This is a genomic window from Sphingobacteriales bacterium, from assembly GCA_016706405.1.
Classification (GTDB): Bacteria; Bacteroidota; Bacteroidia; order Chitinophagales; family UBA2359; genus BJ6.
This window is the reverse complement of the sequence record JADJJT010000002.1, coordinates 980,416-1,038,086: the sequence shown is the minus strand read 5'-3', so window position 1 is coordinate 1,038,086 and position 57,671 is coordinate 980,416. Positions and strand designations below refer to the sequence as shown.

Below are 57,671 nucleotides of genomic sequence, written 5' to 3'. Positions count from 1 at the left end.
GCAACAGCCGCCCAAAGAAAAGCAAGAAACAAACAAGTGCAGCAAAACCTGCCTAAAAATTTGCTTTTAATTTTAATAATTGCAAAGTACGTTTCGTTTTCTTTAATTGCTTATAAAGCGCAAATCAGATGCCAATTTTAAATTTAAATACCGGTTTGCGCTTTTCTTTTTTTACCCGTTTTTAAGACAATGATATTAAAAATAGTCACTAATTTAACTATTGTTATTATGGCAATACAGTAGTTTTGATAAATTAAATCAAATACAACATATTAAATATCAATCAAAAATGAAAAGGTTTTACATTTTTCTTTTTGCGCTATTGCTTTTACAACTTGCTACGCAAGCCCAAGTTTACCAAAACGAGTGGATAGATTACAGCAAAACCTACTACAAATTTAAAGTAGGTAAAAGTGGAGTTTACCGAATTCCATACACCACCCTTGAAGCCGCAGGGTTAAATGGCCTTAATGGAAACGGGTTTAGACTTTATGCACGCGGAGGCAAGGCAGTGCCTATTTATGTAACACAAACAGGCAAATTAACAAATAACGATTATATTGAATTTTATGCCACTAAAAATGATGGCAAATTTGATACCTATTTGCACAAAAATGCCAGCGAACAACTCTCGAACTTAAAAAGCCTTTTTACCGACACCTTAAGCTATTATTTAGTTTGGGACGTAGGCAGTAACGGTAGCTGGTATGCTAATGCCGACAACAGTATGACCGGATTACCTGCCGCCGAAAATTATTTTATGCACGAGGTATTGTCATTCAACAACAACGTACACTCATTAGGTGATGGCGTAAAAATTGCCGGCGCCAACTATTGGTATGCCGACTACGAACCGAACGAAGGTTTTTCGGGGCAATCAATTTTAGCCCCAAACAGTTTAGATTACAACATAAAAACACCAAAACGCTATACAGACGACCCAGATTTGTTTGCCAAACTTGAAACCAAAATTGTTGGCCAAACACATTCTATTTACTACAATCCCGACCACTTAGTTGATATTAGCGTTGGTTCGACCAAATACCAAACTGCCGAATTTGAAGGTTATAGCAGCATTGTAACTTCGTTAGTTGTTTTTATGACCGATATTAAAGACCTTACGAAAGTAAGTTTTAAAGCCTTAGAATTAGTAGGGCAAAATACTGATTATACCCAAAGTGTATCGGTAGTTTACAATAAACTTACCTACCCCCGCAAATTCGATTTTGACAACTCAAAAGTATTCAAATTTGCACTTGGCGACCAAAACGAAAAATACCTTGCCATTACTAATTTTGATGAAGGCACCACGCCGGTGCTATATGATTTAACCAATCAAATCCGGATGGTTCCGGTAATTTCCGGAGACACGCTTAAATTTCATCTTCCAAAGGGCAGTTTAATTGGTTTATCGCGCGAGTTGATACTGGCAAATACAAGCTCGACAACCTGCCTCGCCTCCTCTGACAATTGTTTTTTTATAGTTGATGAATTAAAAAATACGCAGTTTACCGATTACTCAAAAACCATAAATCAAGGCAACTATTTAATTGTTACCCACCCCAAATTGCGCCAAGGCGGCACTGATTACGTGCAAGAATATGCCGACTACCGCGCCAGCGCACAAGGCGGCTCGTATAATGTTGTTGTAGCAGATATAACCGAACTTTACGACCAGTTTTCGCAAGGTGTTGAAAAGCATCCTTTAGCTATCCGGAATTTTGTAAACTACGCCATTGATAACTGGTCGGCAGCTAATAAACCAAAATTTTGTTTGCTGTTAGGCAAATCCGTGGACTACGCAAAGTCAACTAACAGCCCCTCAGAGTATAACGGTAATTTGTTGCCTACCTACGGCAAACAACCCTCAGACAATGTATTGGTAGCCCGCAACGTTTGGCAATATACACCGCAGTTGGCAGTTGGGCGTATTAGTGCCAAAAACCCTACCGATGTTAAAAACTTTTTAGATAAACTGAAATTTTACGAAAGCCCCGAAATGTGCTCAGAAGAGGCCATGCTTTGGCTAAAAAAAGGCATACATATTGCCCTTGCTCACTTTGGCGATGACGATGAAGAGACCGAATACCTCGACTATTTAAACAAATTTAAACTCACTTACGAAGATGCTAAAATGGGGGGTAAAGTTATACAAACTTACTCGGCCAAATATGGAGGCACGTCATTTGCCGGACTTCAAAATTTAATAACCAACGGCGTTGGCCTCATAAGTTTTATGGGACACTCGCAAGGCCAATACTGGGACTTTAAAGTGCCCGAATTTAATAACCCCAACAAATATCCATTCATCATTTCGGCCTCGTGCTTTGTAGGTAATATCCACGATATTTATGCCTCGCCCTCAATGGCCGAAGACCTGACCTTGGCGGCAAACAGCGGCTGTATTGGTTTTTTAGGCACTGTATCGTTCGGATACCCTAAATATTTAGACATTTTTGTTGACAGTTTATATAATGAGTTTTGTAAAACAAACTACGCCCAACCAATGGGTATTTGTTTAAAAAATACCATTGATAAAATTTATATTAGCGACTCAACTGCTTCGAGCTACGATGGAATAAAGGCAACTTGCGAAGAATTTACTTTTGAAGGCGACCCTGGTTTTGTATTGGCAGGCTACGCCGCTCCGGATTACCATGTTGACAACGTACCGAATTCTCCGGATTTAGTAGTAAAAAATAACGACAACGGCGTTGTTCTAAGCCCACCATATATTGTATCAAAAGATGTAACAAGTTTAGAATTTATTGTAAACTATGCCAATTTAGGCCAAGCGGTTGATAAAGATATAACGGTAGTTGTAAACCGAAAACACCAAGGTAACACAACCGTAGCCGCCACAAAAACAATTGATGCAGCTTATTTTACCGGATCGTTTAATGTAACCATTGTAATAGACTCAAAAACTATGGGGGGCGACAATGAGTTTACCATTATTATTGATGCTGATGAAGCGATAACCGAACTTTGCGAAACAAATAACAAATTAGTGTTTAATATAAATGTACAAAACGATATAGATTGCTCGCAAGAGATAGCACCCAATATTTTACTTACCGACCTTGAATATTGCACCAGCGATGCCCCCGTAACTATTACAACCGATAAACCCGGCGGAATTTTTAACGGAACAGGCATTAGCGGCAACGAATTTAATCCGGGTGTTGCCGGCCCCGGCTCACATATTATTACCTATACATACACCAACCCCGATAATAATTGTGTAACAGCCGACAATATAACCATAAACGTTTCGAGCATACCAAGCAATGAGTTCACAGTAAAATCGCCCGATGCTTTTTTAGTAAATGGCGAGTCTATTTGCAAAACCACTGTACTAACCATTGAAGCAACCGATTACAACCCGTTTGCCACCTATACTTGGTCGTGGAATGGTGCTAACGCCATACCCTTGGGCAACGAAAAATACTCGGTAAGTTGGCTTACAGCCGGCATCAAAACGTTTTCGTTAAAGGTAAGCAATAGTAACTGCACCACCAGCGTAAAAGATTTTGTAGTAAACGTTGATGATGTTCTACCTGCTCCGGTAATTAATTGCGGTACGTCCACCCTTAGCTCGGTTAGCTTTGAATGGGCTGCTGTACCAGGTGCATCCGGATATTTGATTGACGTTGATGGCTCTATACAAACCATAGCCAATACAAGTTATACCATTACCGGATTAGCTCCTGCCGAAAGTAAATGTATAATTGTTACAGCGCTTGGCACTGGCAAATGTGGCAACAGCAAGCCATCTATTGAACAATGTTGCATAGCACAGGATTGCCCAATAAAAGATTTAAAAATTGTAGGCTTGCAATCTTCTTATTGTATTGACCAGCCGGCAATTACTTTAAGCGCTAACGAAGGAGGCGGTATATTTAAAATTGACGGCGTAGTAAACGATAAATTTGACCCTACCACCTTAGGTATAGGTTGTAAAACCATTACTTATGACCTTGTGGTAAACGATTGCCAATATAATGCTCCCTCTGTTTTGGTATGCGTAAACGACTTACCAAAGCCTACCATTTCGGGCGATACCTATTTTTGTGCCGGAGGCTCGGCAACCATATCGGTTAACGAAAACTATCAGTCGTACTTATGGTCAAACAGTGCCACCACAAAATCTGTTCAGGTAGCTAAGGGCGGCACCTATACCGTAACTGTTAAAGATATAAATGGCTGCGAAGCAAATGCCTCGTTTACCGTTGATGAAAAAACTATTGCCAAACCGGTAATTACTAATAAAGGCAAAGACATTTTATGTCCAGACGCTACTACCACTTTAAGTGTTGAACCAATTTATACGGATTATTTGTGGTCGGGTAACGCATCTATTGAACCCAATTTAACCGTAAAAAGTCCCGGAACCTACAGCGTAACCGTTCACGACAGCTTTGGTTGTGAAGCATCGGCAAGTTATACGGTTTATGGCTCAACAATTATTAAACCTGCCATTACCGCTAACGGCGAAACCTCGCCTCCAACTTATTGCACAGGCGATGTGGTAACCCTAAAAGCTACCGATGGATATGCTAAATATACCTGGTCTAACGGGGTTACCGGCAAAGAAATTACCATTACCGATAGCGGCACCTATACCGTTAACGTTGAAAATGCCGACGGTTGTCCCGAATCAAACAGCATTACCATTGTGTTTAATGCCCCCCCAACAGTTAAAATTGAGGCCAGTGCCTTACAAATTTGTAATGGAAACGAGGTTACTTTATCGGCACCAGGTGTTTTTGACGAAATAACCTGGTCTACCGGAGCAACTACTCCCAATATAACCGTTGATGAATCAGGAACTTACGAGGTTGAGGTGAAAACAGGCAATTGCACCGCAAAATCAAGCGCCACAATAACTGTTTTTGAAGACCAGCTAAGTAATTTATCGGTAAATGCCAATGTTGACTTGGTTTGCCCAGGCGATATTGTTGAATTAGAAGCAACCGGAGTGAATGTTGCAAAATCCTTCACTTGGGTGGGCAAAGAATTATTATATACTGACGGGCAAATTGTGCAAGCTAAACCAATATACGAAGGTTATTACACAGTTACCGTTGTTGACCAAAATGGCTGCTTTAAATCCGATTCGGTATTAGTAAAAATCGAAACAGATTGCGAGGTACCCAACGTTATTACGCCCAACCACGACGGGTTTAACGACAATTGGTATATACCCCAGGCCGCTGTATCAAGCCGTGTTGATGTTTTTATCTTTAACCGGTGGGGGCAAGAGGTTTACTCAAAGTTGGGATATGACAATGCAGATGGTTGGAGAGGCACCAATAAAAATGGCGATAAACTACCTCATGGCACCTATTATTATGTGATCAATATTACCGATAACGGCAAACATTCCATTAATGGTACAATTACCATCATTCAATAATATTTCAATAACTACATCTATATCTTACGCTTTAATGCAATAAATATTATTATGCGTCCTATCATTTTTTCCATTTTCTGTTTTGTAGTTATAAATTTGGTAACTGCAAACACATTAAAAGCCCAGCAAATTCACCAGCTCACCCAATACATGACCAACGATTTTGCCTTTAATCCGGCAGTCGCGGGTTCATTTGATCAATTTATTATACGAGCCTCGTACCGCAAACAATGGTCGGGGTTTGATGGTGCACCATCAACGGCTTTGCTTAGCGGCCACGGCAGTGTATTGCCCAGTTCAAAAGCTGTTGGGCTTGGACTTTTAATTTACTCAGACGTAACAGGCCCAACAAGCCGTACCGGAGGGCAGTTAGCCTACGCCTATCAACTACCACTTCAAAACGGAAAATCGCACTTAGGTTTTGGTATTAGTGGAAGTTTTATTCAGTATAAATTAGATTTTGACAAGTTAACCGCTCATCAACCCGGCGATCCCGGAATACTACTAAAAGGAACCGAGTCAAAAGGTGGTGGCGATGTAAACTTAGGTGCCTATTTTAGAAACGAAAAATATTGGGCCGGAATATCCGGAAACCAACTATTAGCATCTAAATTTAATTTCTCCTCTAATTTGGATTCGCTGCGCAATGCTCGACATTTATACTTAGGTGGTGGCGGCAGGTTTAGTGTAAGCGACCAATTTGAAATTTCGCCCGGAGCTATGATAAAAATGGTTAAATCTGTGCCCGCACAAGCCGAAATATTTGTAAAAGGTATTTACCAACGTCAATATTGGTTAGGTGCCGGAATGCGTACCGCCGACGGATTTGCTCTAATGGCCGGAATTGATTTAGATAGTGGATTTAGATTGGCTTACTCGTACGATATTACTACCTCTGACTTAGGACCGTTTGAAAATGGCTCGCACGAAATTACATTAGGCTACGATTTTAATATATTCGGAAATCAAAATTCAAAAGGGAGTGGCATTGAATCACCACGTTAAATTAAAGTTTTAATAAATAGTATTGCTTTGTCCGGAGGTTTTAGGTAAGAAGAAAATCTACTACCCTTGGTCGAACATTTAATACCAAATATTGGCAAGTTTCAGAAAACATTTCTTAATTTTACAATAATTTAAAAATATTTTTTTGTATCTTTGCCATAGAGATGGCAATGATGCCAATTACATGCAACATTACTTTAATTAAAAACCAACCCAATTTGCATGAAAAAATTTTTCTACTTCCTCTTTTCGGTTCTATTAATCTTTGGCTGCAAAAAAGATGAAATTGAACCTGCCAATAGTGTTTCTAACTACTCCGCCGATTTTCTGCGCGAATGGTTTAAACTCGAATGTCAATTAGTGAAAGCTACGCCTGGATTTTTACCCCCCCAAGCTTCTCGGGCATTTGGGTACGTTAGTATTTCGGCTTATGAGGCGGCTTATAGTGGCATTGAAGGTGCCAAACCCTTAGCAGGCCAAATTAACCAGTTGTCTGTAGCTGCCATGCCAACACCACTATCGCCCGAATCCTATCATTGGGGCATAGTAGTAAATGCTGCCGTAGCTGATATGACGCGCTTAATGTTTGAGAAAAAAATTAGCCCAGAAAATCTTCAAAAAGTAAACGATTTGGAAGCTCAGTACCTCGCTGAATTTACCACCAGCACCACCCAAGCTATAGTTGACGAATCAGTTAAACACGGCAAAGCCGTATCACAAATGATTTACCAATATTCGCTAAACGATGGTGGCCACGAGTCGTACCTTAACCCATTTTCAAAACCTTTTACACCAGTAACAGGAGAAGATAAATGGGTGCCAACTGACAGCAAAAATCTAACCCCGCTAAGTCCATATTGGGACCAAACCCGCCCAATGATACCCTCAAATTTAAGCTTTGACCCCATAAAACCCCTTAACTTTTCTACCGACACTCAATCTGATTTCTACAAAGAAGCGATGAATGTTTATACCCAAGTAACAGGCAATACAGCCGACCAGGTAGAAATTGCCAAGTTTTGGGCAGACGACCCCTTTGTAACCTGCACACCTACCGGACATACCTTTAATATTTTAACCCAATTACTTGAAGAAACCAACGCTACCCTCGAAAAAGCAGTTGCAGCTTATGCTATGCTGGGTATTGGAGAAAATGATGCCTTTATTGCCTGTTGGGAAGCAAAGTTTGATTACTCGCTGATTAGACCAGTTTCTTATATTCAAAAATATATTGACACCAGTTTTACTACCGTAATTGGCACACCTCCTTTTCCGGCTTATACCTCAGGGCACGCAACTGAAATAGGTGTGGGCGAAAGAATCTTTACTAAACTGTTTACCAACGGCGATGGCAAATACAATTTAACCGACCGCTCGCAAATACAACACGGTTATGCGCCAAGAACATACTCCAATTTTGCCGATATGTCTATGGAATGTGCCAATTCACGTTTGTATGGAGGTATTCACTATCAAATGGATAATACCAATGGCTTGTTGATGGGACGCAGCATTGGCAACAATGTTTTGACTGCTATCGAGTGGCCTGCAAACCTTAACTAATACAATATGATGAGGTCTAACACCTTAATTGCTTTGCTGGCAATCTGTTTTTTTGTAACAAGTTGTGGCAACGAAAAGCCACAAATTAATGCCGATGCCAAATTAATGGCAGCCTTAGAATGTAAGGCCTACAAACTTAAAGTAGAACGAGAAAAAGCAGCAAACGACATCAGACACATGGCAGATTCATTGGCTAAACATAAATTACCGCTTACTGATTTGCAAAGTCAGCAAATAGACTCTTTAAAAATCAAATACACAGCTTTAACTGCGGAATTAGCCAGTAAAATAACCAAAACAATGGATAGTTTGTTTGCTAAAACTTATCGAACACCAGAACAAAGGCGAGAACTTGACGCTGAAACAGCAAAAATCAAAAAAGAAATATGCCCTTAACAGCACTCACCGCTTCTTCAAAATAAGAGATAAGTTTAAAACCTAAAAAAAAATCCGGATGGTAATTGCTATCCGGATTTTTTTGTGCTGTCAATTTGATTTTTTGATAATTCCGGAAATAGTATTCGATAATTTTCCGGAAAAGGTTGTTAAGTGGTTGTCTTTCTTCTCTCCGGATATCCTTTTCTCATACAAAACTTGATACAACCAAAAATCATAAGGCATAACTGGTATTTATCTCCGGCAAAGCTCTTATTTTGTTCTGTTTTTACTTATACAAATGTCTTAATTTTGTGCTAACGGTAAAAGTACAAAAACGCAAACTACCTGCCTTATGTTAAACACCCGCCACAAAACATTTCTAATAAGTTTTTTTTGCCTCCTTATATGTTCTCAAACAGCCGATACCCAAAATTTGCACTTTAGGAAGCAATATGACGAACCTCTTGGACCAATACCGCCTATTCCTACTACCGACACCCTGTGGCAACAAGCCGATGCGGTAATTTTAAACGAAGAAGTAGAATGGACAATACGCGATGCACCAAATTTTACGACTACCATTAATTGTAATCGCTTAATAAAGATTCAAACTGAAAAAGGCGCGCAAATTTGTAGTAGCTGGTGGTTGCCCGAACCCCTTGACCCCGCCCACGAACAAGCCGACTTACCCTTGTCTGAGCGCAAATTTATTCATAGACCAAAATATTTTGATGCCGAAATAAGCTATTTTAAAGCTCGGGTTATAACCCCAAACGGCACGGTTCGGCCATTAATACCAACCGATAACACCGAAAAAGAAACCATACGTTACGATGGTAGTCTTCATCATGCCTTTGCTTACCAATTTAATTTAGCTGGCCTAAAACCAAACGACGTACTGCAAATACAATATCAAATATATTTACCTTATAATTTTGATTGGATGCGTTGGTTTTTTCATCATTCAACTTTGCCCAAACAACAAACAAAAATTGTATTGGTACACCCAAAACGCGAATATTTTATTTTTAATTATGGCAACAATGCCTACCCCGCCGAAGATACGACTTTAAGTGCAAAAACGACCAATAAACGGTTAGAATGGACATTTAAAAATTTACCCCCCTGCTTGACTGAACCCGGCGGAAACCCTTGGTCTGAATTACCCCACGTGGTGTGGTATGTGCATGGGCGCGCGTATGCCAAATACGACGAACAGTTAAACCCCGACTACCTACCTTACTCGTGGCAATTTTGGGCACGCGACCGACTGAATTTCAAAAAAAGGCATCTTGAATTGGCACAACGGCGCCTTAGCGAAAAAGAAGTTGCACTACAAAAATTTTACGAAACCTACCGCAAACGCTATCCAAACGAAAAACCTTTGTATTTATTATTTGCCATGCACCAGGCTATTGCCGACACCTTTGACTTTGAACATATAGACGACAGTTTTGCCAACGAAGACCCGCGTTTGGCCAGACTTCCGGAGATAGACAAACTTAAAATAAGGCAATCAATGAGCCGTTTCCAATTTTATTTTGGCGTTTTTAACCGGCTTAACCTCGATGCCGAGAAACAAGTGCTAATGGATGGCCGTGAAAATATTGCCGAAGGCAAATTAGAAAAAGTTGCCGCTTCGCTAAAAAATAAAACCTTGCGCACCACCAACCGATTTGCTATTTACAATGGTTTATTAGCTCGAATTGGAGAAAATTTCAATATAACTGTCATTTCGGATAAGCGTATAGCAGCCATAAACCGAAATATTTGTATGCCTGTTTTGGGCGAAAACAGTTTATTTAGCGTTCAAAAAGAACAAAACTGGTTTTATATTTACCCCAAACGCCATAAATTAGGTTTGGCTTTTAACGAACTACCATTTTACTTAGAAGGTGCACCCGCCATCCATATAGCTCAAATGACCGAAGATGCTCATGCACAAAACAATGTGCAGTTTACCGTAACACCCAGCAGCACCAAAGAAGATAACACGCGCCGAACCGTGGCCAAAGTAAGGGTAAACACCCTATCCGGAGATGCCGATTTTGATGCCCAAGTTGTATTAAGTGGGCAATTTTCGACTATGCAGCGCAATATGTACAAAATGGGAATTATTGACTCGAGTGTAAATCCGCGCTATGGCTGGCTGGTTTACGATTATCCGGATAAAAATTTGCACTTAAAACCCGACTCATTGGAGATTAATATGGCCTGCCAATTTCCGTTTAAAACCACCATCAAAGCAAAATGGTCGCTGGATAATATTTGTAAGAACAAGCCCAATGGTAAAGGATTTGAATTAAATATGCAGCAATGGATAAAACATATTGTGGAACCAAATTTTACCGCCCAAGGTCGCGCCCAAGCATTTTATCCGGATTTTTTAAGCCGAGATACTTATACTTATTATATTGAATTTGATGTGCCAATTTCTATTCAAGCATTTAAAGATTTACCTTTTAAAATTGAAAATGATTTAGGAAATTTTAAATTTGATATACAACAGGTATCTGATACGGCGGTACAAGTACAATCGGTTTTTGAGGTTATAAATTCGCGTGTTCCGGCAAATTCAGCAAAGGATGTGGCAAAACTGTACAAGTTAATTGCCGAATCCGAAAATGCAATTTTAAGCGGTACTTACAAATAAACAAATATTTATATTGTACCACTGATATGAATAGAATCAATATTTTTAATCGTATTCTTATATAGGTGTAACGCTGCCTCATCGTTTGAGCAATCGAGTAAATCAATATTGGTATTGTTTGCCAACTTTTTAAACGACTGTGATTTTTGGTTGTAATTTTTTTTGCGGTCTTTAAGGTCAAACAAAATAACAGAAGCATGGGCTAAACCCGAAATAACGGGCATAATAATGCACCACCAAACCCAAAATTGCGAAGGAAAAAACGCACTTTTGCGATAGACTACTATAATAGGTGTTAAAAATGTTGATAACATCACAACAATTTCACACATATACCATAAAAGGCCAAACTGTTTAGCCATTTTACTGGTTAGTTGCGCGTGGCTGTTCATTTCATCAATTTTTTGCAACAATAAATCTTTGTATGCAATATTTGATGAGGGGATATTGCCATCTGTCATAAATTTATAAAATTTGTTATTTCCATTTAATACTGCATCCTATACTTGGTTTTTGAACATTAGAAACAGGTAATCCCTGTAACAATGCCTGCAACACCTGCCTGATGTCGTTTCCGGTTATGGGCAAAGCATTTCCGGGCCTCGAGTCATCTAACTGGCCTCTGTAAACACAATATAAATCGGCATCAAAAATGCTAAAATCGGGTGTGCAAGCGGCAAAATAATCGCGGGCAGTTTGTTGGGTTTCGTCAAATAAATACGGAAATGGATATTGGTGCTCTAAAGCTATTTGGGCCATTTTTTGAGGGCTATCATCCGGATATTTAACAATATCGTTGCTATTGATGGCAACAAAACCAATACCTTTTGGAATAAATTCGTTAGCTAAGGTTACTAATCCGGAATTAATATGTTTTACGTATGGGCAATGGTTGCAAATAAACATAATTACCGTTGCGATTTGCCCCTTTAGGGTTTCTAAATTTTGTACCTGCCCCGTTACAACATTTGGCAGGGCAAAATAAGGGGCAGAAAAGCCAAGTTTAATAGGCGTGGTTTCGAGAGCGGGCATAATAATTTTTAAAAAAAATGGAATAAAACAACGAAAGGCAAAAAAAAACTACAAATTTACATTCAATTATAGCAATAAATTGCCGTAAAACTGCATCTTTGTATGATATTTGCGTCAAAATATCGTTTTAGGCAAGCATTTTATCAATATTATGCCCAAAATTACCCAAATTTAAGGTAATTGTATTACTTTAGCACCTTGAAACCAAACCCCCGAACCCTATTTGCTCAATGGCCATTCAGTTAGCAAAACCTGCCTACCTAAATGAGTTAGGGAGGCGTACAAATAACGAGGATTCTATTTATCCTAAACAAAACGCAATAGACCCCAACCAAAAACTTTTTATTGTTTGCGATGGCGTTGGTGGTTCAAACAAAGGCGAAGTTGCCTCAAATTTGGCTTGCGAATGTTTTAGTGAGTTTTTTGCGCAACGTGTGCTAAACATTGCCAATATAAACGTAAATGAAACTTTAATTAATGAGGCGCTACATTATACAGAGCAAAAATTTTCGACTTATATAAGTCAAAATCCCGAGTGTGCGGGCATGTCGTGCACGCTAACTTTGCTTTATATAAACAACAAAACTAATAATATAACAATTGCTTGGTGTGGCGACAGCAGGGTTTATCAAGTGCGAAACGGCAAAATTTTATTTCAATCGGAGGACCATTCATTAGTAAACGAATTAGTAAAACGAGGTGAAATTTCTCCAGACGAAGCGGCAACCCACCCGCGCCGAAACGTAATATTGCGAGCCATATCAGGGTCAGACAGCCCCACAAAAGCCGACGTTGTGCAAATTAATGACCTGCAAACCGGCGACTATTTTATGCTTTGTACAGATGGCATTTTAGAGGCCGTACCAAATGTAATTTTAGAAAGTATTTTAAAAAAATCGACCGTTTCGGTAGAAGAAGCACGCGATTTAATATTACAATTTTGCTCTGAACTGTCGAACGATAATTTTTCGATGTATTTACTGCAAATTGCCTATGTTGACGAAACGAATGTATCGGGGAAATTGCCAACAGGCCCGGTAACACAAATTATGGGCGACAAGCCGCTTGCGTCAGGGCAAATAACCGGGCAAACACCTGCTAAAAGCCAAAAAGAGCGAAATAAATTTATTCTTTTATCAGTAGTATTAGCCGTTTTGCTGGGACTTGTTTACATGCAATGGACCAAAACACACCAACGGGCTGCCTATCAAAAATTAATTGATAAAGCCAAAAATTTTGAAAATTCAGGCCAGTTAGATTCGGCAATTTTAACTTATAAACAAGCGCAAGTTGATTTTGGCGGCAAAGAATTTGCATCTGAAATTACTGGTTTAATTGAAAGTGCCGAAACCCAACAATCAGAACGAAACCAACAAATTAAATTGCAAACACTAAAAACCGATATTGGCAATTTAATCCTACAACATCCGGAAGACTCCGCAAAAAACAACTCGCTCTTAAAAAATATAGAAATTTACGAACTGACCGATTTAATTTCTATCTACGATTCATTAAAAGCGGCCTACACCGAAGAACAGACAGACAGCAGTTCGATAAAATAGCCAGTAGCCCCTACCCTACCTACCCTGTTTGACCAAATCTAATGCCCTTAACAATTAATCAACTACTATTTGCTGATTACTTTCGTGTCCTTGCCTGTTTATAAGGCAATACATTAATTTGCTCGATGTTTTATCGGTATAAATAGCCGTGGCAATAAAAACCGGATGTTCAACAAACTGAATATCTATATATTTTACCGGCGTAATTAATCCGGATTTTGATATAATTCCCATCCGGTTTTCTAAATGGGCAATTCCAAATCCATTAACAAAGTTTTTCGGAAAAACCTCATCGTAATAAGGGGCCAAAACCTCTTCGCCCTCTGTATCAACTAAACCAATACGCCGCAAATTTGTATGAGGGTCGCGGGTTACGACATAGGCCAACCCATTTTCAAAATCTTGTACCTGTTTAAAATTAAAACCTTTAATCTCGCGCCCTTGTTTGTTTATAATATACCATTTTTCGGCACGTTTAGCCCACGAACGGCCTTCATTAAAACGCCTTACTTGGTCGTATTTTAGGGGTATCACAATTTTGCCCGTTTTGTCAATAAAACCCCAGCTATTTTTGTTTCCTACAACGGCCAAACCTTCATTAAACGGATAGGCAAAATCGAATTGAGATGCAATAGCCATTTGAAACTGCGCATTTAAATACCCATATTTTCCGGATTGAGATGCTGGCGCAAGCCCTTCTGCAAAGGCATCAATTTTGTCAAAATTAGCAGGCAAAACCACCTCACCTTTGGTATTTATAAAGCCCCATTTGCCATTAATATTTTCAAAAGCAAATAATTTGCCTTTGGTTGCCGACTCAATGGGGTTATTAATAGTAATTTTTTTGGCCGCTATAGTTTGAACTTCGCGGTTTTGAGCATTGATTATAACCCATTGCACCGGCGTTTTTTGGGCTAAAATTATACCATCGTAACGAGCTGAAATAGCCGTGTATTGTGCCGGAATTACTAGTTGCCCTTGCGCGTTAGCACAACCCCATTTGCCATTTTGCTTTACCAAGCATAGGCCATTATAATAAAACAAGTCGCCATTGCTTGACGGGCTGCTTAGCGGCGATAAAATTGTATCGGCTTGGCATGGGAATACTTCAACAACCTGTCCGTTTGTAATTTTTATAAGTCCCCAACGCCCCATTTTTTTAACTCTTGCTACTTGTTCGTTAGCATCGAAAACCCAGTTATAGCGGTCGGTTTTATGTTCGGTATCCCATTTAAAATCGTATTTAAGTTTACTTATTAGTTTGCCGTTGGCATCAAATAAAATATAAGTATTTTTTTTTGCAGCCACATATACCGTTTCCGATGCCGACCATAAATAATCATATTCGTGTGGTATTATTAAATTTGCTTGCGCATCTTTTAAGCCATATTTATATTGAAGCACCGACACAATATCTCCGGTTGGTAAACGCCGCTCAAAATTGGCGGCTGGCTTTTGTTCCATAATACGAGCTTGAGCAAACAAAGGCATAGCAAGAAATCCGGATAAAAATACAAGAAACAGCAATAGGCAAATCAAACGGCAATAAGCAATATAACGCATGGATGGGAGGTAAATATCTACAAACAAAAAGGGAAGATGAAAAATAAAGGTGAATTTTAAAAACAATTTATTTTAGGTCCCAATTTAGACGTAAAAAATTGGCTGCGGTTCAAAAATATCATCAAATTTGATTGAAATAAAAAAAACAAGTACATTTGCAACTATATAAGTTCATTAACGCTAAAAATTAATACAATATGTCCGAATTTAACTCCCCCGACTATGGCTACAATCAATCAAATTATGGCGGCGCACCGCAATATGCAGGCTTTTGGCTGCGTTTTGTGGCCTATATAATTGATGCCATTTTAATAAATATTGTAACAAGTATAATTAACAGCGCCTTGGGTGTTAATATGTTTGCCGCCCTTATAAGTAATCCAGACGCATCGCCCGAAGAGTCTATGGAAATGCTGACCACCATGTTGCCAAGTGTTATGCAGGCATCGGCCATAGCTATGGTAATTACATTTTTGTATTTTGCTTACATGGAGTCGTCTAAACACCAGGGCACCTTGGGCAAAATAGCATTAGGACTTAAAGTAACCGATATGAATGGGCAAAAAATTGATTTTGTAAAAGCCTTAACGCGCAATATTGCAAAAATTTTATCAGCCATTCTCCTTCTTATTGGCTATATAATGGCCGGATTTACCGAAAAAAAACAAGCACTTCATGACGTACTAACCGGATGTTTGGTAGTTAAAAAATAATAATACCGACTGTCATTAGCAGCGTAAATTTTGTTGAAAAAGCCCATGTCTATGACGTGGGCTTTTTTACTTATATTTTGGAACCGCGAATACTAATTGCCCTCAAAATCAGCATTAAAATAAACCTTTGTGCTTTGAAAACACAAATTTTAAGCCAAGTACCAATAAAGTTTGTGTATATGGCTTTTTATACCTATTTTGCGAGGTTTTTTAGAATCAGGTATTTATTATCTAAAATACCTACTTGTATGATAAATATTTATACAAGAACCTATCGCAAAATACCTTATTTTAAGGCGCAAAGCAATATCACAAAACAATTATGTCTAACAATTCATCTGTCATTCTTGACGTTAAAAATTTAGAAACCCAATTTATTAGTGATGGCAACCTTGTAAAAGCGGTTGATAATGTTAGTTTCCAAGTAAAACGAGGCGAAACCATAGGCATCGTTGGCGAATCCGGATCCGGAAAATCAGTTACTTCATTATCGGTTATGCGCCTCATACCCAACCCACCTGGCCGCATTGCCGGGGGCGAAATTATCTACACAAAACGCGACGGCAGCACCATAGATTTATTAACACTGCCTATCACCGAAATGCCAAAATACAGGGGTAACGATATTGCTATGATATTTCAAGAGCCAATGACCTCACTCAACCCTGTATATCGCTGCGGCCAACAAGTTGTCGAGGCAATTATGCTCCACCAAAAAGTAAACAGCGCACAAGCCAAAGATATTACCTTAGCCCTGTTTGAACAGGTGCGCCTGCCAAACCCTGCGCGTATTTTTGCCGCCTACCCCCACGAACTTTCAGGAGGTCAAAAACAACGGGTAATGATTGCTATGGCCATGAGTTGCAACCCCTCCATACTTATTGCCGACGAACCCACCACCGCCTTAGATGTTACCGTTCAAAAACGCATTTTAGAGCTGATGAACGACCTAAAACAAAAAATGGACGGTGCTATTATGTTTATTACCCACGACCTTGGCGTAATTGGCGAAATAGCCGACCGCGTTTTGGTAATGTACAAAGGTAAAATTGTAGAACAAGGTAATGTATTAGATATATTTAAAAATCCTCAACACCCCTACACAAAAGGACTACTTGCCTGCCGCCCGCCATTAGGCCGGAGGCTGCGCAAACTACCCGTAATTGCCGACTTTATGGACGTGTCTTCAGAAGGAACCGTTACCGAAAAAGCCAATTCTGTTGAGCAAGTAATTACAAATGTAGAAGTAAAAGAAAGTGAAACCGCCCAGCGTTTAGTAAAATTAACCGAACAAGCCCCTTTACTCGAAATAAAAAACCTTAAAACGTATTTTCCTGCTTCAAAAAACTTTTTTGGCAAAGTACTATCATGGGTTAAAGCCGTTGACGACGTAAGCATAAACGTGTATCCGGGCGAAACTTTGGGGTTGGTCGGCGAATCGGGGTGTGGTAAAACAACGCTTGGCCGTACCATTTTGCGCTTAGCCCCAGCAACCGAAGGTAGCATAATTTATAAAGGCCGCTCGGTGCTTGACCTAAACAAAAGCGACATGAAAGATTTGCGCCGCGAAATGCAAATTATTTTTCAAGACCCTTACTCGTCACTAAACCCGCGCATGACCATTGGCGATGCTATTATTGAACCTATGGAAATACACGGCCTACACAATAATAAAAAAGAACGCCGCGAAAAAGCTGCCGACCTGCTTCGTACAGTTGCCATGAATCCCGACCACCTAAACCGTTACCCACACGAGTTTTCGGGCGGGCAGCGCCAGCGCATTTGCATAGCCCGAACCTTGGCACTTAACCCCAGTTTTATAATTTGCGACGAGTCTGTTTCGGCATTAGACGTATCTGTTCAAGCGCAAGTTTTGAACCTGCTAATCGATTTGCGCGAAAAATTTGGATTTACCTATATTTTTATTTCGCACGACCTTAGCGTGGTAAAATTTATGAGCGACCGTATGGTAGTTATGAATGCCGGAAAAATTGAGGAGGTAGGTGCCGCCGACGAGATTTACAATAACCCACAACGCGACTATACTAAAAAATTAATAGACGCTATACCTAAAGGCGATGTCGCTACCATTGAACAGCGCTTGAAAATATAAACTATAACGAAGTTAATAATACTGCCCCCTATATCACTTGTGGGTAGTTTGCTTATACTTTTTCTTTTTCCGGAATAAGTATTATAGGTTTATTCGTTGCGTTTTAAACTCCGGATACCTTCTTTGTGCCATATAAGTCAATCAACTAAAACTTGAGGCAAACGACTGTACTTTCTGCTCTGTATGGCCTTTGCCTAAAAGGTCTAAGCTATCTTACAAACAAAAAAACCTGCCGTTTAAAGCGGCAGGCTTTTTAATATTCATCACTTAACAAATAGCTAATTAACAAGCTTGTAGCAAAACTATTAACGCATTAATTCAATAAAGCCGTTAAGTTGTTTAGCGGTATTGCTCCCACTTAGCGTGTAGGTAAATATGTAGTAATACGTGCCATCGGGGGCTTCGCGGCCTGTTGTCCAGTAGTTGCCATCCCAGGCTTTTGTATTGTCGTACTCATACTCGCAATACACTTTGTCGCCCCAACGGTTGAAAATAAGCAGTTCATAACTGCCTTCGGGGTCGCAATCAACACCCTGAATAATTAAGAAGTCGTTATTTTCGTCGCCGTTTGGCGAAACGCCATTGGGTACAATAATATCACAAATTGGATCTACGCATATTTCAACCCATGCCGTATCACAAAGTACAGTTTGCGAGGCAACAATTGTTGCGCAATACTCGTACTGCAAACTATCACACCCCGAAAATCCGGCGTTAGGGTCATATACAATAGTATTGTCGGCCTGAACCGTTACAGTGCCATTTTTTGGATTTGTTATAATGGTTACAGTTTCATTTTCAACTGGCACATCCGGACTTACTACATCGTTAGCTAAAATATCAATAGTAACGGGTGTATCGTGCGCGGTGGTGGCAGTGTCGTTGTTTGCTGTTAAGGTGGTATCAATTTGCGTGCTAATTGAATCGTTGTAAATGAAACAAACCTTAGCAGTATCGCTTACCAAGCCTAAACTGTCAATTAACAAATAACAAATTTCATCTTCGCCTTCAAAATCTAATGCCGGCGTATATTCGATATTTGGTACACCATTAACATCAACAATTACAGCTGTTGCTCCGGGTACTTTTGGTTCGCATCCTACCGGAATAAATATGGTTAATCCGGATAAATTGCTGTAAGTATCATTTGCTAAAACATCTATTACTACGGGCGTATTAACTTTAATGGTATCGCCGAAGCAATCGTCATTGGCTATTGGCGGGTTATTATTGGGCATTACATATATTATTACTTCTATATCAACACATATACCAACACTATCGCAAACTTTAATGTATAAGGTATCTACTCCGGTAAAATCTTGGTTTGGCGTGTATTCAAAGCAATCGCCTCCGGTTAGTATTATAGTGCCATTGCCCGGCAAGCCAACTACTTCCATAGTATCAATATCGAACAATAATAGTTTGTCGGTAACACATATTGTAATAGGTTCGTTTACATTGGTTGTATCAACAATTTGCAAACTATCGGGGTAAACATATATATATACCCAAGCCGTATCGCAAAGCGGCGGGGTACCGTCATCGCAAATAACATACGAGAAATAATCGGGGCCGGTATAATTGGAGTCGGGGGTGTATAAAATAGTTGAATCGGGATTTAATACAGCCGAGCCGTGTAGGGGGTCGCTAAAGAATGTAATGATAATATTATCGCCATTGGGGTCGCTGTCGTTGCCCAAAATATCAATATCAATAGGTGTATTAATAATGGTGGTATCCACGTCATCAACAGCTATTGGCGGGTCGTTGGTGGGGCTGCCGTCTTCAACCTTAATTACTACCAGGGCAGTATCGCAAAGTGGCGGAGTTCCATCATCGCAAATAACGTAGGTAAAGCTGTCCACACCCACAAATCCGGGGTTGGGCGTATAGGTATAGGTCGAATCAATTGGGTCAAGCACAATAGTGCCGTTATCGGGTTGGTCCACAACTGCTACAATAGTAATTGGGTCGCCCAATGGGTCGAAATCGTTTGCCAATACATCTATTTCAACAGGTGTGTCGGGGTAAGTACCAACGGCATCGTTATTGGCTATGGGCGGCAAGTTATCTTGGTCGGTAACAATAATAGTTACTAAGGTTTGGTCGCAGTTGCCATTGTCGTCGCATACCTTATAGCCAAAATAATCTGTACCTACAAATCCGGGGTCGGGGGTATAAGTGATAGTGCCATCGGGGTTTAACACAGCCACGCCATGTTCGGGTAGCGTTGTGATGATAGGATCTTGCAAATTAGTACCGTCATCGTTATCGCGCACATCGAAGCTAACTGATTCATCTACATTGGTGTAATAAATATCCGGATTTGCTACTACTTCCGAACCTTCTATGGTAATGGTTACGTAAGCGGTGTCGCAAAGTTGGGGCAAGCCATCATCGCAAATAATATAGGTAAAATAGTCTATACCTACATAATCGGGGATAGGCGTATAAATAAAACCATCCGGATAGTTTGTAATAGAGCCATAAGCCGGATCTGAGCCTTTTACCAACAGAATGATCAATCCGTCTGGGTCGTAGTCGCCATTGGCAAATACATCAATAGTAACAGGCGTATTTTCTTTGGTGATTGCATCGTCGTCGAAGGCAATTGGTGGCAAATTGCTGGGCAAAGTGTCTATGCTTACGCAAACCTGCGCGCTATCGCATAAGGCCGGAGTTTTGTTGTCGCAAACAGAGTAGGTAAAGCAATCAACGCCGGTAAATCCGGGGTTTGGCGTGTAGGTAACGGTGCCATCCGGATTTATAACTACATTTCCATTCGAGGGCGGAGTAAGTATGTCGGTAGTTGTAATTGGGTCGTTATCGGGGTCGCTGTCGTTGTCTAAAACGGCAATGGTAACGGGCGTATCAAGCGGTGTGGTTGCCACATCGTTATTGGCGGTGGGTGCTTGGTTGGGTGTATCTTCGGGCTGTACGGTAATTGAAACAAGGGTGGTATCGCAGAAACCAAATTTGTCGCAAATAACATAAGTAAAATAATCAACGCCAACAAAATCGAGGTTAGGTTCGTAGGTTATTTCTCCGGTTACTGGGTCAAATCCGGTGATGGTTCCGTTATCGGGGCCATCCGGGAATGCCGAAATTTGTATTTCTTCGCCTTTGTCGTTAGCTAAAATATTAAAGGTAACGGGTGTATTTTGTTTGGTGAATTCAATATCGGGTTCGGCATCAATAAGTTGGGCAGTAGAGTCAGACTCGACGGTAATTTTTACGTAAGCAGTATCGCAAAGTTGTGGCACACCATCGTCGCAAACGCTGTAAATAAAATAATCAACACCAACAAAATCTGAATTAGGGGTGTAGGTAAAGGTTTTTGTAATATCGTTGTAGGTAACTTGGCCGTTTGCCGGGTTAGTATTTACAAAAACGGCTATGATATTGCCATCGGGGTCGCTATCGTTATCGAGTGCGGTAATTAGAACTGGCGTTTCAAAAGGCGTGGTGGTTTCGTCGAAGTTGGCAATTGGTGGCAAATTGCTGGGCAAAGTGTCTATGCTTACACAAACCTGCGCGCTATCGCATAAGGCCGGAGTTTTGTTGTCGCAAACAGAGTAGGTAAAGCAATCAACGCCGGTAAATCCGGGGTTTGGCGTGTAGGTAACGGTGCCATCCGGATTTATAACTACATTTCCATTCGAGGGCGGAGTAAGTATGTCGGTAGTTGTAATTGGGTCGTTATCGGGGTCGCTGTCGTTGTCTAAAACGGCAATGGTAACGGGCGTATCAAGCGGTGTGGTTGCCACATCGTTATTGGCGGTGGGCGCTTGGTTGGCAATGGTATCGGGCTGAATAGTTATGCCCACTATTGTTTGGTCGCAAACGCCTTGGTCGTTACAAATTTCATAGAAGAAATAATCTTGGCCAATATATCCAGTATCAGGTGTGTAAGTTACTTCTCCCGTAACAGGGTCGTAATTAATAACACCATGGTCGGGGTCGTCAACTATTTGGGTGATTGTAATATTTTTGCCAAAGTCATTGTCTAATATATTAAAAGTAACAGGTGTATTTTCTTTGGTAAATTCTACATCGGGCTGGGCATCTACCGAGTCAACTTCGCCAATTACGGTAATTTTTACCGAAGCGGTGTCGCAGAGTTGCGGAATACCATCATCGCAAATAATATAGGTGAAATAATCAACACCCACAAAGCCATCGTTAGGGGTATAAATTATATCGGTGCCAACTATTTGAGCCGTGCCATTATCGGGGTCGCTCGCCAAAACCATTAAAATGATATTGCCATCGGGGTCGTCATCGTTATTTTGAACGGGTATGGTAACGGCAGTGTTTATTGGCGTTGTAGTTTCATCATCGTTAGCATACGGCGGTTGGTTTGGTGGGGTATTTGTACCAACGCTAACGCACACCTCGCCTTCGTCGCAAAGTGCCGGAGTAGCATCATCACAAACCAAATATTTAAAGCAATCAACGCCTTCAAATTCGGGATTAGGGGTGTAGGTAACAGTGCCATCTGGATTGACAATAACGGTACCATTTTCGGGTTGGTCGGTAATTGTTTCAACATGGATGGGGTCGTTATCGGGGTCGTTGTCGTTGTCTAATACCGGAATGATAACAGGCGTATCTTTGGGTGTGGTTGCCACATCGTTATTGGCCGTAGGCGGTTGGTTGGCAGTTGTATCGGGCTGAATGGTTATGGCTACTACTGCAATATCGCAAACGCCTTGGTTGTTGCAGGCTTCGTAAACAAAATAATCGGGGCCAACATAGCTTGAGTCGGGGGTATAAGTTACCGTTCCATCCGGATTGGTTACAATTGTGCCATGATCGGGGTCGTCAATAATTTGGGTTAGGGTTAAATTGTCGCCTATGTCGTTGTCAAGCACATTAAAAGTTATGGGAGTGTTTTCTTTGGTAAATTCTACATCGGGTTGGGCATCTACCGAGCTAGTATCGTTGGGCGTAACGGTAATTGTTACAATGGCCTCGTCGCATTTGTCGCCACCGGGGTCGTCACATTCGTTACAGGCTGTATAGGTAAACTGGTCGGTGCCGACAAATCCGGGGTTTGGTGTATAATTTATGGTGCTATCTTGGTTAACCACTACCGAGCCATTTTGTGGCGGATTAACTACTGTTGGATATAATGGGTTGTCGCAGGGGTCGGTGTCGTTATCTAAAACCGGAATATCTATATTATTTCCGGATATTACTGTTGCTTCGTCATCGTTGGCGGTTGGCTGCGAGCATCCGGTAGTTACATATACTACAACGGTATCTAATTGGCCATCTTCATTTGTGCCAATAATATAAACGGTATCGGTGCCGGTAAATCCGGGCAACGGTGTATATTTTATGCAATTGGGTTTGTCTTTAATTAAATGAATACTGCAATTAAAGGTAGTAGTTGCCTCTTTCACCCAAGTGCTGTCGCTGCCGGCTAAATCGCAAAACTCAACACATATAATAACCGATTTCATTGGTGCGGTGCAATATTGGGTTTCAAAATCGCAGTCTTCTTTTACGTGTATAGTAACTGTGGCTTGGTCGCAAAGACCATCGGGGTCGCAAACTTCATAAACAATAATTTGGTCTCCTATGCAAGTTTCGTCGGTGGCAGTATAAACTATTTGGTTGCCTACAACGTTTGCCTCTCCACAAGCAGGCGGAGTAATAATTGTAACTGTCAGGGGGTCTCCGTTTGGATCAAAGTCGTTATTGGTAACATCAATAGAAACAGGTGTACCTACTATGGCATCTGTTTCGTCATCGTTGGCAACCGGAGGCTCGTTTTCTCCGCAATTGCCAATAGTTATATCAATAATAATTGTTTCGCAAGTTCCAGAGGCATCGCAGGCGAATATGGTAATTTTATCTATGCCTTCTAAAATGCTGGGGGGGGTATAAATATAACAGCCATTCGGTTGTAAAACAAAACTTCCACCATTTTCAACGGTAATATCTAAATCGGTAATATAATTTTTATCAACTTTGCAATAATCGGGGCACCATTGGAAGGTGGAGAGTGGGGGTACGCAGGTAATAATATTTTTGTTGCAGTCGTTGGGCAAAACAGTGATAATAATTTTACCTTCGTCACATTCTCCACATTTATTACAGGTAGAATAAAATAGTATATCGGTGCCGGCAAAACCCTCGTCAGGAATATAAACAATATTTCCATCTATAATATTTGCGGTTCCGTTTTGGGGTTGTTGCGTAATGGCATCTACGGTTAAAGTTTTGCCGCAGGGGTCATCGTCGTTAGCACCTGCATTAATTAAAGCGCCATCGTAGCCGCCTATAGAGGCCTGCCCGTTTACAATTACACCATCGGGGCCAATTGTAACATGGTCATCAATGGCATTGGGGCCGGGGCAACCGCCGGTTTCATACACATAAATATAGGCAGTTTGAGTAATGCAATAGGGTGGAATTTGATTGGTACACATTTGTGCCCAAACGGTGTCGTAGCCGGTAAATCCGGGCAAAGGGGTATATTTAATGCAGGTATCGTTTAATTTTACCAAACTGCAATTGTAAGATGTTTTAAGCGTATTGGGGTCAACAACCAACTCAAAACCATCATAGGTTAAGCCTTCAAAGCATATAGTAAAAGGTTTTAGCTCAGGTGTGCACCCTTTCACAATTTCTAAGGAATCATCGGGTTGGGTGGGTTGAACTTCAATTGCTACTAATGCCTGATCAAGATTATTAAAAACATCTTTAATGGCATAATTAAAATAGTCGAGGCCTGTAAAGCCGGGGTCGGGTGTGTAGGTAATAGTTTTATCGGCATTAACTTTCACTATTCCATTTTTAGCCGGACTAACGCTTGACTTCACCAACTCAATACCATTACCCATGTCGTTGGCAGTAACATTTAAAGTAATGCCTTGTCCAATGGGAGTTTGTGCATAATCGTCAACAGCTTTAAGCTCGCCTACACCTGTTCCTTTAACAGTTATAGCTACGGTAGCCTGGTCTGTTTGGCCTGTTTGCGTATCAGTAATTTGGTAATCAAAGGCATCGTAGCCTACGTAACCCAGGTCGGGGGTGTACTCAACAACACTGCCTATAATTTTTGTTTTGCCGTGCAAGGCAGGTAAAATTATATCAATTTCCAAATTATTGCCAATATCATTTGCCAAAACTAAAATATTAACTTTAGTATTTTTGGTTGTGGTGGCATTGTCGTTAACGGCATTGGGTGGTTGCGCCTGTAAATTATTACTTAATGCTAAACATGTGGTTTGCACCATTAATAAAAACAGTAAACCGCGAAGACGCATTGTGTTAAAAAACCTCATGTGGATGATATGATTCTTAATTTATTATTATATAATGGGTAAAATATGGGGTAAAATCTAATTTTTATTATACAAATACAACACAAATATCAACTTTACAAGTAATGTATAAAAAAACGCAAAATACAAGTTGATATTTACGATAATTTTTGAGCCGAGGAAGTGAATTAAAAGCAACAAACCTTGACAATAAAATCACTTTGTTTCTTATGCACCATTAAGGTTTTATGCTTAAAAAATATAAAATACTATACAGTTACCACAAAGTTAGTGCCAAGCTTTTGCAAAAAACAACTAATAAGGGTATAAAAATAGTATTAATATGGCATTTAGCGCTGTAAAACTATAAAACTTGCACAAAATAAAACTGTAAATTAGCAGGTTTCAAGGCAGTTTTAATTGATAATTGATCAAACTTTTGTTTAACACTTGTTTGATGGTAATAAAATAGGCAGTAACTTGCGGCATTAAATACTTTTGCCCTATCATTAAAATTTTTCACCTACACATTTATAAACACCATGTCATTTCTATCAAAAATTTTAGCCTTTATTGTTAGTCTGTTCAAAAAAGACAATACAATACGCAATACGCCCACCCCGCCTGCCAACCAAAATACAAACACAACAACAAGCACTAACAATAATACTACATTCCCCTCACCCACAATTGAAATCAACCCCGATGAAACAGCTAATGCAGATGATACACCCAATATAGAAACAACAACTGAAACAAATCCGGATGATGGCAGCACTACCAGTATCGAAATTAATCCGGATGAAAACACAAATAACGAACCAAATACTGAAGATAGCACCTCATCACAAGCGAATAACGACCTATCCTCTTCAGGCGATATTATTATAAGGTACGGGAACTCGTACTTAAAACTAACCAAAAGCAAACAATATTTTGCCGTACTACCTACACCGGGCACTGTTTCGCGCAGTTTGACCCGCAGTATTAATGTGCGCAATGGCTCAAGTTTACCCCAACCCGATACCGGTATTGAAAAAATGGGCGATTTTGAACTGCACAAACCCGCCGAACGCAATATTGATGCCGTTGAAACAGCCCTTGATAATATGCGCCAAAGCCCTGGTGTTGAAATTGGCACCCATGTTTACCACTTTGCCGATAAAAAAGACCAAACACCCATTATTCCAACCGGCGAATTATATATACAATTTACTCCGGATAGCACCGCACAAGAAAGGCAGGCAATTATAGATGAATTTGCCCTAAATATTGTCGAAAACCGCGATAATAACGACTGTATTGCCCAGCTAACCGCAGCCTCGCCCAACCCCATAAAAATTACCTTGGCCTTGCAACAAAATAATTGCATTGCCATTTGCGAACCCGACTTACAACGCCCCGCCAATTTTGCCAATTTTACCCTTCCAGCCGACGACTTGTTTAAAGATCAATGGCATTTAGCCAATTCGGGCAAAGCTACTACTATGTGGGGGGCAAACCTGTTTAAAGCCGGGTCCGATGCAAAGGCTGTACAAGCATGGCAACATTTGCAATCTTTAGGAAACCCCAATTTAGTAGTAGCTGTCATAGATAACGGCTTCGATATGAAACACCCCGACTTAGTAGGTGATGGCAATAAAATAGTACACCCCTATAATTTTATGGACGACAATACCGACCCCTCGCCCAAAATAGGCGACTGGCACGGCACCCCTTGCGCCAGCGTGGCCGTAGGGGCAGCTAACGGCAAAGGCGTAGTAGGTGCTTGCCCAAACGCAAAACTTATGCCCTTAAAATTTACTTATGTTTCCGATTCGCAAATAGAAAAATGGTTTAACTGGTGTATAGACAAAGGTGCAGACGTAGTAAGCAATAGCTGGGGTATTGATGATATGGAGTTTACCATCTCAACCCGGATGCTGAACGCTATAACTCGTTGTGCTACTAAAGGCCGCAACGGCAAGGGCTGCGTCATTGTATTTGCCTCGGGCAACAGCAATGTAAATATAACCGACAAACAAAATCCCGAAACAATTAAAGGCTTTGCAACCCATCCGGGAGTTATAGCGGTAGCTGCATCAAACAGTAAAGATGCCCGCTCTGATTACTCGAACTACGGACGGCAAATTTCGGTATGTGCCCCCTCAAATGGTACCGGAGGTGCCGGAATTTTAGCCGCCGATGTAAGTGGTGTTATTGAACTGCCAAGTGGCCAAGTTGTTGCCGCCGGCGACCAAGAAGGCAATTACGACCCCTTTTTTGGCGGCACATCGAGCGCCTGCCCCTTAGTTGCAGGGGTATGTGCTTTAATATTAACCGCCAACCCCAATTTAACCGCAAGCCAGGTAAAAGCTATCTTAGAAACTACCTGCGATAAAATTGGCGACCCCAATAGCTACGACTCGCGCGGCCACTCCATTTATGTTGGCTATGGGCGCATTAACGCATACAAAGCTGTACTTAAAGCCACCGGACAAGATATTCCTGCCGATAACCCCGCCGGAAACATTGACGACGCCCCCCCAGTGCCCGAACTACCTCCCCCACCCCCACCCGCCGAAGATTTACCCGCACAAACTTTGCCATTTTTAGCCACTAACGAGCTAACTAACCTTAAACCCGGCACCGAAATCCTATTCAAATTAACGATAGGCGGTGCCCTAAAAATCGCTACCGACTCGCCCGTTGGAGACGACGACCACGACTTTGATATGTATATTCGGCGGGGTGCTAATGCTACCCGCGGTATTAACGATTTGGCCGCCAATGACTTTGGCTCTAATGTTGAAAAAACCATTACAAATCCTGTGCCCGGAGCTGCCTATTTTGTATTAATTACTGCTTATCAAGGTAGCGGTGGATTTAATATTTATGCCGAATACCCCCAAGCCAAACCACAACCCGGATGTACTTTGTTGCAACTTAAAGCCTTAGGCGGTGGGCGGTTACATAAAGAAATGCGCCCCGATGCCATGTTTAAACTTAGCAGTAGCGAACAACTAAATGTTACCATATCTACATTAACTGCCGAACAAGGCAGCCAGTTTACCCTGTATATTAAAAAAGGTGCACCACCACAATGGAACAACCACGATGCCAAAGCACAAGGCGATGATTTTGCCGAAGCCAATATTAATAAACCAAGCTTTGGCGATTATTATGTTATGTTGCGCTGCGAAAAAGGCGGTGGCTCGTGTGTGGTAAACTTTATACTTACCTAAGCGGAAATTAGGCTTAATAACTTGCTCGAAATAAGTTATCACCGCAACAAATATAACAACTCGGCAGTCATTAATGCGGTTGCCCCCCACAAGGTATGGCCATGCAAATTATAAAAAGGCACCTCAATAGCTGTATCTTTACTTGAACGGTACATTTGCTTTTTTTGAAGATTAGCCGGATTTTGAAGCCAATTTAAATCGGTTTCAATAATTTGGGCTACTTCTTTAGAATTAGGTAAAAAATTAGGTGCCTCTGAGGCAAAGCCCACAACAGGTAATACCAGCGAGTTACTTGGCTGTATATATATTTCGCTTAAACTGCCAATTACCGTAATTTGATTTGGTTTTACGTCAATTTCTTCGTGTGTTTCGCGCAAGGCAGTTGCAAACAAGTCGGTATCGGTTGGCTCAAAACGACCACCCGGAAAACCTATTTGCCCGCTATGCACGTATTGGTCTTCGGTGCGTTTGATATAAACTAATTTTGCAGTTCGCCCACCATTATTAGTAGCGGCAAGATCATTATCCGGATAAAAAAGTGCCATTACTGCGGCTTTGCGGGCATTACTTACATCGTACTGCCGGTATCGGTTTTGGTCGTAACTTGGTGGTATCATGGGTTGCCAAGCTATTTCGCGGGGCAATGGCTGCTGTAAACGCTGGGGCAAAAAATTAATTAGCCGCTCAAAATCCATTAGAAAAAACAAAAAAGAAATAAAAAATCGAAAATAATAATTCTTTAAAGCAACCAAGGCTTACGTCCGGCCCAGGCAATAGGTAAATGAGTATGTATAGTTGCTTGCAAGTCGTGAAGCATGCGATATAAACCAAAAAAAGTGCGATTCAAATACAAGGTGTGTTTGGTGCCGCGTATTTTTTGTTGGTAACGAATTTCGGGGCGTTGGTACAGATGGTCGGCAAAAGCGTACAACTCTTCAAAATAAGGTTTATGCCCAAAATTAAAAAATTCGGTTTCAAAGGGTTTACTTAGTAATTGTACTAATTTTACAAATACAGGTTCAAACAAGTTGCGCTCTTCGGGTGTATCGTCTGCGTGATACAAGTTGAGGGCTAAACAATGTTTTTCAAATTCTTGAGGCTGTAACAATACCTCCGGACTTAAAAAGGCAAAATAGGCATCGTAAAAATCATCCGGAATTTTTTTAACACAGCCAAAATCTAAAACCCCTAAGCGATTGTCTTCATCTACCAAAAAATTTCCCGGATGTGGATCGCTATGCGTAAAATGCAATTTATGTACTTGGTGGGCATAAAAATCCCACATGGCTTGCCCTATTTGATTGCGTTGTTGTTGGGTTGGATTTTTAGCTAACCACTCATTTAGCGGCGTGCCGTTTAGCCAGGTCATTGTTAAATAACGTTTAGCTGATAAATCCGGAAAATATTGGGCAAAATATAGATTAGGTAAATGTTGGCATTGTTGGCTCAAATAAACCGAGTTTTGCAATTCTAATTCGTAATTTGCCTCTTCCAATAATTTTTCTTCTACCTCTTCAAAAAATGGCGCCGATTGTGCTTCGTTCATCCTCAATAGTTTTATGGCAAATGGCCGAACCAATTTTAGATCACTTTTTACGCTGTCGGCAACCCCCGGATATTGAATTTTTACAGCTAATTTTTGGCCGTTTTTAGTGGCTTTATGTACTTGCCCAATTGAGGCTGCATAAGCAGCATTAACATCGAACAAGTCGAAGAGTTGTTGCGGCGTTTTGCCTGCGTAGGTTAAAAATGTTTTTACAATTAACGGCCCCGACAAAGGCGGCGCATTGTGTTGCGCCAGCGCAAAAACATCGGTATAAGCCGACGGCATTAAATTGCGCTCCATACTTAGCATTTGTGCCACTTTTAAGGCACTGCCTTTTAGTTCGCTAAGTGTTTTAAAAATATCGGTTGCATTATTATGGTCGAGGTCTTCTTGGGTTACGTTTTGTTTCAGCGCTTTTTGAGCATAATGTTTAGCATAATTTACACCAATTTTTACGCCTGTTTGTACAATCCGGGTGGCGCGGGCAACTTTTGAGGCAGGTATTTTTTCTTGCTCTTTAGTCATGGTACGGCAAATATAATATAATGTTTTTTGGGGCCCACGTAAATAGCCCAATAGTAGATTTTGTTTACAATTTATTAAAATTTGCGCTTATTTGTTAAACTTGTCCACGAGAAATGCAGTAAATCAAAGGTGGTATCAAAAGTATTGCGCCCTAACAAATCGAAAGCCCAGTTTACCGATTTTTCAATTAGTGCATCGGTAGCACTGTGGTCGGTGCTTTTATCGGTAGCCCAAAATTGTAAAACCACCGGCACCAAACCCCATAAAAATTTAGTGTATTGGTTTTGAAGCAATTTGGTACGTGCCTGAACTTCGCCATTTTCGAGGGCGGCGGCAAGCGCTATGCCCACCAGCGTATTAAATTCGGCACGGGCCCCTTTAAGCCAGGTAGGGGCAAAAACGGCTGGCAGCACTGCACTGTTGAAGGCTATTGTGCTATAAGGTTGTAGGTTGGGCAAAATTGAGCCTGTTAAATGAAACAAAAAAGCCAATGCCAACTCGCGGGCTGTATAGTTCATTTGCTCGGCTTCGGTTAGGGCAAGGGCAGTGGTTTCGGCAAAGGCTTGTTGCCATATTTTGGTTTCGAGGGTTTGTAAACTTATAGCACCCTGCTGTTTTAAATTTGCAACTGACAGGTTAGAAAAATTAGCCAACTCGGCCATTGTGTGAGGTTTTCTTAGATTATGCTGCACATATTGCAAAAATAATTGAGTCGGTTGAGGTTGCAGTTCGGGCATCGGTGCTTGGTTTGGTATTGAAACTTTGGTCATGATAAATATTTTTGGCCGGATTATTGGTATTTGAAATAACAAAAATAAGCCGATATAAGTTTGTAAAAATAGCTAAGTTGTAAATAAATTGTCAAATAGTATTTTTATAATAGTGCACGGGGGTATTTTTTAGGTCGTAAATTTGATTAGTGCCATCCACCAAGCTACCGGCAAACCAAAACGCCTTCGAGCATATTAAACAATAATACCCGCAACAACAAAAGTATAGGTTGAGGCGGGCATTGTATTGTATTGGCTTTGCTTTTTTATTCTAAAGCTTGTCGGCTTAGGCTTAATAAACTTATTTTAAATCAATTTCATAAGTTTGGTCGCCAATAGTTAAGGTGGCTTTACCATATTCGGTTATATCAATTGAGCCCGAAAAAGTTTTATTATTTTCGTTTGGAGTTGTTATGGTTAAGGTAAACGATAAATTGCCATCAACAATAGTATAATTTGCTTTTTCAATTTTTAAATCGGTTAGTGTTAAGTCCAAATCAGTTGTGCCGGTTATATTTTCGCCGATTTTTATTGTTTCAGTGCCATTTCTGGTTAAGTTGCCATTAGCCAACATGTCTTCGTTCAGAGCAAAGCCTTTAAAATCTATTGCACCGTTGCAGTTTGCATTTGTTGCAATTTTTGTTGTTGTAGCATTGCTTTTACCGGTAAGAGTTGATGAAAACTGAGTGGGTAAATTTAAATTATTACAAGTAGTTGTAAAATTTACAGCTAACTCCCAGGTCGAGGCAATTATTCCGCTATTTGTTCCGGAAAGTGTAGTATCGCCCGAGTCACAATTTTTTGCCGTTTTTACTGCAAATGCAGCTAAATCTTTGATTTGTTCGGTAATTCCGCTTGCTGTTTCTTGTAAACTGGTCTCAATAATAGCTACAACATCGGCATTGTCGATGGTACGCAAAGGATTGTCTTTTTTGCATCCCCAGGTCATAAAAATTAAAATTGTTACAAAGAAAAGCGATCTTAATAAATGTTTAAAAAAGAAGTTCATACTAATTTGGTTAAAATAAATTGATTTATGTATTTGCTTTTTATTATGCTATTTGTCCGGAGATTTGCCCGATGAAATTATTTCAAAGCCATGTGCCGGAATTTCTATGCGTATTTGCCTTTCTATTTGCTGTATGGGAGTAGCAAAATTGGTTTTTCCTTTGTGTGGAGGCAAATAATTGGGTATGTTTACTACAAAACTCTGTTGCTCTGTGTTTTTGTTGATGACAACAATATCCCATTGGTCAAAATAATGGCGCATATATACTAATAAACCATCGCGGTCGTGCAAAATGGTTAAATCGCCATACAACAAGGGCATACTACTGCGGCGCAACTGCCCTAATTTGCGTGTTTGCTGTAATAAATATTGCTGGCGTTTATTATAGTTAGTCCAGGGCATAAAACGTCTGTTGTCGGGGTCGTCGGCGCCGGGCAAACCAATTTCATCGCCATAGTATATTACTGGCACACCCGGAATAGTAAGGTTAAAGGCTTGTAATTGTGCCAACCGGTAATAACCAAGCGTATCTTTAACGCTAATGGGCGTGGTGCGCCAGGCAGCTTGTTTGGCATCTTCATCAAAGCGCAAGCCCCCCGAAGCGTACGAAATAAATCGCGCCATATCGTGGTTGCCCGATATATTGCCCATTACCGAGTGGCTGCCGTAATAATTTAAGCTTTCGAGTAGCGATGCTGTTAGCCGTTCTACTTTCTCGGGCGGCAAGGCAAAAACAGCTCTTGCGTCAAAATATAAATTAAAATCGAATTGCGCATCCATTTGACCAGTACCTACGTAGCTGCCAATTAACTCGCGGCTGCCAAAGGTTTCGCCAATTTGGTATAAATCCGGATATTGTTTGGTTTGCCGCAGTTTTTGGGTCAATGCGCGCCAAAAATTGTTGTTAATATGTTTGGTGGCATCGTGCCTAAATCCATCTAAATTATAAGTTGTAATCCACCACGTAGCCGAGTCGGTCATAGCGGTTACTACCTCCGGATTAGCGTAGTCAATATCGGGCAAAAACGTATCGAACCATGTTGTTAAGCGCTGGGCATCCCAAATACGGATATTTTTAGTGCCATCGGGCAAAATTAACGGGTTAAACCAGTTTGGATGCTGTTTTACTAATGGATGCGTTTGATGTAAGTGGTTGGCCACCCAATCAGTCAGAATATTTGAATTATGCGTGTGGGCAGTACTAACTAATTTTTTTAGTTCGGCGGGGGTGCCAAAATGAGGGTCAACGGCTTTTAAATTAACCGGCCAGTAGCCATGGTAGCCCGAATAAAACCTTTGCGGTGCTATATATTCTTGCCATGCATCGGGCGGATTTTGTATAATAGGCGATAACCAAAGCGTATTAACGCCCAAACTATCGAACCATCCTTGTTGCAATTTTTGCTCAATACCTGCCAAATCGCCCCCTTGGTAATTGGCTGCAGGCAAAACCCGTTTATCTTTAAGGGGCGCATCGTTGGCGGTATTGCCATTGTTAAAGCGGTCAATAAGGGCAAAATACATTATTTGCGCATGTTTGTCGGTGCGGGCTAACTGTTTAGTTTGCGTAATGGGCTGCCCTTTTTCGAGGGGAATTAGCAAATCGTTGGCTGCGCCGGCATTATTACTGGCATAAATACGCAAATACGAGCGTTGTTTTTTGCTTATTTCATTATTATCCGGGATTTGAATCCGGAAAAGTGAGTCGGCATCTGTTAATTTTTCAACTGGTATAATATTGTTTTCCCAAAGGGCTAACCAATTATCCGGATGATGTAAACCGCCAATTAGCACCTCATTTTTATTGTCTTTTTTACTACTTTTTAAAGTATATAAAACAGGCTTAGGTATTTGGGTAGGCGGGGCGGTGATGCGCAAAACCGAATTATAGCCGCCTACGTTATTGTCAATCGAGTCGGGGTTTGCCGGGTCGAGCATCCATTTTTCATCGGCTACTATTTTATATTGGTAATTGCCCGGCGTTAAAAAAAGTAAGACCTGCCAAAATCCTGCTGTATTTAGGGTTAAGGTCGTTTCGTTGGGGTTCCAGTTATTAATACTACCCGCCAATTGTACTTTTTGATAAGGTTTGCCTTGCGAGGGTTGGGCAAATTGGTACACAAACGGCATTTTATCCGATTTTTTAAGCACAACGCTATGCGAAGTTTTATTTTTAAGATAAAATGTAAGCGCGCTAATGGCTGGCAGTTTTTGCGCATCTTGCACAATAAGTTGGATACTACCATTGAGGGGCAATATATTTTTTTTAAGCGCCGGATGCACCGAAACCGAATCCAAAACCTCCGGATTAGGTAAAAAATCGACTAAAATAATGGTCGTTGTATCTGGGTTAAGCCGTACAGGTTCAAACAGCCAGTTAGGTGTATCAATAGAGGCAGTATTAGTTTGGTTTTCATAAGCACTGCAATTTACTAATTGCATTAAAACAACACCTATAACAATATAAAACAGAACATGGTAATTTTTCATTCAAACAATAAACTAATTAAATAATAAACAAACAGTTTTAAATAGTAGTTTGATGCCCAAAGATACCTAATTTTCACTTATGGGCAACGCTATATTGAGCACTATCGTTTAGAAAAAATAATTTATAATTAAGGGCATCTGTAACAAGCACGACTAAAACAGTATGTTTTTAAGGGTTTACATTTACTTATATTGGTACACAAGCTGGGCAATACTATAATTTTATAATAACTTGCTGTAACTTTGTGCTAAACACCCTACCACATTTTTTTATTACCCCACCACCAACACAATGAAGCATAGCTACTTTAAATTAAATTTAATCTTAGGTTTTGCCTTAGCATTTATGTTAACAACAACCCTGCCCATATTTGCCCAATCTGTTGTTATTAACGAGTTTTCGGCTGCCAATTTTAGTGTAGCCCAAGAAGACTGGATTGAGTTATACAATACTACCGGCAGCAATATTGACCTGTCGGGGTATTACCTTAGCGACAAAGAAGATAAGCCTACAAAATGGATGTTTCCGGCCGGAAGTATCATAAATGCAAATGATTTTTTATTAATTTATGCATCCGGAAAAAATACTGTTATTGGTACGGAGTATCATACCAATTTTAAAATAACCCAAACACAAAATAGCGAGGGCGTGTATTTTGCCGACAACAACGGCAATATTATTGACAACAACCCTATTGATATACCCAACCAAGCCGACAACTCACAAGGTCGCACTACCGATGGCGCAGCTACTTGGAGTTTTTTCTTAATACCAACTCCGGGAAAATCAAATACAAGTCCTGCAAAATTAGCCTACGCCGAAACACCCAATATAAAGCCCGCATCGGGCGGTTATAGTGGCTCGGTTGATGTTAGCATCGAAGTAGCTGACCCAACCCTAAGCATATACTATACAACCAATGGCAATGCCCCTACAACAGCGTCAACACTTTATACCGCGCCGTTTACCGTTAATGCCACTACCGTTGTAAGGGCTATCGCTGTAAGCCCCAATACAAATATTCCGTTCAGTTTTATTGAAACCAACACTTATTTAATAGACGAAGTACACAGCGTAAAAGTTTTAAGCATAGCCGGCAACCAAGTTGACGATTTATTAGACGGCGACTGGTTAAAACCATTTGGCAGTTTTGAACTTTTTGACGAAAACCAAATAAAAATTGCCGAAACATCCGGAGAATTTAATGAACACGGCAACGACTCGTGGGCTTACCCTCAACGAGGCTTCGATTTTATAAGTCGCGACCAGTTCGGCTACGACTATGCCGTTAAACACAAAATTTTTAAAACAAGCAACCGCGATAAATTTCAACGCCTCATCATTAAAGCTGCCGCAAACGACAATTACCCCTTCTCGGGCGGTGGCCTCGACCCCGCACACATCCGCGACGCCTACGTACATCATTTAGCACAAGTGGGCGGCATGGAACTTGACTGCCGTAGCTACGAGCCTTGTGTGCTTTACCTTAATGGCGAATACTGGGGTGTTTACGAAATACGCGAAAAAGTTGACGACGCCGATTTTACCGATTACTACTTTGACCAAGACGAATACGATATAGACTTTATTCAAACATGGGGGGGTACCTGGGCAGCCTACGGCGATTTTAACGACTGGACAAGCCTGCACAATTTTATTTTAACCAACGATATGGCCGACCCCGCCAATTACAAATATGTTACCGACCGCTTTAACGTAAATAGTTTAACTGACTACGTTATATTAAACACCCAAATTGTTTGCAAAGACTGGCTTAATTGGAATACCGCCTGGTGGCATGGCAAAAAAGACGCGGGCGTAAAATGGCGCTACGCACTTTGGGATATGGATGCAACTTTTGGCCACTATGTAAATTATACCGGAATACCAAACGAAGACCCCGACGCAAACCCATGCGACCCCGTTCAACAATTAATGGCCGACCCCGAAGGGCATTTGGCCATGTTAGATGCCTTACTTAAAAACGAAGATTTCCATAACACCTATATTAACCGCTATACAAATTATAACAACAGCCTTTTCTCGTGCGAGGTGATGTTAAGTATTCTCGACTCGTTGGTTGCCCGCATTGAGCCCGAAATGCAACGCCACGTTGATAAATGGGGTGGTAGCAAAGCCGGATGGATGGGCGGTGTAAACCAACTCCGCGATTTTATTGAAAAACGCTGCTTTTATATTGACGAAGGGATAGCCGATTGCTTTGAATTAGAAGCTGCCCCTTTGATGTTGTCGTAAAAGTTGTTCCCGATGGAACAGGCACAGTTAATATATCCGGATTAGATTTGCCCAACTACCCCTGGACAGGCCAATACTACGGTGGCGCGCCTATTAACTTGACCGCAACGCCTAAAACCGGCTTCTTATTTCAAAAATGGGAATCAAAAAACAACACCTTTACGCCCAACAACAAAACCAATCCTGCCGGAATTGATATACTTAAACCCGATACAATTATTGCTTATTTTATTCCGGATATACCCGTACACAATATTACTGTTTTAGTCGAGCCAGTAAACTCCGGAAAAATAGACCTCAACGGCTTTGTTTTCGACACCTACCCCGACGGTATTGATTTAGACGAAGGCACCGCTATTGACCTCAAAGCCCTAAACAACGCGGGCTACACCTTTAGCTACTGGGAACTTAAAAATAATACCCTAAGCCCCAATGTAAATACGGCCAATGTTAATTTTACTTTACTGGCCTCCGATACCATCATTGCCCATTTTGAGCAAATTAAGCACCCGTTGTATATAGAGGTGCAACCACCAGGCAGTGGAAGCCTCTCTTTAAATGGTTTTACGCCGGGTAGTTTCCCCGCTACGCAAACCTATACCGATGGCCTAAATATAGCCCTGCAAGCAACCCCCGCCGCCAATTATAGTTTTGCTAATTACCAGCTAAAAAACCACTCGTTAAGCCCCAACAACACAAGTAGTTCGGCCAATTTTAACATCACCCAGCCCGACACATTAATTGCCAATTTTGTTAAAAATACAGGCCAGCTTACCTTCATTGTTGAGCCAGCCAACAACGGAAAAATAAACCTAAATGGCACTTTGTTGAGCAATTACCCACATACCCAAGCCTTTACCTTTGGCGATGCCATAAACCTAACCGCCGCGCCTCAAGCCTATTTTAGCTTCGACAAATGGTCGGCTGCGCACCACAGTTTTACCCCAGATGCCAACAATACCACTACAACATTTAATTTTGAAAAAACCGATACTATTTATGCCTGGTTTACCCAAAACCAACACGAATTAGTTTTTAAAGTGATGCCCGATGGTGCCGGAAAAATTTCTTTAGACGGTACAGAATTATTATTTAATCCGGATACTAAAATTTTTCCGGAAGGCGATTTAGTTAATATTTCGGCACAGGCAGCGCCTAAATATCAATTTGTGGGTTGGCAAACCGCCTATCACACTATCTTACCCAATCAAACTGCCGTTAATGCCAACTTTACAGTACAACAACCCGACACCTTAGTAGCCGAATTTAAAGAAAGTCAAACTTGTACTATCGCGTTTCCGGCGGCATTTACTCCCAATAACGATGGCGTTAACGATGTGTTTCAGCTTAAAACTGCCTGTGAACTCGCCAATTTTACCTTGCAAATTTATGACCGGTGGGGTGGACTTGTATTTACTACCTCCGACCCACAAATGGGCTGGAATGGTTTAGACCAAAAACTGTTACGGCAAACCCCAATGGGTGTGTATAGCTGGGTATGTCAATTCGATTTGCCCAACAATGCAAGTCCAAGCCCGGGTCGCCAAACCCATAAAGGCAATATTACTTTGCTTCGGTAGCTTGCTTGAGAATTGTTGTTCAATTAGTATAAAATATCCGGATTTACTAACCTTATTTCTAAGTCCGGACTTTTTATTTATTTGAGCAAATCTATTAGTTTAACTGCTGTTTTACTTCTAACAAATTTTGTAATTGTTCGGCTAAATCTGCGGCATTTATTTGGCTGTGCGAGGCATGGTAACTGCATCCGCCGTTATGAATGAGCAGCACTTGAGGCGACTCGTGCTGCACAGAAAATTGTTCGGCAACAGCGTTTGAAGCAACGCGGTTTTGCAGTAAATCTAAATAGTAAGCAGTTGGCGGTTGTGGTATTTGATGCCAGGTTCGCTCTAAACGCGATAAAGCGGTTTTACTTATACTACAACGTGTACTGTGCTTAAATATTAAACATGGCCCGCTAAATGATTGCGCTATTATTTCGGGCAAATTTGCTTCGGTATTGAGTTCTTTCCAATTAATTTGTATCATAGTAAAACAAGAACATAAAAAGACAAAACAAGTTCATAAAACAAGAAGGAAATCTTGCAGTTTGAAAAAGCATAATCATCATTTTAAGATTAAATTAACTGCATCTAACAATTGAATTTTTATAGCCAAAAAGCCATAAAAGCCTTAAATTATAGCCCAAATACAAGCAATAAACCGTATCTTTGTGGTGTAAATTTTCAGTTCATAAAATACTTGTAAAAATGTCTAAATGTCGAATTGCCATTAATGGGTTTGGTCGTATTGGCCGCCTAACCCTTCGTGCCCTACTTGAAAAAAATCACGGTGAAGTTGAAATAGTAGCCATTAACGACCTTACCGCCAACTCAACATTAGCGCACTTGTTTAAATTTGATACTGCGCATGGCCAATTTAAAGGCGAGGTTAGTGCAACTGATACACATATTCATATCAATGGCCAGGCAATTAACGCGTATGCCATTAAAGACCCCGCTGAATTACCTTGGAAAGCCTTAAATGTTGATGTGGTTTTAGAATGTACCGGCCTTTTTACCAAAAAAGAAAAAGCACAGTTGCATATAGACGCAGGTGCTAAATATGTACTATTATCTGCGCCAAGCGAAGACGATGTGCCAACCGTTGTACTTGGTGTAAACAGTAACGCCTTGACGGGTAAAGATAAAATAGTTTCGAATGCCTCGTGTACTACCAACTGCCTTGCCCCAATGGTTAAAGTGTTAGAAGATAATTTTGGTGTTGCCGAAGGCATGTTTGTAACGGTACACGCCTATACAGGCGACCAAAACTTGCAAGATAGCCCTCACAAAGATTTGCGCCGCGCACGGGCAGCTGCTCTCAATATAGTGCCAAGTAGTACAGGTGCCGCCAAGGCGGTAGTAAAAGTTTATCCGAGCTTAAAAGATAAACTTACCGGCATTGCGCACCGGGTTCCGGTATTAACAGGCTCGCTTACCGATTTAACTGTTAAACTCAAAACAGCTACTACACCCGAAGCTATTAAAGCTGCATTTAAAGCCGCCGCAGGTGGCGAACTTAAAAATATCTTAGAATACAGCAACGACCTTCCATTAGTATCGAGCGATATTATTGGCAACCCACACTCGTGTATATTCGACTCAGACCTAACTTCAGTTATCGAGGGCACTTTGGTAAGAGTAGTTGGCTGGTACGACAACGAAGCAGGATACTCGAACCGGTTAGCCGAACTCGCTATTAAATTGGCAAAACTTACCGATTAGATTAATTAATAGTTTAAATCTATAATTCATTTGTTTGCGGGCAAAGTGCTGATAATATTTTAAGCACTTTGCCTGTTTTTTTTTGCTTAAACCATTAATCGTTAAAATCAAACGCAATCTCTAACCCGTCGTAGGCCACGTGCACATTCGGCGGCAAAATTGCTGCAACATCGGCATATAAGCCCAGCTTATGGCTAATATGGGTCAAATAGGCTTGTTGGGGCTGCAATTGCCGTACTATTGCCAAAGCTTCGGTCAATGATAAATGCGAATAATGTGGCTCGTGTTGCAAGGCATTAATAATCAAATATTTGACGCCTGCTAATTTTTTAATTTCATCCGGATAAATATATTTCACATCGGTCATGTAGGCAAAATCGCCAATCCGGAAACCCAAAACATCAACAAACCCATGATTTGCTTCAATTGGTATTAAATTTAAATGACCAATACTAAACGGTTTATCTTTTTCGATGGTACACAAGTTCAAATCTGGTGCTCCGGGGTATTTTGTTTCCGGAGGTAAAAAAACATAGCTATAATTGCGCTTTAACTCGGTCTGAACTATTTGCGAGGCATATACATTGACCGGCTTTTTGTTCCATATTGTAAAGGCGCGCACTTCGTCTAAACCGGCAGTATGGTCGCTGTGTTGGTGGGTAAAAACAAGCCCATCGAGGGTATTAATTTTTGCCTCTAATATTTGCTGTCTAAAGTCGGGGCCACAGTCAAAAACAATATTAAGCCCCCGTGATTGCAATAATAGTGAGGTACGAAGGCGCTTGTTGTAGGGGTGCGTATTGGTACAAACAGCACAGTTGCAACCTATTAATGGAATACCAGTTGAGGTTCCGGTTCCTAAAAAGCGTACGCGCATTGACGGTCTATAATGGGGTTAGGGTGTTAAACGTACAATTGCTGGGCAATAAACCAAGCCAAAGCTTGAATGGTAAGCATTGGATTTACGCCACTGCACTGCGGGAAAGCACTGGCATCGGCAACAAACAAATTGCGCACTTCGCGGGTTTCGCCATTGGGTTTTAAGCAATGGTGCTTGTCGCGGCCTCCCATACGGCAGGTACCCATTTGATGTGCGCTAAATAAAATAAAGCGATTTGGTTCCCACGCTGCGTTGCGCATTTGCTCAATAAATTTTTTAAGGCTATCAGTAGCCGGATTAAAACGTAAGGCCTGGGTGTGGGGGGTTATAATTTCGGTTGCACCGGCAGCGACATGTAGTTTTACTGCTTCTTCCAAGCCTCTAACCAAATGATTTTTATCGTAATTGTGTAGGTTATATTGAATAATGGGTTGATTTTGTTTGTCTAAAACAATTCGTCCGGTATATTTATCGCGCACCAATGCAATAAATGGGGCAAAATGGGCGATATTTAGCATGTCGTTTTTCAATTGCTTGCCCGATTGCCAAGGTAAGGCCATACCCATTAATCCGGAATGTGCCGGCGGAACTTCTATCCTAAAGCCATAATTATCGGTTAAAAATGCAAATTCATCGCAAAGAGCGGTCATCATAGGGCCGTACCAAGGGTCAATACGGTGGTTATACCGACCTACTACTGCCGAGGTGGGGTGTAAAAATAAATGTCGGCCAATATGTGGATGTATTAAGCCGCTTCGTTTCAAAATGGCTGGTGTATGTATGGCACCTGCGGCTACCACAACTTTATCGGCTTTTATGCGCACCCTAAACTGCTCGTTGGTAACAGGGTTTGTATATATGGCAATGGCACCTACGGCTTCGTCTTTGTTTATAACAATGCGTTCAACGTGCGTATTAGGCAAAATATCGGCGTCATGTGCTTGTGCATCGGTCAAAAAAGTAATTGGGGTAGATTGTTTGTTTCTATAAACATCGCCTAATGCGCCAAAGCCAGCTCTTTGTAAATAATCGGCTTCATTTTCGTTACTGTTTGGTTGTGGGTAATTGTTGCGCGGAATTAAAGCAGCGCGATAACCTAATTTTTGAGTGGCGTTGACTAATAGCTGATTTGGCTGGTTGTGTATTGAATGTTTGGTGTTAATATTAAGGCGCTGTTCTATTATTTCAAATGCCGATTTAAATTCGGGTTCAAGTAGTTCCGGAATTTCGTGTTCGGTAGCCCATTCGTGTAAAATTTGGTCGGGCAGTCGCAACGATGCCGACCAGTTAACCGTTGTACCTCCTCCTATACAGCTACCGGCCATTATGGTCATACTGCCATCTTGATTGGTAAGTACACCTTTTTTTTCCATCAATTTTCCCATCATTTCTACTTCGCGCTGTGTCATTTCTTGTTCTGTAATATAAGCGCCTTTATCTACAATTAGCACTTTTTTACCTTTCTTCGCTAATTCGGCTGCTACTACCGCACCTCCGGCACCACTGCCAATTACTAAAACGTCGCAAGTCAATTTGGTTTTTGCATCAATATTAATGGTTTTTAAATAGTCGTTATACTGTAGTGGGCTATCAAGAAGTGGGCCTGGGTAGCCAATAGCTTCCCAGTTAGGATTTGGTTGATTGGACTCGGAGTAGCCAAAATAGACAAAACATATTATTTTTTTAAAGGTAATAAAAGCCTTGCGCAAAGCGGGTAATTTACTTTGCGACCAACTTTGCAAAAGTTTTTCAGTTTGTTCGGGTTTTAACCGGGTTACACTCAACATTGGGCCAAACCAAGTAATACCCAAGAGCGAACTTTTAAGTAAATTTAAAAGTTGTTTAAATTCGTTTTGTTCATCTTCGGGCAATTGGGCTACTAAGTCTATAATTTTTTCGGGAATATGTAAATCATTTGCATTTCGTTTCCAGTAATTAGTTGGGTCGCTAGCTACCTCAATAGTAGGCAAAATAGCATCGCAAACGGCTTGTAAAGCCTGAAGCTGTTCGGGTTTTAACAAAAAAGACGACATAATTCAAGTTAATATTATACTGTAGGGATACTATTTGCCAATATCAATTATCCGGAAAGGGCTTTGGAAAAAAATTAGTTATTTTGCTCTTTGTTGGTTTGTTTTATTTTCTGTTATGCTATATATATGTATCGCCGTAGGTACGTTTAATATCGTTATAAATATTACTGGTTGTTTGCACTTCTTCGATTTTACAAATAAGCAGGGCGTTGTCTGAGTCAATCACACAATAATCTTGAAGACCTTGCAGCACAACAATTTTATTTTCTGGAGCCACTACCAAACAATTTTCACAATCGTAGCGCAGCAATTTTCCGGATGCTGGTGCGTTTCCATTGGTATCTTTTGGCAGTTTATCCCAAAGTGATGCCCAGGTTCCAAGGTCGCTCCAACCAAACGAGGCGGGTAAAACACAAGTATTTTTAGCATATTCCATAATAGCATAATCTATTGAAATATTGGGGCATTGTGCATAAGCATGTGCAATAAACGTCGCTTCATCTAACTTATTGTAATATGGCAAACCCTGGTTAAAAAGTTCGTACAACTCGGGGTGGTACATTTTAAAAGCCTCACAAATTGTTTTTACGTTCCAAACAAAAATGCCGGCATTCCACAAAAACTCGTTACTGCTAAAAAACGCTTGAGCAATTTGCTGTGAAGGTTTTTCGGTAAAATTTTTTACTTTATGAATATTATTGGGCATATAATCGTCTGTATCGAACTGAATATAGCCGTAGCCAGTATGTGGCATAGTTGGTGCTATACCAAGCGTCATTAATACCGGATTAGAAGCGGCATAATCAGTTGCCACTTGTAGTGCTTTAATATAAGCGGGCACGTCATCAATCAAATGGTCTGAGGGGCTTACAATAAAGGTTGCATTTTCGTCTAAAGTGGCCAATTTATTAGCCATATAGGCAATGCAAGGTGCCGTATTTCGTCGCTGTGGTTCGGCCAAAATTTGCTGAAAAGCCAAATTGGGCAGTTGTTCTTTTACCAGCGTAACATGCTCAAGCGAGGTGATGATATATATATGTGACTCTGGAATAAATTGGGCAAAACGATTATAAGTGGCTTGCAGTAATGTTTGTCCATTTTGTAAGACATCTAAAAATTGTTTGGGTTGATTACGGCGGCTCAGAGGCCAAAACCGAGTGCCAACACCTCCTGCCATAATGGCTACATAAACATGTTCATTCATAAAAAACGGCAATTTAACCAGTAAAGAGATTCAAGTCTAGTTAATGCTTACAAAACAGATTTTAAAATAAATAGTTCAACTAAATCTTTTGGTTTTACCTTGCAAAGATACTAATAAATGCGTTTAAACGGGCAGTATAAATTGGCAAATACTGTACTAAAATGTTAGTTTATACAAATAAACATACTATAAAAAACAGCCTAAACGGTTTCGCCACCGCAACTCGACCCCGCCCCTGCCGTGCAACCATAACAATGTTGGTTTACCACAATAGGGCGATAATTTAAAACCTGCCCATTAAATTGTGAAATGTGTTGATGGGCTAACGGTGCTACTTTTAAATTGAGCATCTGGTTAAAATCACAATCGTATAAAAAGCCATCCCAACTTACCGACAAGGTATTGCGGCACATCAATCCGGATATTGTTGCCGGGTTAAACGCCTCTGTCAACTTTTGCATGTACGAAGCGTAGTTTCCACTTTCGAGCAGATAGTTTAAAAAGCGGCTTATTGGCATATTGGTTATAACATACAAATTGTTAAAGACTATGCCAAAACGGCGTTGTAACTGCTGTTTAAACTCTCGTTCTAAGGCGGCTTGCCTGGCGGGTAAAAATGCCCCAGACGGATTATAGACTAAATTTAAAGTTAGCCCCGAATTTGGTTGCCCGTAGCCAATAGCATTCAGTTGTTTTAACGAGGTAATACTGTCGTCAAAAACACCCTGCCCGCGTTGCTTGTCGGTGCGGGCTGCGCTATAATGCGGCAATGAAGAGATAACTTCTATTTTATGACGGGCAAAAAATTGAGGTAGGTCGTAATATTTAGGGTTCGACTGAATAATAGTAAGGTTGCAGCGATTCATTATTTTAAGTCCAAGCTCGGTAATTTCGCTCACTAACCATCTAAAATCGGGGTGTAATTCGGGTGCGCCGCCTGTTAAGTCAACAGTTGTAATTGAAGGATTATTTTTTAAAACATCAATACATTGCTGCATGGTTTGTCGGCTCATCTTCTCTTTCCGGTCGGGGCCAGCATCAACGTGGCAATGTTCGCAGGTTTGGTTGCACATTTTGCCCAAATTAAGTTGTAAACAAGTAGTTTGCTGACTGGTAAAAGGGGCATAGCCTGCTTGTTGCAGTCGTTTGGCAAATGGCTCAAATGTTTGGGTTGGGTGCTGCTGCCCTGCCAAAACCGATAATTGTATAAAAGTATCGGCTAATTGATGTTGCTGCCCTTGCAGCGAGCGTTTGGTTATGGTTTGGCGCGTATTATTTGCGTTTAAGATAGACATTTTATTATTTTAACTCCAATATAAGAAATTTCGTTAGTTTAATCTCCACTATAAAAAGAACAGGCAAAAATACAAATAGATTTGACCATTTTATTTAAAAACCATAGCCCACAATTAAAATCGTGAGCTATGGTTAAGGAGGCTTAAAATTGAAACCTCAATTAATTCGGCTAAAATCAATAAATAGCGTAACAATACAAATTAATTGTGTCGCTAAATCAATTTTAATACCTAACCAAATTATGACCAATTTTACTAGCATTGGGCGAGTAAAGATTAAAGTCGCTAATAGTTACATTTCGGTCAAGGTTAGTATCACTATTATAATACTTATTTATGCTCGAAGATTGAGCACTGTAAATATTAAAATCGGCAATGGTAATTACGCCGTCGCTGTTGCAGTCGCCGGCCAATATAGCGTAGGGGCCATCGGGTAAATGTTTAAGTTGTGCCTCGCCACCCATAACTGCCGAGGGGCTAATTGTAAAATCGTAAGTTGTTGCATTTGGAACGGTTACCATATTAGCACTTACTACACCAATATGATTTCGGTGCCTCACTAACAGGTAATAGTTTTGTCCGGATGTTATTTCGGTAAAATCCATACCATCGGCATTGGGGCGGCCAGCATCAACAATAGAGCCATCTTGCAGTAGCAGGGCTGCCTTTTTGGCTTTAACTACATAACTGGCATCTAACAACTCAACATAAAGCCAATCAACTACATTGGCATTAATAAAGTCAACACATTCTTGCCCTGTATAATTCCATGGTGCTATATTGTAGGGCTGTTTAAATGGCACCAAGCCCATATCTTGCAAGTTTGTTGTAAGCGTATTACCGCCGGCATAAGCGCCTTCGAGCAAAATACGTGCTTTAACTTTTACTGGCAAAATTGTAGGGTCGGCAGCACTAATACACAAATAACCATAACTATAGCCATACGACATATTTTTTGAACTTATTTCAAGGAGGTATAAATTGCCCGGAGTTAATCCGGTAAATGTTAAGCCATTGCTACAAAGCCCTGGCCCATCATTGCACGAAAGCCGTGTTAAACTGCCACAATTTCCGGAGTAAAGCGTTATAAGATGGGCAAAATCAGCCTGAGTTTTAATGGTAACTTTGCCCGATGCTGGTGCTTCTATCCGATACCAAATTGAGGCATCTTGGTAAAGTTCGCAGTTGTCGTATTGATTTATAGCATACTCATAACCGGCTCCAATATTAGTGCCGTACAAACAGCCCGCACCTAATGTTAAGTCAATTGGGTTGCTACACAGGTCGTTTGATGGGGGCGTAGTAGTATTAAGGTTGGTTTCTATGCACATTTTGCCATCAATACTGCCAAAATAGCCGCTTATCATTACAAAATACCATTCATTTGGAGTTAAACCCGTCAAGGCCATTACGGGACCATAATTGGTATTTGCAACTTCAGTTAAAGCATTACAGTTACCTGAATAAATTGTAACAGTTTCGGCGAAATCTGAGTTGGTATTTAAGGTCATTTTACCATTGGCCGGAGCTTTAACTTTAAACCATATATTGCGTGCTGCCATTGGGTTTCCGGAGGGCACAGTACCATCCCACAAAGCATTTATATTGGTGCTATTTAGGCAATCGTTACCAACAGTTAAACTGGTAGCATTTGCGCAAACATCATTAACGGGTGGGGCACTCAAAGTATTGCCTTGTTTAATGCTTACACATAAATTACCCGTTGTGTGTCCGTAGTATCTGTCGTCGGCACTAACCCGTACTAAATAAGTTTGGCCAGCAGTTAAGCCCGACAGGTATAGGTTTTCGGGTTCAAACCCAAATTGGTTGGCGTTTTCGCAAGCAATTTGGGTCAATGTACCGCAAGCGCCCGAAAACACCGCAATAGCATCGTTAAAACTTGCATTAGTACTAATTGTTACATCGCCTGTTGTGGGGGCAACAAAACTATACCACATACTGCTTACTTCGTTGAAGGTACATGTTGAAGCATCGCCCGAAAACAAGGTATTAGCATTGCTTTGAGTCGTGCAGGCTGCATCAATGGTTATGGGTGTAGCGTTAGCACAAATATCGTTAATAGTGCCATTGCCTACCACCTTTACATTATCTATGCCAGCCCACCAGCGTTGGCCGGTTAGGTCGCAATATTCAAACACTAATTTAGTTTGGGTGCCCCGGTATGGCGACAGGTCAAAGGTTTGATGGACAAAGCTGTTAAACTTTGAGCCACTGTAGTTTACCTCGGTGTACATTTTCAGGATTTCGTACCGGTTGCCATTTTGCACCAATATCCGGAAAAAAGAATACCCCGATGCGCGGAAATGCAGGTCTATATCCAAGGTAATAGTGGCATGGTTCGAGCAGTCAAATGGTGCAGAAACCAACCGAGCAGTTGAAGGTGCAGCTCCTCCCAGTATATTATCGTCAAAAAAAGCCATTGGCGTTCCGTTTATACTGGTACCACCCGATGCGTTAGGGTTGGTACTAACACCAAACGACCACATTGCCGTACCCGCCGATTGCTCTTGCACCCATCCGGGAGGCAAACTGCTACTGCCAAAATTTTGGTCAAGCAGGGTGGTTTGCGCTTTTAACGTTAATGCTGCCCCAAGCAAAGCCATCCAACAGAAAATCACTGTTGGACTTTTAAGAAGAAATTTAATCATTTGCAGCGAATAAATTTAATTGTTTGTAAATGGAAAGAGCAGCACCAAAACACAAACATTCGCAGTACAAAAGTAAGATTTTTTTTAAAAACCAAGTGTTAAAAAAAAAAAATGAATTTTTTTAATTAAAAAAGCAGCCAAAGAGTTTAAATTAACGTACATTTACCATCTAAAGAGCAGTACTTCACCCAAAATTACAAACATGACATAATTTTTTCACTAAAAATAACATTTTGTAATCTATGCCGGCACAATGTATTACCGGAGGTATGACACCTTACGTGCCAACCCCCGAAAAGCCTTGGGATGCCCGACGCGTAGCTCATTTATATCGCCGTATGGGGTTTGGGGCCACCCAAGCACAAATTGCTTATGGTTTAACCCAAAATCCTTCGGACTTAGTAGATGAGCTAATTACCCAAGCTGTTACCGGACCCACGGTAACACAACCAACTTGGTATAATTGGCAGGTTTCTGACTATACCGATTATGGTAATCAAATTTACCAACACTGGTACGAGTTAGTGCGCTCTTGGCAGGCCAATATGCAAACTAACCCCGTATTATGCAAATTAATGCTCTTTTGGCATAATCATTTCGTTACCGGATGGTATGATTATGGTTGCTCTCAATTTTTGTGGAACTACCATAATATTCTGCAAACTTATGCCTTTGGATCGTTTAAAGAATTTACAATGGCCATTGGCAAATGCCCTTCCATGTTAATTTATTTAGGCGGCGCCTATAGTACCAAAAACGGTATCAACGAAAACTACGCCCGCGAGCTAATGGAACTTTTCACGCTTGGCGAAGGCAATGGCTATACCGAAGACGACGTTGTTGAGGTTGCACATGCTTTAACCGGATGGACCCGCGCCTTTAATTGCGCTTATTACGCTAACGACGACCAACGCTTTGTGGCAAGCAGTTGGGACAGTGGCGTTAAAACAATTTTTGGCGAAACTGGCAACTGGGGCTTTAACGACGTACACGACCTTATTTTTACCAAAAGGCAAACCCAAATGGCAAAATTTATTTGCCGCAAAATCTATAAATATTACATTTGCCATACCCCCGACGAGGCTTTCGTTAATGATATGGCACTCCAGTTTAAATTAGGCTTTTTGCAAACAGAAACCTTGTTGCGCAAAATGTTTAAAAGCGAACATTTTTTTGATGACAACGCTATAGGCTGCCTCATTAAAAGTCCTATTGAAATGTTTACCAATTTGGTTAAAACATCTGAACTTTATATTGACGACAACTGGCGCAACAATTTCTTTTCGTACTCGAACGCATTAGGGCAACTGTTGTATAACCCTATTAACGTTGCCGGCTGGCCCGGACACCATACTTGGGTAAGCGAAACAACCGCCGTTTTACGCTTTATATATACAAACTCTTACCTATCAAGCAGTAATAACACCAGTTACTTAATAAATTTGGTTAATATTGCCAAAGCACTTACAAGTAACTCGCACGACCCAAAAATAATTACAAAAGCGATGGTTGACTTTTTTACGCCTAACGGATTGCCACACCAAGCCGAGTACGATGCTGCCACTGCTGTATTTAAGGGTAATATTCCGGATACCTATTTTGAAAATGGTACCTGGACACTTGACTCGCCCGAAGCTAAAGAAATGTGTCGTAAATTATTAATTTATATAACACGCCATCCCGAATTTCAATTAATGTAGTTTGTTTGCACTTTGATATTGCTGTGGTATTTTGTGCTAATTTGGGTTAATTCTTTGAATCTCCGGATAAAAAATAACTATCCATCCGGATTAAAATAAATTAACACATTTATTCACTCAATACTAACATCAATTAATCAAACTTAGAGCTACTACAAAAACAAATCTAACCAACAACATAAATTCAGGTTTATTTAGGCCAAATACACATCTAACATTAACTGTTTATTTAATTTGTTTACTTTTATGTGTTAGCTTGTTTGTGCCTTAACTTTCACCTTTTAGCATTTGCAATAGTATGACTGAACTCGATACAAAAAATCAACATCAAAACTGCGACCACCAAATACGCGAAGGGGCCACCCTTAACAATTCCCAAGCCCACCAAAACGACCACACAAACTGGTCGAGGCGCAGTTTTTTAACCTCGTTGGGGTTAACGGCTGTAGGTGGTATGCTTATGGCTGGCTCAAATCCTTTAAGGGTATTGGCTGGTTCGCCTATATTAAACGCCTTAGCTGCCTCGCCTGCTAACCGCACCTTAGTGATTATAAGGCTCGATGGCGGCAACGACGGTTTAAATACCATTATACCACGTGGCAATTCGTATTATTATAATGCCCGCCCTAATATTGCTATAACCGAAGCCAACCTTAGCCCCTTAACCACCGATGTGGGCATAAATAAGGCCATGGATGCCCTTTTGCCTCTTTGGAACGAAGGCAAAATGGCCGTTATGCAATCGGTAGGTTACCCGTCACAAAATTATTCGCATTTTAGGTCAAGTGATATTTGGGCAACAGCCAGCGACTCGGATACCGAGTGGCATACCGGATGGCTTGGACGCACCTTAGCCAACGAATTTCCGTTAATGAGCGAAGCCCCCCCTACTGTACCTCCCGCCATCGAAATTGGCTTAAATAGTTCGCTATCTTTTGCCCACGATACATCCGGATATATGTCGTTGGCTGTTTACGATATGGTATCATTTTACCGCTTAGCACAAACAGGGCAACTTTGGGATACCAGCAATTTAGCCGACTGCGAGTATGGCGACGAACAAAAGTTTATGCGCCAAATGTATAACAATAGCTATCGCTACGCCGATAATATTAAAAAAACTTACGAAAAAACGGTAAATACTGCCAACTATCCAAACAGCACTTTGGCGAGGCAAATGGCCGCCGTTGCCCGGCTTATTAAAGGTCGTTTAGGTACTAAAGTTTATATGGTTAGTATTGGAGGCTTTGACACACACGTTAACCAAGTTGGCGCACACGAAACACTGTTAAGCAGAATTGCCGAATCGGTAAAGGCTTTTTTTGATGACCTTAACGCCGACCAAGAAGTTGCCGACAACACCTTGGTAATGACAATATCTGAATTTGGCCGCCGCCTTCCCCAAAATGGCACAGCCGGCACCGACCACTCATCGGCAGCACCTGTTCTAATGTGGGGCAATGGCGTTATTGGTGGCGTAAAAGGCAACTTAGCCGATTTAAATATACCTTATTATGCCGAGCCTACTTTTACCTTAGATTTTAGGACTATTTACGCTGCCGTACTAAAAAACTGGTTCTGCTTAAATCCGGTATTAGTTGATTATGTTTTCCAACAACATTTTGACCCAACACCCAACTTACTACCCGATTGTAGTAATAATTACACCGATAATCCAGCAGTTTTAATGGGGCACAACCCCAATGCTACTTATTCGGCTATGGAAATTAAGTTCGGCTTAATGTATAAGGGGCAGGTAACAATTAGCATTTTAAACCCACAAGGGCAAAAATTGGCTACTATTTTAAGCGAATTGAAAGAGGCCGGCAGCTACACCGTTACCTTTAACCGGATGCCTTACGGCTTACCCCCCGGCGACTATTTATACCGTATTGAAGCTGGTGGAAAAGCTTATACGCGCAAAATTGGCTACTTGTTTTAATAGGCTATTTTGCTTTAGTATTAAACCAAATAAGGGTTAAGAAATAGTAAACCATCCGGATCTTTTTAAGCATTTGGATGGTTTTTTTATTCCATTTTTTTTGTTGCAATAAGCGTAACCTTGCAAGAGATTGCGTTCTTTCGAATTTCTGGAAAAGATTTTAAGTATCCGGAGTTTTCCAACGCCAGCAAAAGCAGCAAAAAATTCATCCAGAAGAAAAGCAGTTTGGTGGGTAGCGTATTCATAGTCATCCATTTAAATTGTGGACTATTTTATATATTTATAAGTAAGTCTTCAAAATTATTTTATCATAATTTTTGGTTTTATTGCCAATTATATTTTAGGCGATAAGCCACAAAAAAGTATTCAGAAATAATTAATATTCCCATTTCCTTGAAGGGGACGGCGACGAAATCCTATCAAGCCGTTCATCTGCTAAATCAGTAATTCAGACAGTATCCGGATAACGGCAAAAAAAAATCATTCACAGTTCAAGACGAATGCGCGGTTTATCCCATCCGGAAGATTAACCCACCCCTGCTACCCACCCTACACCTTGCAGCAGGCATTTACCCCTACGAAGTAAAACTCGGCAATCGGGTAATTATATCCGGGAAATTGGTGATTAATTAAGCAATCCATCCGGAAATTGAAAACATGCCAACTAACAAAACATCAAAAATTTGTAAGTTTTATACTATATAACGTGAGTTCGGAGATTTACTTAGTAAATTTTAGCAAGATCTACTTGAGGTTTATTGGGGTAAAACTGATAGGCTACCAAGCTAGCGACTATATGGACAAAAGCATTCTGTGGTTTTCTGTGTCTGGTATGTTCTAAGTCAAAAACCGAGGTCAAAATATCATTAATGGCTTCAATCATAGGTCTTTTTTTCAATAAGAGCCTTTCTTCTAAAGACATTAGTCTGTTTTTCATATTCTTTTTGACCTTGGTAATTATTTTTAGTCCTTTTTCAAAAAAGTTGTTCCATAAGGTAGTCAAATAGCCTTTATCGCCAAACAATGTGCCTGATATTTTCTCTAATAGCTTGTTTAAGAGGTCTTTACTATTGTCTGCCACCTGTCCTGTAGTCAAAGCAAAGTCCACGATTTGTCCTTTGTGATTGACTATCAGGTGGAGCTTAAAGCCGAAAAACCACCCCATAGAAGATTTTCCTTTCGAGGCGGTTTGAGCAAAAAACTTTATGTTGCTTGGCTCGCAGCATGTCACAAACAGGTAGCGCTTTGGCATCTATGTAATAAATTCCTGTTTTTTCTGCTTGCTGGCAGGTTAATTTGGCTAAAATCGCCATAGGAAGAGCAACCCGTTCTATTAACTCTATAAAATAGTTGTAGGATGGGGCAGTAGGAAAATAGGTCTTTAAGTCATTCAAAACCAATGCTTTATAGTAATATTCAAAACATTTATAGCCCGAATAGTGGTAGAAAATCAGAATCGTAAGTATCTCACTTTCCGAAATTTTGGGCACACTACGAGGCCGTGGCATTGTTTTACCTTCGCTAAGCCAATGCTGAGCAACCCATTGTTGCATCAGCAAACAGGCATTATCTACAAAAAAAAATAATTCAAATAACATGGACACATCAAATTTTGTATCTTTGGACTTCATAAAAACAGGGGGTAGTATTGTTTGCAGTTTTGGACACTACAAAGATAACTATGCTCCTGTTTTTATTCCTATCAACTATACTAATCCCCCTATTTTTTATAGCTTAGCTCCGAATTCACGTTATATACTAATTTTGCGCCTAAACTTAATTGCAAAACCCAGCTACTTTCCGTAACTTTGCCCCTATGAAATACCCCTCAAATGTCTGCGAACAGTATTTGAGGGGTATTTTGTATGTTTATTAATTAGTTTCGACTTAAATTAATCTATTTACTTAATTTTAACGGTTTAATTGAATTTAACCCAAATGGATACCAACTTAAATTTTATTGAAGAACTAAAATGGCGCGGCATGTTGCACAATATGATGCCCGGAACCGAAGAAGCACTACTAAAAAGTACAACTCGGGGTTATATTGGTTTTGACCCAACCGCCGACTCGTTGCACGTTGGCAGCTTACTGCCCATCATGATTTTACAACGGTTTCAGGCGTGCGGCCACAAACCTTATGCCTTAGTGGGTGGTGCAACAGGCATGGTCGGCGACCCGTCGGGCAAAAGTCAAGAGCGCAATTTGCTTGACGATGAAACCTTACAGGGCAATATTGCCGGAATTAGGCAACAACTTGAAAAATTATTAGATTTTAGCGACCAGCCCAATAGTGCTGTCTTGGTTAACAATTACGACTGGTTTAAAGACATGGGCTTTTTAACTTTTATACGCGATATTGGCAAACATATTACCGTAAACTACATGATGGCAAAAGATTCGGTAAAAAACCGCATATCGGGCGATGAGCGCGAAGGTATGTCGTTTACCGAATTTACCTACCAATTAGTGCAAGGCTACGATTTTTACTACCTTTGGAAAAACCACAATATTACTATTCAAATGGGTGGCAGCGACCAATGGGGAAACATTACCACTGGCAACGAATTAATCAAACGCCTTGGAGACGGGCAGGTTTTTGCCCTTACCACACCACTTATTACCAAACCCGATGGCAGTAAATTTGGCAAAACCGAAGGAGGCAATATTTGGTTAGACCCCAAAAGAACATCGCCCTACCATTTTTACCAATTTTGGCTCAATACCCCAGACGATGCCGCCGGCAAATATCTGCGAATTTTTACAAACCTAACCCAACCACAAATCGAAGCCCTTGAAGCCCAACACGCACAAGCACCTCACGAGCGCCTGATGCAAAAAAATTTGGCTCAAAAACTAACTACAATGGTGCACAGTCAAACCGATTACGAGCAAGCCCTTAATGCCTCGGCAATATTATTTGGCAAAGGCGTAAAAGCACAATTAGCTACCCTTAGCGTTACCGAGTTGTTAGACATTTTTTCGGGCGTGCCAAACTACAACGTGCCGCGCACCGAGTTTGAGCAAGGAATTGGGGTCATTGATTTGGTAGCACAACGCACCCATATTTTTGAGTCAAATGGCGAGGCAAGACGCAGTATTCAAAACAACGGCCTTACCATTAACAAAGAACGTATTACCACCGACAAAACCACTTTTACCACCGCCGACCTAATAAACGACCGCTGTTTGTTAGTTCAAAAAGGCAAAAAAGGCTATTTTTTAATTTTAGCCGTTTAATTAAACAGGCACCGCATTTTTTAGCAACAGCCAGCTTTGCTTGGCAACTACCCATATAATTTTAGTACCTTTGCCAAAAGAATGCAACCCATATTTTATTATTAATTTTACTCTATTTTGATGCGCCTGCGTAACGCCATTTTATCCGGATGCCTTTTGTCAATTGCCTTTTTCGGAATGTTTTTATTATCCGGATGCAATAAAGGCAATAGCTCGCCTCCCGAAAATATGGTTATGGTTAAAGGCGGTAAATTTACAATGGGCAGCAACCAAGGCGACGCCGACGAACGCCCCGCGCATACTGTAACCGTAAACTCCTATTTTATAGACAAAACCGAAGTAACCAATGCACAGTTTTGCGAGTTTCTAAATGCCAACGGAAATAAAACTGAAGACGGAGCCAACTGGTTATTACTTAATATTGAAGGCTGCAATCAAATAAGCCAAAATCCGGAGGGTAAATTTCAACCAAAACCCGGATTTGAACAACACCCGGTTGCCTGCATCAGTTTTTACGGTGCAAGGGCCTATGCTAAATGGGTAAACAAACGACTGCCAACCGAGGCCGAATGGGAATTTGCCGCACGCGGGGGTACATTAAGTAAAAATTATGCCTTTAGTGGCAGTACCGATGCCGGCGCCGTAGGCTGGTATGCACCTAACGCAGCAAGTAGCAGCAGTAAAGTGGGTACAAAAAAACCTAATGAACTCGGTATTTTTGATATGAGTGGCAATGTTTGGGAATGGTGTAACGATTATTTCGATGCTAACTATTATGCCAAAAGTCCAGCGCAAAACCCAAAAGGCCCACCACCAACGCCAATTAGGGTTATGCGAGGCGGTGCATGGGGCAATACCACCGATTTTAACTTGCGCAATGCTGCCCGTATGGAGCGACTGCCCATTGAAGGAAATGCGTATATTGGTTTCAGGTGCGCCAAAGATGCATAATTAAAAACACTAATGGCACAACAAATTTAAACACCGTATTATCTATGAAAAAAAGCCTGATTTTAAATGCAATTTTGTTTGTTGTTGTGGCTTTTTTAGTTGCATCGGCAACGCAGCTAACCTGGGCACAACCGCCTAATAATACCGCCACCGAAAATCCTGATGATGTTTTAGAAGAACCTATTGAGGATGCCGTTGAAGTGGATGAGGAAGAAGGGGGCGCTGCCGAATCAGAGATTGAACGCCTTGCCGAATATACTGCCGACCCACTAAATATTAACACCGCCTCTTACGACGAGTTATTAGATTTAGGCTTACTATCGCCGCAGCAAATTGCCGCCATTATTGCCTACCGTAAAGAAATGAACGGCTTTACCCATCTGTACGAACTTGTATTGGTTGATGGTATAAATGCCAACATCGCACAAAAATTATTGCCTTTTATAAACATAGCCAATACTACAACCCAAAAAATACCATTTAAACGCTTGGCCTTTAGCCGCAAACACCAAGTGTTAATGCGATGGCAACGCACCCTTGAACAACAGGCCGGCTACCAGCCCGACACAACAGGGAACAAAAAATTTGAAGGCAACCCCGATAAAATATACCTGCGCTACCGCTACAACTACGCCTCGAGGGTTAGCTATGGCATAACCGCCGAAAAAGACCCCGGAGAAGCCCTTTTTAGTGGTTCGCAAAAAAATGGCTTCGATTTTTACTCGGCGCATATTTATGTAGCAAAATTAGGCAAATTGCGCCATTTAGCCCTTGGCGATTACGAAATAAAATTAGGGCAAGGTTTAATTTGTTGGAGTGGTTTTTCGCTTAAAAAAAGTGTAACTAATTTAAATTTTGCCAAAACCGTAGCACCTGTTAGACCATTTACCGCCACCAACGAAAATAATTTTTTTAGAGGCGCTGCCGCCTCTGCGCGCTTTGGCAACTGGCAAACTACAGGCTTTGCCTCGTACCACTATATTGATGCTAATATTACCGATATTAACGGGCAAAATATTGAAGAATTAGAAGAAGACGGCACACTTCCGGATGATATAAGCCCGTCAGATATTACAGGCATCTCGGCCTTACAAACATCCGGATACCACCGCACAAAATCAGAAATAACCGACAAGCACGCCATTAGCCGATTTGATGCGGGCGGCAATATCAGTTACAGACGCAACCTCTTACAAGTTGGTTTTAACACCATTTATACCAAACTTAGCGCTTCGCTTACCTCATCTCAGCAGCACCAACCCGAAAACCTGTACCGTTTTTCGGGCAACGAGTTGTTTAACAGTAGTGTCGATTATCGTTTTTTATTCAAAGACGCAGTTTTTTTTGGCGAAACAGCCATAAGCAAAA

The 57,671-nt window shown here is 40.8% G+C and carries 35 protein-coding genes (2 of these 35 only partly in view); 18 read left to right on the top strand and 17 right to left on the bottom strand.

Annotated elements, in window-relative coordinates; genetic code table 11:
- The 6 genes from IPI59_10440 to IPI59_10415 form a co-directional block, all read left to right on the top strand.
- Positions 1–56: the 3' portion of a 30S ribosomal protein THX gene (locus IPI59_10440; GenBank protein ID MBK7527951.1), read on the top strand. Its footprint begins 55 nt before the window's first position; only the last 56 of its 111 coding nucleotides appear in the window; the start codon falls outside the window, past its left edge; its stop codon occupies positions 54–56.
- A 233-nt stretch (positions 57–289) separates the two neighbouring features.
- Entirely contained in the window at positions 290–5,419 is a 5,130-nt protein-coding gene (locus IPI59_10435) for a gliding motility-associated C-terminal domain-containing protein (GenBank protein ID MBK7527950.1), read from the top strand.
- A gap of 51 nt (positions 5,420–5,470) precedes the next feature.
- A complete protein-coding gene (locus tag IPI59_10430) occupies positions 5,471–6,424 on the top strand; it encodes a type IX secretion system membrane protein PorP/SprF (GenBank protein MBK7527949.1) in 954 nt (317 codons plus the stop codon).
- A 222-nt stretch (positions 6,425–6,646) separates the two neighbouring features.
- The gene (locus IPI59_10425) at positions 6,647–7,987 is read left to right on the top strand and encodes a vanadium-dependent haloperoxidase (protein MBK7527948.1); all 1,341 of its coding nucleotides are present in this window, start codon (positions 6,647–6,649) and stop codon (positions 7,985–7,987) included.
- A gap of 6 nt (positions 7,988–7,993) precedes the next feature.
- Entirely contained in the window at positions 7,994–8,383 is a 390-nt protein-coding gene (locus IPI59_10420; protein MBK7527947.1) for a hypothetical protein, read from the top strand.
- 415 nt (positions 8,384–8,798) lie between these two features.
- A complete protein-coding gene (locus IPI59_10415; protein MBK7527946.1) occupies positions 8,799–11,018 on the top strand; it encodes a DUF3857 domain-containing protein in 2,220 nt (739 codons plus the stop codon).
- Between the two features lie 8 nt (positions 11,019–11,026).
- On the opposite strand, the gene IPI59_10410 is transcribed toward IPI59_10415, so the two are convergent.
- Together IPI59_10410 and IPI59_10405 are read right to left on the bottom strand one after the other, a co-directional pair.
- Positions 11,027–11,479, bottom strand: a complete 453-nt coding sequence (locus IPI59_10410) for a hypothetical protein (GenBank protein MBK7527945.1) — start codon at positions 11,477–11,479, stop codon at positions 11,027–11,029.
- Between the two features lie 16 nt (positions 11,480–11,495).
- Positions 11,496–12,050 (bottom strand): thioredoxin family protein, encoded by a 555-nt coding sequence (locus tag IPI59_10405; GenBank protein ID MBK7527944.1) that lies wholly within the window; start codon positions 12,048–12,050, stop codon positions 11,496–11,498.
- A 230-nt stretch (positions 12,051–12,280) separates the two neighbouring features.
- On the opposite strand from IPI59_10405, the gene IPI59_10400 reads away from it, so the two are divergent.
- A complete protein-coding gene (locus tag IPI59_10400; GenBank protein MBK7527943.1) occupies positions 12,281–13,612 on the top strand; it encodes a serine/threonine-protein phosphatase in 1,332 nt (443 codons plus the stop codon).
- A gap of 54 nt (positions 13,613–13,666) precedes the next feature.
- Here IPI59_10400 and IPI59_10395 read toward each other — a convergent pair whose 3' ends face one another.
- Positions 13,667–15,076, bottom strand: coding sequence for a WG repeat-containing protein (locus tag IPI59_10395; protein MBK7527942.1), 1,410 nt, complete (start codon positions 15,074–15,076; stop codon positions 13,667–13,669).
- 296 nt (positions 15,077–15,372) lie between these two features.
- On the opposite strand from IPI59_10395, the gene IPI59_10390 reads away from it, so the two are divergent.
- Both IPI59_10390 and IPI59_10385 read left to right on the top strand, forming a co-directional pair.
- Complete coding sequence (locus IPI59_10390; protein ID MBK7527941.1) at positions 15,373–15,888, top strand: RDD family protein; 516 nt, start codon at positions 15,373–15,375, stop codon at positions 15,886–15,888.
- Between the two features lie 322 nt (positions 15,889–16,210).
- Entirely contained in the window at positions 16,211–18,001 is a 1,791-nt protein-coding gene (locus IPI59_10385; protein MBK7527940.1) for an ABC transporter ATP-binding protein, read from the top strand.
- Between the two features lie 305 nt (positions 18,002–18,306).
- Here the strand turns inward: IPI59_10385 and IPI59_10380 are convergent, their stop codons facing one another.
- Entirely contained in the window at positions 18,307–25,284 is a 6,978-nt protein-coding gene (locus IPI59_10380; GenBank protein MBK7527939.1) for a tandem-95 repeat protein, read from the bottom strand.
- A gap of 539 nt (positions 25,285–25,823) precedes the next feature.
- Here IPI59_10380 and IPI59_10375 point away from each other — a divergent pair.
- Positions 25,824–28,505, top strand: coding sequence for a S8 family serine peptidase (locus tag IPI59_10375; protein MBK7527938.1), 2,682 nt, complete (start codon positions 25,824–25,826; stop codon positions 28,503–28,505).
- A 38-nt stretch (positions 28,506–28,543) separates the two neighbouring features.
- On the opposite strand, the gene IPI59_10370 is transcribed toward IPI59_10375, so the two are convergent.
- The 5 genes from IPI59_10370 to IPI59_10350 form a co-directional block, all read right to left on the bottom strand.
- A complete protein-coding gene (locus IPI59_10370; protein ID MBK7527937.1) occupies positions 28,544–29,200 on the bottom strand; it encodes a CoA pyrophosphatase in 657 nt (218 codons plus the stop codon).
- A 44-nt stretch (positions 29,201–29,244) separates the two neighbouring features.
- Complete coding sequence (locus IPI59_10365; GenBank protein MBK7527936.1) at positions 29,245–30,576, bottom strand: phosphotransferase; 1,332 nt, start codon at positions 30,574–30,576, stop codon at positions 29,245–29,247.
- 74 nt (positions 30,577–30,650) lie between these two features.
- Complete coding sequence (locus IPI59_10360; GenBank protein ID MBK7527935.1) at positions 30,651–31,346, bottom strand: hypothetical protein; 696 nt, start codon at positions 31,344–31,346, stop codon at positions 30,651–30,653.
- A gap of 301 nt (positions 31,347–31,647) precedes the next feature.
- Positions 31,648–32,295, bottom strand: a complete 648-nt coding sequence (locus tag IPI59_10355) for a hypothetical protein (protein MBK7527934.1) — start codon at positions 32,293–32,295, stop codon at positions 31,648–31,650.
- Between the two features lie 108 nt (positions 32,296–32,403).
- A complete protein-coding gene (locus tag IPI59_10350) occupies positions 32,404–34,845 on the bottom strand; it encodes an alpha-amylase (GenBank protein ID MBK7527933.1) in 2,442 nt (813 codons plus the stop codon).
- Positions 34,846–35,137: 292 nt separating this feature from the next.
- Between IPI59_10350 and IPI59_10345 the strand changes: the two genes are divergently transcribed.
- The gene (locus IPI59_10345) at positions 35,138–37,102 is read left to right on the top strand and encodes a CotH kinase family protein (protein MBK7527932.1); all 1,965 of its coding nucleotides are present in this window, start codon (positions 35,138–35,140) and stop codon (positions 37,100–37,102) included.
- A 47-nt stretch (positions 37,103–37,149) separates the two neighbouring features.
- Positions 37,150–38,682, top strand: a complete 1,533-nt coding sequence (locus IPI59_10340; protein ID MBK7527931.1) for a gliding motility-associated C-terminal domain-containing protein — start codon at positions 37,150–37,152, stop codon at positions 38,680–38,682.
- Between the two features lie 94 nt (positions 38,683–38,776).
- On the opposite strand, the gene ytxJ is transcribed toward IPI59_10340, so the two are convergent.
- The gene (gene ytxJ / locus IPI59_10335; GenBank protein MBK7527930.1) at positions 38,777–39,151 is read right to left on the bottom strand and encodes a bacillithiol system redox-active protein YtxJ; all 375 of its coding nucleotides are present in this window, start codon (positions 39,149–39,151) and stop codon (positions 38,777–38,779) included.
- A gap of 221 nt (positions 39,152–39,372) precedes the next feature.
- Here ytxJ and gap point away from each other — a divergent pair, with 221 nt between their 5' ends.
- Positions 39,373–40,389 carry a type I glyceraldehyde-3-phosphate dehydrogenase gene (gap, locus tag IPI59_10330; GenBank protein MBK7527929.1) on the top strand — a complete coding sequence of 339 codons (1,017 nt, stop codon included), beginning with the start codon at positions 39,373–39,375 and terminating at the stop codon, positions 40,387–40,389.
- A gap of 94 nt (positions 40,390–40,483) precedes the next feature.
- Here gap and IPI59_10325 read toward each other — a convergent pair whose 3' ends face one another.
- From IPI59_10325 to IPI59_10305, 5 genes are all read right to left on the bottom strand, one after another.
- Positions 40,484–41,266, bottom strand: coding sequence for an MBL fold metallo-hydrolase (locus IPI59_10325; GenBank protein ID MBK7527928.1), 783 nt, complete (start codon positions 41,264–41,266; stop codon positions 40,484–40,486).
- Positions 41,267–41,292: 26 nt separating this feature from the next.
- Positions 41,293–43,302, bottom strand: coding sequence for an FAD-dependent oxidoreductase (locus tag IPI59_10320; GenBank protein MBK7527927.1), 2,010 nt, complete (start codon positions 43,300–43,302; stop codon positions 41,293–41,295).
- A 118-nt stretch (positions 43,303–43,420) separates the two neighbouring features.
- On the bottom strand, positions 43,421–44,506 hold the full coding sequence (locus IPI59_10315; protein ID MBK7527926.1) for a mannose-1-phosphate guanylyltransferase: 1,086 nt from the start codon (positions 44,504–44,506) through the stop codon (positions 43,421–43,423).
- 200 nt (positions 44,507–44,706) lie between these two features.
- Positions 44,707–45,801, bottom strand: a complete 1,095-nt coding sequence (gene arsS / locus IPI59_10310) for an arsenosugar biosynthesis radical SAM protein ArsS (protein MBK7527925.1) — start codon at positions 45,799–45,801, stop codon at positions 44,707–44,709.
- Between the two features lie 224 nt (positions 45,802–46,025).
- Positions 46,026–48,470 (bottom strand): choice-of-anchor J domain-containing protein, encoded by a 2,445-nt coding sequence (locus IPI59_10305; protein ID MBK7527924.1) that lies wholly within the window; start codon positions 48,468–48,470, stop codon positions 46,026–46,028.
- Between the two features lie 242 nt (positions 48,471–48,712).
- Between IPI59_10305 and IPI59_10300 the strand changes: the two genes are divergently transcribed.
- Both IPI59_10300 and IPI59_10295 read left to right on the top strand, forming a co-directional pair.
- Positions 48,713–50,170 (top strand): DUF1800 domain-containing protein, encoded by a 1,458-nt coding sequence (locus IPI59_10300; protein MBK7527923.1) that lies wholly within the window; start codon positions 48,713–48,715, stop codon positions 50,168–50,170.
- A gap of 298 nt (positions 50,171–50,468) precedes the next feature.
- Complete coding sequence (locus tag IPI59_10295; GenBank protein MBK7527922.1) at positions 50,469–52,112, top strand: DUF1501 domain-containing protein; 1,644 nt, start codon at positions 50,469–50,471, stop codon at positions 52,110–52,112.
- A gap of 724 nt (positions 52,113–52,836) precedes the next feature.
- Here the strand turns inward: IPI59_10295 and IPI59_10290 are convergent.
- Positions 52,837–53,343: an IS982 family transposase gene (locus IPI59_10290; GenBank protein MBK7527921.1), complete on the bottom strand. Its 507-nt coding sequence runs from the start codon at positions 53,341–53,343 to the stop codon at positions 52,837–52,839.
- Entirely contained in the window at positions 53,255–53,743 is a 489-nt protein-coding gene (locus IPI59_10285) for a hypothetical protein (protein MBK7527920.1), read from the bottom strand. Before IPI59_10285 ends, IPI59_10290 begins: the two co-directional genes overlap by 89 nt.
- Before the next feature lie 307 nt (positions 53,744–54,050).
- Here IPI59_10285 and IPI59_10280 point away from each other — a divergent pair, with 307 nt between their 5' ends.
- From IPI59_10280 to IPI59_10270, 3 genes are all read left to right on the top strand, one after another.
- On the top strand, positions 54,051–55,352 hold the full coding sequence (locus tag IPI59_10280; GenBank protein MBK7527919.1) for a tyrosine--tRNA ligase: 1,302 nt from the start codon (positions 54,051–54,053) through the stop codon (positions 55,350–55,352).
- Positions 55,353–55,469: 117 nt separating this feature from the next.
- Positions 55,470–56,303, top strand: a complete 834-nt coding sequence (locus tag IPI59_10275) for a formylglycine-generating enzyme family protein (GenBank protein MBK7527918.1) — start codon at positions 55,470–55,472, stop codon at positions 56,301–56,303.
- Positions 56,304–56,347: 44 nt separating this feature from the next.
- A protein-coding gene (locus IPI59_10270) for a helix-hairpin-helix domain-containing protein (GenBank protein ID MBK7527917.1) crosses the window boundary here: on the top strand, positions 56,348–57,671 show its 5' portion. The gene runs 866 nt beyond the window's last position; the window shows 1,324 of its 2,190 coding nt (coding positions 1–1,324); it begins with the start codon at positions 56,348–56,350; its stop codon lies off the right edge, out of view.

Coding starts and splice junctions, on each gene's coding strand:
- IPI59_10345 (MBK7527932.1), top strand. CDS start 35,138: ATGAAGCATAGCTACTTTAAATTAAATTTAATCTTAGGTTTTGCCTTA.
- IPI59_10410 (MBK7527945.1), bottom strand. CDS start 11,479: ATGACAGATGGCAATATCCCCTCATCAAATATTGCATACAAAGATTTA.
- gap (MBK7527929.1), top strand. CDS start 39,373: ATGTCTAAATGTCGAATTGCCATTAATGGGTTTGGTCGTATTGGCCGC.
- IPI59_10435 (MBK7527950.1), top strand. CDS start 290: ATGAAAAGGTTTTACATTTTTCTTTTTGCGCTATTGCTTTTACAACTT.
- IPI59_10320 (MBK7527927.1), bottom strand. CDS start 43,302: ATGTCGTCTTTTTTGTTAAAACCCGAACAGCTTCAGGCTTTACAAGCC.
- IPI59_10395 (MBK7527942.1), bottom strand. CDS start 15,076: ATGGAACAAAAGCCAGCCGCCAATTTTGAGCGGCGTTTACCAACCGGA.
- arsS (MBK7527925.1), bottom strand. CDS start 45,801: ATGTCTATCTTAAACGCAAATAATACGCGCCAAACCATAACCAAACGC.
- IPI59_10385 (MBK7527940.1), top strand. CDS start 16,211: ATGTCTAACAATTCATCTGTCATTCTTGACGTTAAAAATTTAGAAACC.
- IPI59_10430 (MBK7527949.1), top strand. CDS start 5,471: ATGCGTCCTATCATTTTTTCCATTTTCTGTTTTGTAGTTATAAATTTG.
- IPI59_10360 (MBK7527935.1), bottom strand. CDS start 31,346: ATGACCAAAGTTTCAATACCAAACCAAGCACCGATGCCCGAACTGCAA.
- IPI59_10425 (MBK7527948.1), top strand. CDS start 6,647: ATGAAAAAATTTTTCTACTTCCTCTTTTCGGTTCTATTAATCTTTGGC.
- IPI59_10400 (MBK7527943.1), top strand. CDS start 12,281: ATGGCCATTCAGTTAGCAAAACCTGCCTACCTAAATGAGTTAGGGAGG.
- ytxJ (MBK7527930.1), bottom strand. CDS start 39,151: ATGATACAAATTAATTGGAAAGAACTCAATACCGAAGCAAATTTGCCC.
- IPI59_10295 (MBK7527922.1), top strand. CDS start 50,469: ATGACTGAACTCGATACAAAAAATCAACATCAAAACTGCGACCACCAA.
- IPI59_10315 (MBK7527926.1), bottom strand. CDS start 44,506: ATGAATGAACATGTTTATGTAGCCATTATGGCAGGAGGTGTTGGCACT.
- IPI59_10285 (MBK7527920.1), bottom strand. CDS start 53,743: ATGAAGTCCAAAGATACAAAATTTGATGTGTCCATGTTATTTGAATTA.
- IPI59_10300 (MBK7527923.1), top strand. CDS start 48,713: ATGCCGGCACAATGTATTACCGGAGGTATGACACCTTACGTGCCAACC.
- IPI59_10355 (MBK7527934.1), bottom strand. CDS start 32,295: ATGACCTGGGGATGCAAAAAAGACAATCCTTTGCGTACCATCGACAAT.
- IPI59_10370 (MBK7527937.1), bottom strand. CDS start 29,200: ATGGATTTTGAGCGGCTAATTAATTTTTTGCCCCAGCGTTTACAGCAG.
- IPI59_10390 (MBK7527941.1), top strand. CDS start 15,373: ATGTCCGAATTTAACTCCCCCGACTATGGCTACAATCAATCAAATTAT.
- IPI59_10350 (MBK7527933.1), bottom strand. CDS start 34,845: ATGAAAAATTACCATGTTCTGTTTTATATTGTTATAGGTGTTGTTTTA.
- IPI59_10380 (MBK7527939.1), bottom strand. CDS start 25,284: ATGCGTCTTCGCGGTTTACTGTTTTTATTAATGGTGCAAACCACATGT.
- IPI59_10405 (MBK7527944.1), bottom strand. CDS start 12,050: ATGCCCGCTCTCGAAACCACGCCTATTAAACTTGGCTTTTCTGCCCCT.
- IPI59_10420 (MBK7527947.1), top strand. CDS start 7,994: ATGATGAGGTCTAACACCTTAATTGCTTTGCTGGCAATCTGTTTTTTT.
- IPI59_10375 (MBK7527938.1), top strand. CDS start 25,824: ATGTCATTTCTATCAAAAATTTTAGCCTTTATTGTTAGTCTGTTCAAA.
- IPI59_10365 (MBK7527936.1), bottom strand. CDS start 30,576: ATGACTAAAGAGCAAGAAAAAATACCTGCCTCAAAAGTTGCCCGCGCC.
- IPI59_10325 (MBK7527928.1), bottom strand. CDS start 41,266: ATGCGCGTACGCTTTTTAGGAACCGGAACCTCAACTGGTATTCCATTA.
- IPI59_10305 (MBK7527924.1), bottom strand. CDS start 48,470: ATGATTAAATTTCTTCTTAAAAGTCCAACAGTGATTTTCTGTTGGATG.
- IPI59_10280 (MBK7527919.1), top strand. CDS start 54,051: ATGGATACCAACTTAAATTTTATTGAAGAACTAAAATGGCGCGGCATG.